We start from the raw sequence: 47419 nt of genomic DNA, 5'->3' as shown, positions 1-47419 counted from the left end.
TTTCGGCCCTCCTCACCCCTACTTTCCCGCTTGCTCTTTTTTCCCCTTCCTCCCTCTTTTCTCTTTTCTCTTCTCAGCGCGGAAACTCTTTTTCCTTTTTCCTTTCTTTTCTTCATTTACAGACTCACCGGGAATTGCTGTCCAGACCCAATACAGATTAGCCTGAAGCAACCTTAATTCGCATTATAAAAAATCATCCAGGTTAATTATGTAAAACAAAATGAATATTTTAGGATTTATTTTATCGCTCTCACTTCCAACAATTCCTTATCAAACGAAGCTCTCAAGCGAACCTGTACTCTGACAAATTGCCACAACGTGAATTGGCTCAAGCTCCCTGGAATGGGCTGATGAAGAGTGTTTGTTTTCAATTGTGAAGAAGTTATTGGAAAAACCGGACATGATATCCGTCTGGTGGCAGCGATGTTGACGCATAATCTTAACCCATTTGCTGATGTTCAACACCGCAGATTTTAAACGGTACAACGATCTTATCACGGTTATTGCCCCCAAGGATGTGTAACTCCATCCCCTGATTCCTTTCTCTACCACCCACAAATCCCCACTTGCCAGGACTGGTGGCAATGCACAACCGGGAAAGCGCATAATCGCCCTTCTATTTTGTTATTGAATCGAGGTTGTGTGCGTGGCAAGCCATCACGAAGAAGAAGCCGTTGAAAAGTCCTATGATGGTCGCCTGTTCTGGCGGCTCTTAAGGTATCTGAAACCCTATCGAGTTCAAATTTCAATCGCCATTCCGCTGATCACCTTGACGTCCATCTTTGAACTGGTGGCGCTCAACCTGACGATGGTGGCGGTTGACCTCTATCTCAAACCTCCCTCGGATCAGAATCTCTCCTTTTTTTCCCGGCTGTTTCAGAACGGTGTTGACGGATTAGGCATTCATTTCACCCCAGCAAATGGGGTGTTGGTGATCGGAATCTGGTATGTGATCCTGATTTCGATTGTTTTCTCCCTGACCTATGTCCAGTCCGTGATCCTGAACTCAATGGGTCAGTTCATCATGTATGACATGCGCAAGGAGATTTTCGCCAAATTTCAGCATCTCTCCCTGAGTTATTATGACCGCCACCCAATTGGCCGGATGATCTCGCGCCTGACCTCCGACGTGGATGCCCTGAACGAACTCTTCACCGCCGGGTTTGTGACGCTTTTTAGCGATGTCTTCACGCTGATTGGAATTCTGGTCTTTTTGCTGCTGATCAACTGGAAACTGGCGCTGGTGAGTATGATCATTATCCCGTTGCTGGTTGGGGTCACCGCCTGGTTTCGGGTCAACGCCACTGCGACCTATCGCGAAGTCCGCACCCGCATGGCCCGCATCAATGCCTTTTTGCAGGAACACATCACCGGAATGCCCGTGGTCCAGCTTTTTAATCGCGAAACCCGTGCCCTGACCGATTTCGACGAAATCAACGACCTGCATCGAATCGCCAATGTGAACTCGGTTTTTTATTATGCGGTGTTTTATCCGGCGGTGGGCTTGATTAGCTCGGTGGGCGTGGCGCTGGTTGTGTGGTATGGCGGCGGTCAGGTCATTCAAGGCGCCTTGACCCTCGGTTCACTGATTTTCTTTATTCAAGCCATGCAGCGGTTTTATGAACCCATCCAGGATATCAGCGAAAAATACAACATCCTGCAAGCAGCCATGGCGGCTTCAGAGCGTGTGTTTAAGGTGTTGGACACACCCCTTGAAATTACTTCTCCGGACGCCCCAAAACCAGTGTCCAACATTCGTGGAGAAATCGAATTTCGCAACGTCTGGTTTGCCTACAAAGGCGAAGAATGGGTCTTGAAGAATGTTTCGTTTCAAGCCCCAGCCGGGCAGTCAATCGCACTGGTTGGTGCCACCGGATCCGGTAAAACCACCATTACCAGCCTCTTGATGCGGTTTTACGACATTCAACGAGGTCAGATTCTGCTTGATGGAGTTGATATCAAGGAACTGGACCTGCATCAACTTCGCCAGTCCTTTGGAATCGTGCTCCAGGATGTATTTTTGTTTGCCGGCACGATTGCGGACAATATCCGGCTTGGCAATACCAGCATTGACGATGATCGAATTCACTTTGCGGCCCGCGAAGTCCACGCGGATGAATTTATTCAGAAACTCCCTGGGGGCTATCAGGCTGAAGTCAAAGAACGCGGCGCCACGTTGTCGGTTGGGCAAAAGCAGCTTTTGAGTTTTGCGCGGGCGCTGGCGTTTGATCCCCGAATCCTGATCCTGGACGAAGCCACTTCCAGCATTGATACCCATACCGAACAGTTGATCCAGCAAGCCATCGAACGGCTCCTCATTGACCGGACGTCCATCCTGGTGGCCCATCGCCTGTCAACCATCCAAAAAGCCAATCAAATCATTGTGTTGCACAAGGGTGAAATCCGGGAAATGGGAACCCACCAGGAACTGCTTGCCCAGCATGGTCTCTATCGCCGCCTGTATGAACTTCAGTACAAAGAGCAGGCCCAGGCAAGCACTGGTGACAGCATCCCAACTGGGCCAAGTGATATCCAACTGACAGCGGAACCAGGATAGAGCCAATCGGGGTTCGGGGTTCGGGGTTCGGGATTGGGAAAAGGCAAAAGGACTTAAAGGACTTAAAGAACTTAAAGGACCAAAAGGACATAAATTTGAAAACCCCAAACCCAGAACCCGGAACCCCGAACCCTCCTTAAAACACCACTGATTCCTGATACTCCCCAAAAATTGTCCGCAACCGATCTGAAATTTCCCCAACCGTGCAATAACACTCAACCGCATTGAGAATATGCGGCATGACGTTTTCAGTCCCTCGGGCAGCGGCTTCAACGGCATCCAAAGCAGCGGCGGCTTTCACGGCATCCCGTCGGGCCCGAACCGCCCGCACCCGCTCCACCTGGGCTTTTTCCAGTTCCGGATCAATATGGAGAATCGGAATCGAAGTCTCCTCTTCCATCTGGAATTTGTTCACTCCGACCACAACCTGACGGTGGTCTTCGACCGCCCGTTGATATTCAAAGGCGGCCTGCTGGATTTCGCGTTGTGGGAACCCTCTTTCAATCGCCGTCAACATTCCGCCCATTTCGTCAATGCGGGCAATATAGGCTTTGGCACGCTGTTCGAGTTCATCGGTGAGATGTTCGATCAGGTAGGAACCACCGAGTGGGTCAGAAACATCCACCGCGCCTGATTCATAGGCAATCACTTGCTGGGTTCGGAGGGCGACCCGAGCCGCATCCTGAGTCGGGAGCCCAAGCGCCTCGTCTTTCGAGTTGGTATGCAGCGATTGGGTGCCACCCAGGACGGCAGCCAGCGCCTGGATCGTGGTCCGAACCACATTGACTTCGGGTTGCTGGGCGGTCAAGGTGCTTCCCGCCGTCTGGGTATGGAATCGGAGCATCAACGACTTGGGATTTTTTGCCCCAAATCGTTCGCGCATAATCTGGGCCCACATCCGCCGGGCAGCCCGGAATTTGGCGACTTCTTCGAGTAAATTATTGTGAGCATTGAAGAAAAACGACAGACGCGGTGCAAATTGATCAACATCCAGACCCGCATCCAGGGCCGCCTGAACGTAACAAATCCCATCCGCCAGTGTGAATGCAATTTCCTGGGCCGCCGTACATCCGGCTTCCCGAATGTGATAGCCCGAGATTGAAATGGTATTCCAGTTGGGGACTTCAGCCGAACAATAGGCAAACAAATCGGTAATCAGCCGCAGCGATGGACGCGGGGGGTAAATATACGTGCCGCGCGCCATATACTCTTTGAGAATATCATTTTGGACTGTACCGTTGAGCTGATCTGGACGGACCCCCTGCTTTCTCCCAACCGCGATATAGAGCGATAACAGAATCGGAGCGGTGGCATTGATGGTCATTGAGGTTGAGACACGGTCCAGTGGAATTCCATCAAATAAAACTTCCATGTCTTCCAACGAATCAATCGCGACTCCGACCTTTCCGACCTCGCCTAAGGCCAGGGGGTTATCTGAATCCAGTCCAATCTGGGTCGGCAAATCAAAAGCCACGGAAAGACCAGTGGTGCCCTGTTCCAGCAAATAACGATACCGCCGATTGGATTCGGCAGCCGTCGCAAAGCCGGCATACTGGCGCATGGTCCAGAGTTTGCTCCGGTACATCTGGGCAAAAATACCCCGCGTGTACGGGTACGATCCCGGAACTTCGGCTTCAGCCCCTTCGGGGCGATCTGCCTGACGGTAGTAAGAGTTCAATTCAACTCCGGAACTGGTGGTCCGAGAGATGGTCGCTTTGTTTTTTGGTGATATATCGGATTGAGACGATTGCAATGTTGACATAACAGTCACTTCATCCTTGGAAAATGAAATCTGAATTGGGTCACTGGTGAACCAGCATTGAACCAGGAGGGGAAATTTTCGCATCTTCGGCTGATTGTCTCAGCGATGTGTCAAAGATGCAATTAGTGAACCAGGGTTAAAATTCGACCTTCTTTTCTCTTTTTCAGCTTCAAAGCTCATCTCACAGGCAATCTTCAATTTTTTTAGGCAAGAGTACTGGAAAAGGCGCCGTTTCAAGAAAAAAAACTTGCAGAATTTATACCGGGTCCAGTAGAAAAAACAGACTTGCATTTTAGCTTTCCGGTTTTTTTCACCCACTTCTAAACCCAACATTAACGGCTTCACAAATTGAAGAAGATACTGCTCTTTGCCGGGACCTGGCTCTGGTTGGCTCATGGCTGGTTGGGTCCTGTGGTGTCTTACCGGCGGGTTCACCTGTCTGGGTCAGAGCCGTTGCCAGTCGCTTCACCATTTTTCCGATCCCCTTTATTTTATGGCATCAACACTTGAACGAACCCCCTATGGCTGGCCTTATTTACTCTTTATCTGGGTTTTTGGAACTCTGAGCCTGTGGCTGGTGTACCAGTTATCCCTTGGACAAGGCTATTCGTTTCAGGCGGTCAACACCCAAAAAGTGCTGCATGCGGCTGTTTTTCTGTTGTTGCTGATGTTATGTGTCTTTTTACGGTATCGCCCGACCCGGTCAGCCGCTCTTTCATCCGAAGATGCACTCAACGTCTGTGTGATTCTGGTTTTTGATCCAGGGACAGCCATCGTCATCATGGCTCTGGCCGCTATCCTCAACACGCTGAGTCAACTGGCCAATCGAACGGTTCGCGAGGTCGAATATGGTCCATGGTATGCCAATCTGGGAGAAATTTTGTTTCAGGGCGGGTTGATGGCGTTTGTGACACTGACTGGAAGTTCGATGTATCGGGTTCTCAATTGGGGCGAATGGACTCCGTTTACCACCCTCGAACCCCGTCAGACAGCCAGCATCCCGTTTGTCTATGCCTCGATTGTGCTGATTCGATGGAATTTGATGTTTGTTCACGCCTGGACCCGCGGTATCCCGCTCCTTGAATACAATCGGAATACCCGTGAGTTGCGGTCCTTTGTGGTGTTGTTGACCGAGATCTCGAATGTGCTGCTCGGCGTGGTTATGGCAGTAGTGTATTTTCTTGATTTCAAAGTCTTTTGTGTACTGGGTGTGGTCCTGGTCTCGCTGGTCGCACTCCTGAGCAAGCAAGCCCGGGTCACAACCGAACTCCAGTCAACCGTGCTTGAATTAAAGATTTTAGCCAGTCTGGGCAAAGCCTTGAGCAATGCCACGCAAACTCGAAAAGAACTCTTAAAAGCACTGTATGAACATGGCAAGGAGCTTTTTGGGGCAGACTCGTTTGCGATTTACCTGTTTCCCGAACATCAAACCTCAACCGACCAGAACCACCTTCAACTAGAGGGGGTAAACTATCGAATGCCTCGCCTCCATCGACGGCAAACCGACCACTCGGGAACTGGCAAATTACACCGGGAGGCCATTGGAGGTGAAACCAAAACTCCACCAGGAGGCACCGAAATCTCAACTGGCAAAACCGGTGAATTACTCAATAGTGGTCGCTGGAGCCGCCAGGAACAAACTCCAGGTGAAGAAACCCCACCCGAAGAAAACGCAATTGGACTGGCTGAGTGGTGTGTCAAACGTGGCCGTCCACTTCGATTGGAAGATATCACCAAAGAGGCAAATGCTTATGGATATAGCTGGTTGATCCGTCAACTTCCCTATCGTTCCTGGTTGGGAGTTCCATTAGAATCAAAAGATCGCCCATTGGGTGTGATTAGTGTGGCCAGCGAATCCCGCGCGGCATTTACCGAACAACATCAGGCACTGCTCCAAACCCTTGGCCAGCAAGTGGTGAGCGCCCTTGAAAATGCCCGGCTATTTGAACTGGCGACGATTGATGGGCTCACCGGGCTGATTAACCCCCGGTATCTGCGCCAAAAACTGGCTGAACAATTTGAACTGGCCAAACGCACCCACAAACCACTGGGTGTGATCATGATTGACCTGGATCATTTCAAAAAAATCAATGACACCTACGGGCACGAAGTTGGAAATGACGTGTTGCGATATCTGGCAACATTGGTGAAAGGCCGCTTGCGTGACTCCGACATTCCAGCCCGGTATGGAGGCGAGGAATTTACAGTTTTATTGCCCAATACTCCGGCTGACCCTTCCCGAGATGTCGCCGAACGGCTTCGGATTGCGATTGAAAGTGCGCCGGCACCAACTTCAGTTGGGCCAATCAAAATTACAGCCAGTATTGGTGTGTCCAATTATCCAGCACTCCAGGTTGCAGATCAGGATGAACTGGTCACGGCAGCGGATAAAGCACTCTATGCTTCGAAACAAAATGGACGCAACCGGACCACCGATGCCAGGTTTCTTTCTGGGGGCTGAAGACTCGCAAGCTCGGGATTGAAGACTGAGGGCTGAAGAATTGGGTTTCTTTCATCCCTCATCCCTCATCCCTCATCCCTTCGATTGCCCTCAGCCCTGTTTTTTTCAGCCCGGTATTTAGCTGCAAATTCTGATCCCAGAATTAGTTTTTTCTCGCTCTAATGTTTTTGTCCTGTTTTTTGATAGATTTTTCTCGCTTTCTTTTCCAAAGGTCCGTATAATGCCCAGGCGTTTCAGGGGTTGTTATCCTCACCTCAGGGAAACAACCAGGAAGACCAACTGGCATCGTTTCCTCTCCTTTATGCCCGTTGCCCGTTTTCCAAAAATCAAGCAATCCCAAGCTTCATCGTCAAACTTCTTTTTGAACAAAACGACGAGCGCAGTCTCAGCCTTTCAGGGCCGAGTTAAGCGAGTCCGATCTGGTTTAGAGAATTAAGAAATCTGAGCGCAATGGGAACCGGACAGATCACGGGAAAAGAAAATCAACCTCCCGAGAAACCATCACTCAACGGAAAGTGCCAGGAAGGGATGAGATTTTGCTCGACGGGAAACAGACCGACATGGTATCGTGCACGCTATTACTAAAGTAATAATACAGATTGGGAATATATATGGCACTGTGTGGCGTCAAATTCAAGGCGCATCCAACCCATGAGCAAAAGCGAGTGTTATCGCAATGGATGGGCGCTGGGCGGTTTATCTACAACGCGAAGGTGGCGGAACACGAGTATTTCCGGACGTTTAAGGCCCACAGCCTGGCGCTGGTCGGCGTGCCGGTGCCGGTGGACCAGTGCTATTCCCAATTCAAAACGGAACAAACAGTCTGGCTTAAAGACATCCCGAGCCAGGTACTGCGGAATGCAGCGTATCGGTGGCGGGAAGCCTACCAGCGATACGTGGCGGGACTGGCGGAGAGACCGGTCAGGAAACGGAAAGGCAACCGGGATTCAGTCTGGCTGACGAGTGAACTGTTTGAGTTGAAACCGAAAACGGATAACCAAACCGGAGACGTGATTGGATACCAACTGATGATTGGAACAAAGACCAATCAGATTGGAGCGTTGAGTTTTGACGCCCGGCGGGAGTTTGAGTCACCACATTCAATCACAGTATCACGTCGGAATGGTGAGTATTTCGTGTCATTCAATTATGAAGATGGCCAGGAACTGGCGACGGAGGAAGAACTCCAGGTCGAATACAGCCAGATGGACGAAGCAAGCTTGGAACCCATCACGGTTGGACTGGATCGCGGAGTCGTGATTCCAGTCTATCCATCGGAAGGGACACCATTTGAGTTTACCCCGGAACAAAAGCACACGCTTGACCAGTGTGACCGACAAATCAACCGTCAGCAAAAAAGATTGTCACGACAGGTCAAAGGGTCTTCCCGTCGGGAACGGACCAAACAAAAACTGGCCCGGTATCACGCCCGGAAAGCTGATGTCCGGCGGGACTTTGCCCATCAGACTAGCCATCGGCTGGCGACCTCCGACCACCGGATATTTGTGATCGAGGATCTCAAAATCAAAAACATGACGGCCAGTCCATCCCCGCAACCAAAAGCTGATGGGAATGGCTACGAACCCAACGGCGCCGCCGCCAAAGCCGGACTCAATCGGAATATTTTGGCGGCGGCCTGGGGAATGGTGGTGACATTTCTCAAATACAAGGCGCTTCGGCGTCGAAAACTGGTGATCAGCGTTGCCGCTTACCGATCTTCGCAAGAATGTGCCAGTTGCGGCCACATTCATCCCGCCAACCGCGTGAGCCAAAGTCAGTTTCATTGTCAGCGGTGCGGACACGTTGCGAATGCCGACCACAACGGCGCTCAGGTGGTGAAAAAACGTGGGATTGCCGCTACGCCGGAAGGACAGCCGACCGGCGCAGCCCGCAACCCTGACTGATGGCAGTCAGGCAGAAGCGCGAACTGCTCAAGATCAACCAGTGTAAGCTGGATGATCCCACCCAGAAGCTCGGCCATTTATGGCCGAAAGGTTCACTGCGGCCTATCCAACTGTGTATCAACCAACGCCCGAGCCACTCACTATCAATGGCTGAAGGCAGCGGTCATCTTTCTCATTTTGTATTTTTTGAGCGGTGCACTGCACGAAGCGTGATTCTCTGAAATCAAAACCATCTGATTTTCAGTTCGGGGAAATCCTGATCCCCTCATTTATGCTCACTCCCTGAATTCAATAATTCTCGATTCTCCTTTGACTGTGGTGAAATCTCTGGAGCACAGGTTTCAACCCCGCCAGTCGGGCCCGCCCGATATGGAAAACACAGATGTTGCGTTGGAAATACACTGTGCTTTCAGGCGGAGACGGCTCGAATGCCAGCCTTGAGCCAAATGTGAAATGCCAGAGAATAAGGATACGATTGCAATGTATTCAGCACCCAGGGCAATCAACTCCGTTTACTTCCCCATCAGTCACAGGAACCGCGATTCACCTGACATCATTGTCCAATTTGTTTTTTGCTTTCCTTGCTCAAGAACCTGAATTTGCCGCAGGCCAATCCGAATTCTCAGGAGAACATCCAGCATGAACCGAGCAACATTGCTGCTGTATTGTTATCGTTGTCACGCTCCAATGCAGCCTGATTCCCAAAACTGTGATTATTGCGGTGCGTTTCGTCCGAGATCAAAACAGGAGAATCGAAACGAACCTCGCAAAATCCTGCTTGCTGATCAATTTCAAAACCGATCCCTTTCCCGATGGACCAAGAATCTGGGCCAGTGGGACACCAGGGACCAAAAACTGATTGGCTGGGGTGGGACTCACTACTATGGGTTAACCCATTCCTACAGTTTTGACTCCCGAAAGGAATATACTTTTCGGATCCAGGGCCAATCTCGCGGTGCAACAGGCTGTTTTGGGTTTGTCAGTCCCGGTTTGGATTACGGTATTTTCCTGTACTTTCACGGTGATGGCCACTTTGACAAACAAATGGAATGCCGGTTTTGGAGGGGCGGAGATACATATGACTTCATTACCCCACGGCACGAAGTCAACATGTCATTTTCAGGGGAACATCGCTACGCGTTTGGCATCCGACAAGGCAGCATCCGGGTCACGGTTGATAACCGGTATATTGAAACCATTGATGCCAGCCAGTTGATGACGGGTCGGTACCTGTTTAGCTTGAGTAATTACAACCCGCCTGGAACCCAGCGGGTGGCGGAACATACCTATTCGAAGTTTCAGGTGACAGTTCCTTAAAAACCAGGGCTTGGGGCTTGGGGCTGAGGGCTGAAGACTCGCAAGCTCGGAGCAACTGAAGGGATGAGGGATGAAGGATGAGGGATGAAATAAAACCAGTTTTTCAGCCCAACTTCTTCAGCCCTGGTTCTTCAGCCCTCAGCCCCGAGCCCCATAAGCGCCAGGATAAGGCGTTTTAGGCCCGCAGGGTCGTCGTGTAATAGCCGTGGTGCGAAGCCCACGGACCCGGCCCGCAACGAGACCCAACCCCGACAAGAACATCATTGAATGCCACCGGAAAGAGCACGAGCTTTCTTATCCTGGCGCTTATGTCCCCAACCCCTCAGCCCTGGTTTTTTCAGCCTCACTAGGGTTTCCACCGCAGAACTGGGTTGCGTGCGGCACCGACTTCATCCAACCGTCCAAGACGGGCGTGGTGAGGCGCCGATTTCACCAGTTCCGGGTTTTCTTCACATTCGGCTGAGATGGATTTCATCGCATCAATAAACAAATCCAGTTCTTCCCGGCTTTCGCTTTCGGTTGGTTCAATCATAATGGCGCCCGGAGCAATCAATGGGAAGGACATCGTCGGCGGATGGAAGCCATAGTCAATCAGTCGTTTCGCAATATCAGCGTTTTTAACACCCGTCGGGTGCTGCCGTTTGTCCGAAAACACGACCTCGTGGAGCATTGGCCCTTCAAATGCCAGATCATAGGTATCGCGCAGGTGGTGGGCGACATAATTGGCATTGAGCACGGCGGTTTCAGTTGCAGATTTTAACCCATCTGGTCCCAGCGCCCGGATATAAGCCAGTGCCCGCACCATCATTCCGAAATTGCCCCAAAATGCCTTCACTTTGCCAACCGATTGAGGACGATTCCAATCAAATTCGACGTCCCCAGCCTCTATTCGTCGAAGCGTTGGGAATGGCAGAAACGGTTCCAGTTCCTTGACCACCAGCACGGGTCCACATCCAGGCCCGCCACCGCCATGCGGCGTAGAGAAGGTCTTGTGCAGATTCAGGTGCATGACGTCAACCCCCATGTCCCCAGGTCGAGTCACACCGCACATGGCATTCATATTGGCCCCGTCCATATACACAAACCCGCCTCGGGAATGGACCAGTTGCGCAATCTTTTCAATATTTTCCTCAAACAACCCAAGCGTGTTTGGGTTGGTCAGCATAATGGCGGCCACCGAATCGTCCATTTTCTTTTCCAAAACATCAAGGTCGGTCAACCCGCGAGCATTGGACGCAATCGTTTCAACACTGTAACCGCACATCACGGCACTGGCCGGGTTGGTGCCGTGAGCTGAATCTGGTATCAGAACTCGTTTTCGACGGTTGCCACGGGCTTCCAATGCGGCCCGAACCATCATAATTCCAGTGAGTTCACCATGCGCCCCGGCTGCTGGTTGGAGCGAAATCGTGTCCATCCCGGTAATTTCACACAGTTCGTCTTCTAACTTTTTGATCAACCGAAGGTTCCCTTTGACCAGCGACTCTGGCGCGAGCGGATGCGTCATCGCAAAACCGGGGAGCCGTGCCGCCCATTCATTGATCTTGGGGTTGTACTTCATGGTACAGGACCCAAGCGGAAACATTCCGGTGTCGGTTCCATAATTCCAGGTTGACAGCCGGGTGTAATGGCGAACCACTTCGGGCTCAGTCAATTCGGGCATTCCCTCCAGATCGTCCTGGCGCAGAAAATCGGAAGAAATCAATTGGTCAATTGGGGTTTCAGGTACATCCGATGGAGGTAACACATAGGCCCGACTCCCGGACCGTGATATTTCAAACAACAGACCTTCATTTTGACTGATATGGGTTCGTACTTTTTTGATTCGTTGACGCGTTGCCTGATCTGCCATGCCATACCTCTTTTAAGAGTGAGTTGTGTGTAGCAAAATAAAGCGAGTAGTGAATAGCGAGATAGTTAGAGAAAGGCCGGGTTGCAAAGAATAACAAGGAGTGAATAGCGAGTGCGAGATGGTTAGTAAAAGACCTGATGGCAAAGAATAGCGAGTTGTGAGTAGCGAAGAATGACAGACAAACTCAGGATTGTGTCAAGACCTTGCGATTTTGTATTGAATTGACCACTCGCTACTCACTCCTCGCTACTCGCTCGTATTGCTATTGCCCAAACCGACGGGGCGCGCGCTGGCTGCTTTCCAGCCAAACCTTGCGGGATTTTTCAGCCAGGAGTCTGGCGTTGGGGAGTTCTTCAATCGCCCGAACCATTTGGGTGTCAGCCGCAATCACAATTTCATCGGCCACCTCACTACCATAAGCGGCAGTAACCACTTCACGACGCAATTGCTGGCGAATGTACTCTTCGTTTTCCGTCACCATGGCAACCGTGATGCCTCCGGTTTCCTTGGAGTTTTCACGAACAAACTTCAGAAACTGCTGATACAGGGCATCCGTGACGGTAAATTCAGAATTGTTAAGGGTATGACCAAAGTTCAAATCATTGACCCGGTATTCAGCAAATCCAGGAATTTGTCCGGTCACCAGTAACCGACCAAACAGGAATGTGGCATCCAGCAACCGAACCTGAGTGGCGGTTAACAGTTGAGGAGGAATTTTCACATCCGGCTCAATTCCAAACCCACCCTTGACAATCCGACGAGTATCCGTTTCAAAACGGTTGTCTTTTGAGTCATTCGGACGAGCTCCCGTGCCAAGAATTCCTTGTTTTTGGTACTCATAACGGGAGAGGTTTGCGTAATCACGCTGGATCAATCGTCCACTTGGGGTGAAGTACTTGGCGGTTGTCAGGGTCAATCCATAGCCATTGGAAAGCTGAAAAATCGTCTGTACCAGTCCTTTGCCAAAGCTATTTTCACCAACGATGATGCCCCGGTCGTGGTCCTGGATGGCACCCGCGACAATTTCCGAAGCACTGGCCGAACCGTTGTTGATCATGACCACCAGGCTTGAACTATCCGGATCAGCGTTGGACGCATTGTAATCGCGAAAAATTCCGCTGCTGGTACGGCCTTTGTAGGAAAGAATCTTTTGGCCACGATTGAGAAACTGGTTGGCTACGGATATCGCTTCGTCCAGTAATCCACCAGGATTGCCGCGCAAATCCAAAATGACGGACCTGGCGCCCTGGGCTTTCAATTTCTTCAGCGCGGCATCAACTTCATCGCCGGTGGTGGATTGAAACTCACGCCGCAACCCGATGTACCCAACCTCGGGACGAATCATAAAACAATTGGTCATGGACGGCAGATTGACTGAATTGCGAACCACTCGAAACGTGATCGGTGTTTCGACGCCAGGACGCTTCACCGTGACCTGGACCGCAGTTCCCTGCAACCCACGCAAATTATCGCGGACCCGATCTGAGGTCCAGCCGTCAGTTGTTTGCCCATCAATGGCAATAATCTGATCGCCGTATCGGAGGCCGGCCAAAAATGCCGGCGTATTTTCAAACGGGGAGACAATATACACTTTTCCGTTATGCGGAGCGATGGTTGCCCCAACACCGGAATAAACGCTTGCCTGTCGGGTTCGAAATTCAAGGAATTCTTCCCGGGTCCAGAAATGGGAGTGTGGATCAAGCACTCCGAGCATTCCATCAACTGAGCTTTCGTTGACTCGATTATAATCAAGTTCTCCGGCATAGTGATCTTCAATCGTTGTCAATGCCTCCACAACCGATGAGGTGATTCGTCGTTCCGCTGATTCATCCAAACTGGCCGCCAGTTGGGGAGTCGCGGCGAAAGAAATCGTGTTTAAACTAATGGCCCCGGCCAGTCCGAGGGTAAACAGGGCAAGTCGAAAAGACGGAACATTCCGGTGTTGCTTGTGCATAGATCCAAATCCTTTTGGCGGTATGTCTGATCAATTCTGCTTCGGCGGGCTTTGCGAGCAGGGTGTGCTCGTGCGACGGTTGTGGTGTGATTGCCCTTACCCGAAACAGGTTGCAGTGTAGTACACCTTCAACGTCTTTGCCTAGCAATGGGTCCAAAAATGCGGAGTGAAGAAGCCATTTAGTGGTTAGTGATTAGTGATTAGTGATTAGTGATTAGTGGTTAGTGGTTAGAAATCAATGCTTTCGAAGAAGAACTGAGAACCAAAAACTAATCACTAACCACTAACCACTAACCACCTTCTTCATTCTTCAAGCGCGGGTAATGCCCTGGATTGGGGGGATTTCGCCCGTTTTTAACCGACTGGGAATCCGGGCGGCAGAGGAAATATTGGCAGGTGCTGGGGCCAGTTCCGGTTCAGGATCTAATGCCGTTTCGGCAGGCTCAATTCGTTCTGTCTCGTCTGACGTGATCATACAGAGGCCGATTTCTTCGGAATCAGCACAACTGCTATTAAAACCAGGATATACAACCCGATGGTGGTAGATATTGCACAGGGTTCGGACCAACTGTTCCCGAACCAGCGTGATTTCTCGCATGGTCATTGAACATTCATCCAACTGACCATCCGCAATGATGTCATCCAAAATCCGCTTTACAATCTGTCCAATGTTTTCTGGGGTTGGTTCATCGAGTGATCGCGCGGCGGCTTCGGCACTATCAGCCATCATCACAATCGCGGCTTCCCTGGTTTGGGGTTTGGGTCCCGGGTAGCGATAGTCAGTTTCATCAACCGGCTCCCCGCGCAAGACTGCCCGCTCTGACGCTTTATTGAAAAAATAATGGAGTTTGCGGGTGCCGTGATGTTGCGGAATCAAATCAATGATTTCCTTGGGAAGATTGGCTTCGCGGGCCATAATGATCCCTTTGCGAACGTGCCCGGTGATCACACTGGCGCTGCGACGTGGTTCCATTTTGTCGTGTGGATTGGGGCCGCCGCCCTGGTTTTCGATGAACATTTCCGGCGCCAGGAGCTTCCCAATGTCGTGATAGTAACACCCGATGCGAACCAGCAACGCATTCCCACCAATGGCCTCAGCGGCTTCCTGGGCCAGACTGCTGACCATGACGGAATGCTGCTGGGTTCCAGGTGCCCGCATGGCCAGCTCCCGCAACAAAGGCAAATCAGCGTTGGAGAGTTCAAGCAATTTGACATCCGTCAGAATGCCAAACATCGTTTCACACACCGGCACCGCAAAACTGGCAAACGCCGCAGTGATCAAGCCACCAGCAATCCCACACAACAACATGGTCAACAGCGTATTGTTGATCATGGTGCTGCTCCCGCCAATACAGATCACAGCCCCCACGGCAAATAAATTGATCCCTCCAACAAACACACCCGCTCGAATGATGGTGTTTCGCTGGCGATACTGGCCGACACTATAGGCTGCCGCGCTTCCGCTCAGAATTGCAAAAACGCAGAGTTCTATACTGCCGCCTGTCATCACACCAGCCAGAAGTCCAACCACTAACGTACAGAGCAAGGCCAGGTTTTCATCCAGCAGCAAGGCGACAATCAAGGTCGCCGCCGCATAAGGGATCGCAAATTCATATAAACTCAGGTCGGTTGACATCCCGGCAGTGCCACCAAATTTCCGGCTGATGTTAATCCCTAACCAGATCAGCAGGGTTTGGGCCACTAGAGTCACACAAATCAAGGCAAAGGCACGGTCGGTCGGCAATGGCAGATCAGACCGGGCATGGGCGGTAAATTTGTAGAGCGCAAATAACAAAATGGTGATAATCCCAAATAAGCCGATAAATCGGCGAAGCGGGTGATGGAAGTGTTGTTTTTGGCTCAAATGGGAAACAACTGCCTGGATGTGCGGGGTAACCGGATCTCCGGCGCGGGCAATAATTTGATTTCGACGGTAAGCAGTGCTGACATCGGGGATAGACTGAACTGCCTTTTTCCGCATCATCTCCGTCAGCGCGTCGCTGTATCTCAGATTGGGCTGGAGCAAACTTTGCACCAGTTTTAAATAGACTTCTTTTCCAGTCGGAGACAGGCTCCGCAACGAGTCAACCGCTTCTTTAACCTGATTGAGCGCCGCTGAAACTGACAGGGCATTGCGCCCTCGGATCTCATGCTGGGTTTGGGTAATTTTATCCTGGTACATCAACCGACGCGGCTGGGCCTTCGCGACATCAGTATCAGGATAAATAAAATCTTTCATAGCCATTGAAAGAAGCTGGTTCAGTTCCTTTTCAATCTCATCACTCAACCCCTGCCTCACCAGATACTCAAGGACCTGCGGGTCAGAACTTAAAGTAAACGGAGTCGGAGTTTCAGTCGCCAGTTTTTGAGCAAAGGAGGTGAACTTCGCGGAGGAAGCCAGAGCCGGTGTAAAGTCCGCTTCACCCAGTTCAACCTTTAACCGGTCGAAGAATGTCATTCGATCCTTATCAAAGGCGCTGATAATCTGGCTTCGAATCTGATTTTTCAACAACGGGTCGTACTCAAACACCGGTGGTACCTGGGCGAGGGCTTCGGCTTGACGTTCAGCCGTCGCCAGTTGATCAACCAGAATAAAATCTTCCGGTGCAATTAAATCACTGCGCACAATCCCGCCGCTGATTTTGCTTTCAATAGAGAAAAATGAATACCCGGAAGTGAGGGTCGTAATCAGGGTGATGGTCAGCAGGAAGCCAAGAATTTTGGCAGGGCGGGTCCCCAGATACTCGCTGAGCGATATCCACCGACGCTTGAGCCGCCGTTGGAAAAATTGAAATCGCTCGCTGATTGGTCGAGGAGAATCAGAACCAGACTGTGTCATAACTACTCCTCCACAACATACTCCGAACTAAAGACTGGAACCAAGGCGGATTTGCCGGATTCTGCCAGCCGATGATCAATCTCATCCAGCAAAGGAGACAGGGTTTCAGGGGAAACAGCGGAAATTGCCAGTGCCTGGTTGGAAACACAGAGGTTTTCAACCTGTTCGGCATCAACCAGATCACATTTGTTAAAGACGAGGATTCGGGGAATTTTATGTAACTTGAGTTCCGCCAGAATCCGCTCGACCGCCTCAATCCGATGGGCAAAATCAGGCAAATGGCAATCAACCAGATGGACCAGCAAGTCTGAGTCTTCAAGTTCCTCAAGGGTCGCTTTGAAGGCAGCGATCAAGGTTTCCGGCAAGTCCCGAATAAACCCCACGGTGTCGTTGATAATAATTTCACGCTCCCTCGGGAGTCGTAACCGTCGGCTGGTGGGATCAAGGGTGGCAAACATCCGACTTTCAGCCAGCACTTCACTCGAAGTCAATGTATTTAAAAGCGTTGATTTCCCTGCGTTTGTATATCCAACGATGGAAACGACGGGCAATCCACGGCGTGACCGTTTGGCTCGGCGGGCCTCTCGAATTCGGCGCACATCTTCCAACTGACGCTCCAGGGCAGTAATCCGGTCGCGTGCCCGCCGGCGATCCACTTCCAGTTTGGTTTCCCCAGGTCCGCGTCCCCCAATGCCACCTTCCAGCCGTGACATATCCGCCCCTTTTCCAGTGAGCCGGGGCAGCAGGTACTTGAGTTGGGCCAGTTCAACCTGGATCTTCCCTTCCCGGCTTTGTGCCCGTTGCGCAAAAATGTCGAGGATGAGCTGCGTTCGGTCAATCACTTTTAAGTCGGTCGCGCCCTCGATTGATCGCACCTGGGACGGTGACAAATCCTGGTCGAAAATGATCATATCGGCGGACTGGCGAAGACTGCGAATGATCAACTCCTGGAGCTTGCCTTTTCCCAACACGGTTCGGGGATCAAGCTGCTGGCGTTTTTGGAGAATCATATCCACCACCACCAACCCACTTGACAGGGCCAGTTCATGGAGTTCTTCAATTGATTCCTGGGCCTGTGTCAGACTTTGGGTGGTGACCGTCACCAAAATGGCCCGGTCACGTCGGTCTTTCGCCCCCCGTTTCCCTGCTGTGCGGGCAAATTCAGCTTCAAGCGAGTCAATCAGTTCAAGAAAATCAACTGACAACTGGCTGGGTGGCGTTTTGGGAAGGATCGCCCAGGGAGCTGAATTGAGTTCCCCGACGGCACCCTCAGCCGATGAAGCGGTGGTCTCAGTCAGCAAATCGTCAAGTGGATCAGTTGGCGGGGGGAGTTGTGGAGAGGCCAGATTCGGAGAGGCTGGGAGTAAATGGGCGGCCTCAATCCACCCCGGTAACCCATCCGGGGTGATGCTCAAGACAGCCATCATATCCAGCCGTAACAAGGCAAGATCGGTCAAATCATCCTGGGTGAGTCCTTCACCAGAAAGCTGGGTATGGATACATCGAAGGCCGCGAAATCGCCCTTGACCAATGCGGTGACGTTTTAAATCCGGAATGACAATCCCTTTGGCATCGCCAACAATGACATATTCAACCTGACCTTGCCGATTGATCAAAGCCCCGATTTGTCGGCGGATTTCAGATGAAATTTCAGTTAACTGGCGCGCAAATTCCTGGGTGACCAGGGCTCGCGGTGACAATCGTCGTTGATAGAGTTTTTCGAGACGCTTGATCTGGCTTGCTTTGAGACCAAGGGTATTGCCTTCAAGAGTTGAAATACGCTCACTCCTCACAAACTGAACAAACCCAACCACCTATCAACCCAAAACAAATCAGCCCAGAAAGGACTGACCGGATCAGACTGAACCAATGGGTTGTTCTAAGTGTTACAGCTCCTCAGAGCCGGTCGAAGTTGGAATACACTGGATGGGGAGAACGACTTTTGGAAAACTCGCTGATTTTACTCCCGACCAAACTCGTGAGCAAGGGCAGGCTGAAGAAGGCGGGCTGAAGAATTGGGTTTCTTTCATCCCTCATCCTTCATCCCTCATCCCTTCGATTGCCCTCAGCCCCAAGCCCCATAAGCGCCAGGATAAGGAAATGTGGGCCTGTTTGAGACGAGGAGCAGGGGAGACAAGGAGACAAGGAGACAAGGAGACAAGGAGACAAGGAGATCCTCCTCCCGACGGTGGGAGCGGGAGAATATTTTTTCTCCTTGTCCCCGTGTCCCCTTGTCCAGATCGGGCTTTGTTTCCTTATCCTGGCGCTTATGGCCCCAAGCCCTCAGCCCTGATTTGTTCAGTCCGAAGTTTTCATGACAAAACCAGACGAGTTAAGTTAGCATAGCGCCCGTTGATTTCATTTCTCTCGCTCAACGTTGCCGTTTCCCCCCTCTCACCAGGACCACCAAACCATCTGGCACTGTGGTGACTCCATCACATTTCATTCAGGTTGCGCCATGAAAGACGAAGAAATCATTTATCAAATTACCCGCTCTGTGTATCGCAAGCTTGGCCAATATGCTGACCGCACCCTGGTCGAAGATATGGTAACCGATATTTTCCGCTCGATCCGGCCAGCCCTCACCGACGCTCCCTCACCAGCCATGTCGCCGATGGCATCAGGGTCTTCACCCGAAACAGGCGGCAGTAATCGAGCTGTCATTTCCATTTTTGGACAGGACGGCGCCGGGATCATTGCGGCGGTGGCCAGAGTTTTGGCGGATGCCGAATGCAGCATTGTTGATATCAACCAGACTGTTCTCCGGGGAAAATTCGCCATGATGCTGATCGCGGATATCAGCACCATCCGTGGATCATTGACTGATTTGCAGCAAAAATTAAAAACCGAAGCCTCCCAACTCGGCGTCAAAGCCTATGTCCAACGGGAAGATCTGTTTCACGCGATGCACCGGGTCTAGGTGGGGCCTGGAAGTGAGGGATTGGGGACTGATTTTTTATTTGAGAGTCATCAGGTTCCCCCTTTGATCTTCCACCTGTCAGTCCAGGTTCCCTTAGTGAGCTCCCTCAACCACCTGTGACGATGTACCACGCGGTTTTTGGCTACCTCCAATGACTCAAACGACTGCATATGCCTCAATCCGGCGTCTCCCCCCTCATCCAGCTTTCCGCAGCCAGAAGTCCAGCCTGTTTCACCCCTAAACTGCGGCGGGACCCACTCTTGGGAAGCCGGTTTGTGGTGATGTGGCTTGTGGTTGGTCTTTTTTCGGTCTCTCTTCTGAAACTGGTCGTCCAGGCAAACCCACACCTACCGCCCCTGGCCCCCTCTGTTGCGCCCTCATCAAATCCCCAACCCCAATTTTCTGAACTGCTGGCTGCCGATAACATTCGGTTTTCGACTTTTACCGACCAGGATGGGCTTCCACAAAACCTGGTTCATGCCATGGCGATGGACCATACCGGGCGACTTTGGGTTGGGACCCAAAATGGGGTGGCCTTTTACAATGGTCGCGACTGGCGTCGAGTTTCACTTCCAGACGAAGTCAATTCCAACATCATCAACCAGAATGCCCTGTGTGCCACCAGTGATCAAAGTTTGTGGTTTGGAACTCGGGACAGCGGAGCGGCTCGCTTACAGAATGGGAATTGGATCCTGTTTAACACCAAAAATGGATTAGCCGGAAACAACGTCAACTGTATTATTCCCGAGGCGGGTCAACCCAAAGGCAGCGGAGCGGTATGGGTAGGAACCTATGGCGGCGGAGTTTCTCATTTTGATCAAGGGAAATGGGTCACTTATAACACCTCCTCCGGGTTGAGTAGTAATAAAGTGCTGTGTCTGTTGGACAGCCTGTCTCCTTCAGGTCAACGGACATTGTGGGTTGGGACCGATGGCGGAGGACTCGCCTGTCTTCGAGATGGAAAATGGTCAACCGTGACCACCCGCCAGGGATTGCCGGATAACAAAGTCTGGGCCTTGTTGGAAACCACTGATCCACAAGGCAATCAGGTGTTGTGGGTTGGGACTGAAACCGGTGGGCTTGGGCGATATGTCACTGGCACCTGGACCACCTACCGAATGGGCTCTGGGCTCCCCAGCAATTCGGTTTACAGCCTCGCCAGTACGCAAACGGCCAGCGGAGAGACGGTGGTATGGGCCGGGACACTTGGTGGGGGGCTGGCGCGGTTTTTTCATGAAACCTGGACGGTTTTTGATACGGCTTCCGGTCTGCCGAGCAATCTGGTCCGAAATCTGATGGTCTCTTCCCAGGGAACTGGAAGTTCGACCCTCTGGGTTGGAACGGAAGATGGCGGACTTTCTCGACTGGAATCACCAGCCTGGAAAAACGTGACCCTCCCGTCCAACCTGGTCAAAAATCGCCTCCAATGCATGCTGCATTCCCAGTCGCCGTCTGGGGAACCAGTGCTCTGGATTGGGACATTCGGCGATGGACTGCTCCACTATTCCAATCATTCCTGGAAGGTTTTTACTGAAACCTCCGATCTTCCCAGCAATAAGATTCGATGTTTGCTCGAAACACAAGACACCACCGGTCAACCAGTCCTGTGGGTTGGAACCAATAATGGTCTGGCTCGGCGGCAAAATGGCACCTGGACGACCTTTACCACCGCCGACGGCCTGGCCGACAATGTGGTTTTTTGTCTGGTGGAAACCACCAGCGGAGACCAAAAAACCGTGTGGGCTGGCACCGGAGGCGGATTGTCACGATTTACTGGAAACTCCTGGATGCCCGTATCCCCAGGCAAACAATCCACCATTGGTTCGGTGCGGTCGCTTTTGGAGACTCAAACCAAAACGGGTGAACGCGCCTTGTGGGTGGGCACCATTGATGGACTCTGGTGTTTTCTCAATGGCTCGTGGACCAAACGTGACGCCCGGACTGGCCTCAAGAAAAACTACATTCGCAGCCTGCTTGAGGTCAAATTGAAGTCCAGTGCCCGCTACTTACTCATTGGAACTGACGGAGGCGGGATTTTGGGCCTGGACCCAGGTTCCGGGCTGTCAAATTCCACGCCGATTAAAACTGTGGTCTCCGAACAAACGACTCCGGCCATTTCCGGCAGTGTGATTTACCATTTGTTCCAGCGCGGCACCAGTGATGTGTATGGCCTGACCATTCGCGGCGTCGTTCGGCTCAAAATTCCAACCCTGGATCCAAAAGATCTCTCGATTGAAGAATTCTCCTCCGTTGATGGGTTGCCGGGCAATGAGTGTAATGGAATGGCGGGTCAGGTGGACACAACAGGCCGCATTTGGGCAGCCACCACCAGGGGACTGGCGGTTCTTGATCCAACCCGGCAATGGATTGACTCGACACGCAAACCATTATCCCTTGAACGGCTGGTGATTTCCGCTGATGAACTCAATCTGGCTCAAACCCAATATTCAACCAGTCATCCGCTGATACTCGATTACACCCACAATCAACTCAAATTTGAAATTGCCCTGTTGTGCTTTGTGCGCGAGGCTGAAACGCGGTACCAAACCCAACTCGTTGGTGTTGATCCCAAACCAACCGCCTGGTCAACCGATTATGACCGTGAATACAGCAACCTTGGCGCTGGTCAATATGTCTTCCGAGCCTGGGGGAAGGATTATGCCGGGAATGTCACCGGCCCGATTGAGGTTGTGTTTCAAATTACGCCCGCCCCCTGGCGTACCTGGTGGGCATTTTTGCTTTATCTTGTGATTGGGTCAGGTTTGGTGGTTGGCTTTGTTTTTCTTCGCGTGCGCACGCTTCACCTGCGCACGCTTCATTTGAAAAAACTGGTTTTAGAACGAACCGCCGAAGTTCTTCACCAAAAACAACAACTTGAAATCACCAATCAATCGCTTGAAGTGGCAAATCTGGAACTCAAATTGTTGAACGAAATGAAAACCGAGTTCCTGGGGATTGCGGCGCATGACCTCAAAAACCCGCTGACCATTATCATGACCTATGCGGAGCTGCTTTCGATTGACCCGAACTCCCGTCGGACGACGGTTGATATGGCCCAGTCAATCTTTACCTCAGCCAAACGGATGCTTGGGATTATCTCCAGCCTGCTCGACACAGCGGCGCTCGAAGGCAAAAAACTCAAACTGAAGAAAGAACCTGCCAGTCTCCGCGCACTGGCTCAATTTGTTATTGACGATAATCGAACCCATGCAGCAGCCAAACGGATAACGATCCACTTTGAAGCCGACCCAAACCTGGATTGGACCGCTGAAATTGATGAAGCTCGCATTCAAACCGTCTTTGATAACCTGGTGAGCAATGCCCTGAAATATTCTCCTCAAGGCAAAGAAGTCTGGATCTGGCTCGAAAAACGCGAGGAACACATTGTTTTTTCAGTCCGGGATGAAGGCCCAGGATTGAGCCCAGAGGATCAGGCCAAACTCTTTGTGAAATGGCCTGGCGATTGTGAAAGAACTGATTGACCTTCACGGTGGCAAAACCTGGGTTGAAAGCACGCTCAATCAAGGCGCGACCTTCCGCGTGGAACTTCCAATCAAACTTCAGCCTTCGGAACCACCGGTTGAAAAAGTGACCACTCAATGACAGGGTGACAAGATGACAGGGTGACAAGGTGACAAAGTGACAAAGTGACAAAGTGATAGGGTGACAAGGTGACAAGGTGACAGGATGACAAGGTGACAAGATGACAGGGTGACAAGGTGACAAAATGACAAGGTGACAAGGTGACAAGATGATATTTGCTCGAAAACCCTGAACCCTGAACCCTGAATCCCAAACCCTGAACCCTGAACCCCAAACCCTGAACCCTGAACCTGAGCTTTCATATGATTTTAGGAAATGGAATTGACATCGTTGAAATTGAACGGATGGCTGGTGCGCTGACTCAGCACGGGGCCCGGTTTCGCAATCGCATTTTTACTGATCAGGAAATTCTCTATTGCGACCCTAAAGTCCGAGCCGCTCAGCATTACGCCGGGCGCTTTGCGGCGAAAGAAGCGGCCTTCAAAGCCCTTGGCACGGGCTGGTCACGTGGGTTGAGCTGGCACGATGTCGAGGTTGTTTCCGCCATCAACGGCCCCCCGACGCTGGCCCTGCATGGGCTGGCGCTGGAGATTTTCCAGCAAAAAGGCGGAACGCGGCTTCATCTTTCCATTTCCCACACCGAACGCTATGCCGTTGCCTTTGTGATTTTTGAAGGGCCAGGATGAAATGAATGAAGAATGAAGAATGTGGTTAGTGGTTAGTGGTTAGTGGTTAGTGGTTAGTGGCTAGTTCTTGGTTTCGAAAACCCGGAACCCGGAACCCGGAACCCGGAACCCGGAACCCGGAACCCGGAACCCGGAACCCGGAACCCGGAACCCGGAACCCGGAACCCGGCTTCACGTCTTCTGAGCCTGCACCTTTTCGAGCGCCGTGAGAATGTCATCAATTTGAAAGGCTTTGATTTGTTTTTTCAACGTAGCGGCCAGGTGAGGATGGTCTGGCTGGAATTGATGGATGACCTTGAGTGCTCCTTCGGTATGGCCTTCCAGCAAAGTCTGGTTGAGCTGACTAAAATATTCATCCGAGAGTGTTTGGAGCTGGTCTTCCAGAAAAGTGGCCGAGAGTTCATCGGGTGAACCTGAAATGATCTCGTCTTCATAGAGAAATTGGACGCCGAGATGATCAGTCATTTTTTGGAAGAGTGTGGCTTCTTGAAACGGTTTGGTGATGAAATCATCGCATCCCGCAACCAGGATCTTCTCTTTGTCCTGCTCAAAGGCACTGGCGGTCAGCGCGATGATGACCGTTCGAGATCCATTATTTTCACGCGGCCCTAAGGCTTCCAATCGTCGGATTTCCTTTGTCGCCTCCACACCACCCAATACCGGCATGCGGATGTCCATCCAGATTAAATTGGGGTGCCAGTCTTTCCAAATGTGTATCGCCTGCTGGCCATTGGCGGCATCCCGCACCTGAAACCCCACCTGATTCATCAAGGTTGACAGTAACAACCGGTTTTCGACGACATCGTCCACGACCAGGATTCGATACCCTGGTTGGTCAGCCGCCAGCCCAACGACCAGGCTTGGACGGAGTTGAGCTTCAGCCGGAGTTTCGGTTTTGGGTAAACTAAGGGTGCAGCGAAACGTCGTTCCTTTTCCAAGCTCGCTTGAGACCTCGATTTCGCCATGCATTAACCTGATGAAATTGCGACTAATCGCCAGCCCAAGCCCGGTGCCTTCTTTGGCTCTCAGGCCGCTTTCGGTTTGGGAGAAGGCTTCAAATAATTTTGGAATTTCTTGAGCGGCAATTCCAAATCCGGTATCCGTAATTTCGATCACTGCCCGGTTTTGTTCCCAACCCACGATTAATCGAACGCTTCCGTCTTCGGTAAACTTCAGTGCATTGTTGAGTAAATTGATCAGAACCTGCCGCAATTTACCTTCATCTCCAAAAACATAAGCTGGCAGGAGTGTTTGATGTTCCACCAGGAGTTCGATTCCTTTTGTCTCAGCCCGCATTCGAAAAATGTCTTCGATTTCGCCCAGTAATCGCGCCAGATCAAATGATTTTTCATTCAAGGTAATTTGACCAGCTTCAATTTTGGAAATGGACAGCACATCATTGATCAATGCGAGAAGGTGTTCGCCGCTGCGTGAAATGATATCAAGGGTTTTGCGATTTTCCGGGTCAATGCGCTCCCGCCGACGCATCAACTGGACAAACCCCAGAATGGCATTGAGCGGCGTGCGCAATTCGTGGCTCATATTGGCCAGAAAAATACTTTTAGCACGATTGGCTTCGAGGGCAACTTGTTGTGCGTGCAGGGCTTGCTGTTCTGAAACCTGAACCCGATCCAGCGTTTCAGCCAGTTCGGCAGTTCGCTGGTTAACCTTGTTTTCAAGCTCCTGGTTGAGTGAATCGAGTTCCTGATGGACCCGGCTAAACCGGTTGGAGAGTGACACCGACATGGCAATGATGAGGGCGCCAAATCCCCAATGGACCAGATTTTGGAATGGCACCAGTTCTAAAACCCCCAGTAACTGATAGATCCGGGTAGCAGCCAGACACAACAACCCCAGACAAATGGTTTGGGCTTCCTGGTTCCCTCGAAGCGCCTCCCGAGGAATCAAATACAGCCAGACATACAAGAGCGGAACCAACGAGTAAACCGGCCAGTTCCCAACTTCAACGCCCATCAAGCGTGGTGAAAGGAGCGTCAATCCGGCCAGCGCACCTTGAAACCAGAGATACCCCCGCACCCAGCGATTCGGCTTCCACTCAAACATCAACCAGGAAAACATAATCCACGGGACAAAAGTCAGATGGATGGCAGCGCGACCGATGGAAAAAGCCACCAGTGGTGTCAGGAATTTCCCGGCCCAGATTGAAAGGAAGAAAATGTTGGCTGTGGCCCCAAGCGTCAGCAGGCCAAACCAGAGATATTCTCGTTGTTGAGGACGCCGTTGAAAAAGCTGGAGGTGATAGAGGCCAACCAGAAAGAAGACAATCGCCGCCACGAGCTTTGACAATTCAGCCAGTTCTTCCTGCTGAGTGAGCGAGTCAACCCGAAACTGCAAGGGCGCCGAAAATCCAATGATCAGCATGGGGGGGCGAATATCAACGAAACTTGTGGCCACCGGGCCGTACTCCGGGTTGCGCCACATTCGGATCGCAACCACAAATTTCGAACCAGCTTTGAGTACCTCATCAGGAATTGAAAATACCACCCGTTGTGGTGGCTTATACTCAATCCTGGGGGGCAATTCACCAAATTGACCGATCAATCGCCCATTGACATACACTGAATAACAGGCGTAATGAATCGCCCCGACTGAAATTCCAGGTTGACTATGGCGGTCTAATTCAGAAGGATGCCAGGGGAATTCAAATGTCTGGCGATACCAGACGAACCCTGAAAATTGCCGATAATTGCGGTGTTGCCAGGCTTTTTCGAGATCAACCGTCTTCCAGTCGGAATCATTCAACTCTGGATTTGCCCAGGTCAGGTCATCCCCTGAGCAATACTTCCGGGTTTTAGGCCCGCAGGGTCGTCGTGTAATAGCCGTGGTGCGAAGCCCACGGACCCGGCCAGAACGAGACCCAACCCCGACAAGAACATCATTGAATGCCACCGGAAAGAGCACGAGCTTTCTTATCCTGGCGCTTATGGGGCTTGGGGCTCAGGGCTGAAGAATTGGTTTTATTTCATCCCTCATCCTTCATCCCTCATCCCTAGAAAACGGGCTCAGGGCTGAAGAATTGGTTTTATTTCATCCCTCATCCTTCATCCCTCATCCCTTGGCTTCATCCCTCATCCCTTCGATTGCCCCGAGCTTGCGAGTCTTCCGCCCGATGTCTTCAGCCCTGGGTTTTCCAGCCCTAAAACGTCAGCTTCAAGGCCAGTTGAATGACCCGTTGGGCGCCAGAGGCAATCCGAGGGCTGCCCGCTGCCACATCCGGGGTACGTGAAAAGGTGCCGAACGTCGGTGATGACAAATTGACTTCCGGCAACGCAAAGTTCGGATGATTGAAGAGGTTAAAGAATTCTGAACGGAACTGAAGCTTGATATCGTCCTTCAACCGGAACTCCTTAAACACCGAAAAATCAAAGTTGACGAATTTCGGACCGCGAAACGTGTTTCGGCCCAGATTCCCATAGGTACCAGGTGACGGAATAAGACGTTCGACTGGAACCGTCAAGAGCAGGCCGCCCTTTCCATCCGGAACGAAGGCACCCGGAATGTCATTTGGACGCTGTTCGTTGAGTGGATTGCCGTCAAGCGCCACGTCTTGCCCGAGTCGAACCGAAAACGGCTGGCCCGTTTGCGCGGTGATGATGCCGTTGACCTGCCAGCCGCCAATGACCAGATCAAGCTTTCGACTGGCTTTTGAACCAAACATTTTTCCCTGCCCAAACGGCAAATCAAAAGTAAAGCTACTGGTGAACCGATGCCGGATGTCAAATGGCGAATTAGCCCGTTCGGCTCGCAGGTTGTTACTGTCTTGTGGAAAGCCCGAACTCCCGGTAAATCCAAAGATATCTGAAGCATTGTCAATCGAATGCGCCCAGGTGTAGCTGGTCAAGAAGTAGAAATCTTTGGTCAGCCGTCCGCTCAGTCGGGTTTGGAGCGAATGATACATCGAAGTTGCCGACGCTTCCTGCTGCTGAATCAAATCAATCCCGCCGACATCCACGCCGTTGAGCAAAAAGGTGTTGCCGCTCAACTGGGTTGGTCGGCGATCAAAGATGTTTGAAACGCTGGAGTCACCAGGGAAAAAGACCGCCTGATTGATGTCACGATTGAGAACCTGTTTGACGCCACGGGTGCCGTAATATCCGATTTCAAACCCCAGCCCATTGCCCAGTTCCTGTTGAACATTCAGATTCCACTGAAAGGCATAGGGCGTGCGGAGTTTCGGGTCAATCGTAATCAACGCCGGCCCGGCATCTTCAAAATCTGGAGTTTGCGGAATATCCGCAAAGACGGAACCAAGCTGACCCGGTTCTGGATCCGTTCCAAACAACGGATAAAACTGGACCGAAGCTGGTGGATTAAAGGTCAGGCTAAACGGCACATTGGCAAAAACCAGGTCATAAAACATCCCGGCGCCACCACGGATGACCGTTCTTCCAAATTCAAACGGTGTCCAGGCAAACCCAATTCGCGGCGCAAAGTTGTTGTGATCGCCGTCAAACAGCCCGGCTTGATCATTGAAGAAACCCCGGTCCGGCGTGAAATTGGTCAATCGGCCACTGGCGGTTGGGACGGTGTTGAGTTCATAGCGCAACCCAAGGTTGAAGGTCAGCCCGGTGCGAACCTTCCAGTCATCCTGGACAAAGAAATAGTAGTTTTGCTGCCTGATCGGCGGTGCCGTCAATCCACGCGTGATGAAGGTGGTCTGAGGTGACGGTGTGCCCTGCAAAAAATCATAGAGCGGGCTGATACCGCTCACCGCACCGTCAAAGCTGACGGTGCCTGAAAAGCTAAAGTCCTGAAACCCGTTGACATAGGCCAGTCGCACATCAGCCCCCAGCTTGAGGGTATGGTTTCCACGTGAGAGCGTGAGCGTATCGAGAAACTGGGCCGTCGTTAATCCATCGCCAAACGGATAGATATTGCTGTTGCCGATCCCTGACAGCCCGGAGATGACAATTTGCGGGAGGGCGATATTGCGGCTGTCCAGCGGATTGGTCGGTAACCCGAGTGGCGCCGGGTTGGTCCGGTCTTCGCCCTCATAAAAGTCAAACACACGGTTAAGACCAAACCGGGCTTCGTTGACGGTGGCTGAAGAAAATAAATGAGTGCTTCCGAGCGTGAAATTTTGGGTGCGGACGGTTGTCTTCAACCCATATCCCGGCACCTGGGAGGCACCGCTTGAGGTGCCAGACGACGACTGAACTGGCGTAAACTGACTCTGGTCGTTGATCAGGTAACGGGCATTGATCGTATCGTGCGGCCCTTTGATGTAATCCACCCGGATCAATCCGTTGTCGTTTCGGTTGCGAATCGGATCGTTTGAAATGAAATTTCCAAACGTCGAAGCCGCATTCGGAAGCGGAATGAGCTGCAGCAGTCGGGCCGCCACGGGGTCCACGTCAATTCGAACGCCGTCCAGGACACCGGTATTGACTGCTGTGCGCTGCTCAAGGGTAGGAACATTGGTGAAAATCGTATTTCCCACCCGTGACCGGATCCCCTCATAACTCAAAAAGAAAAACAACTTGTCACGTTTGATCGGCCCACCTAAAACACCACCAAACTGATTCAGGATGAACTTTGAATCCGGCGCATTGCCGGCGTTTTCAAAGAAGTTGCGGGCATCAAACACGTTGTTGCGGAAAAACTCAAAAAACGTCCCGTGAAAATCATTTGACCCTGATTTGGTCGCCACATTCACCACTGCGCCCGAGTTACGCCCAAATTCAGCGCTAAAGGTGCTCGTCATAATGGTGAATTCCTGGATGGCATCCACGTTTACAAAGGCCGCCGCGTTGTTGTTGATTCCCTGGTTGTTGTCAGCGCCATCAAGCTGGTAATTGGCGGCCCGGTCACGCTGACCACCGACGCTAAAGGCACCGACATAGGAACCGCCTTCCGAACCGCCCCCGCCCGCAGCCACGGCCACGCCGGGAATCAGTGCCCCAAGCTGGAGAAAATTGCGCCCATTGAGCGGGAGTTCAGTAATTTTTCGGTTGTCTATCACGGTACTGACGGTTGCGGTTTCGGTGGAAATCTCGCTTTGTGCCTGGACGTCAATCACATCTTCGATGGTCGGAGAGAGGGTAAAATCAACCCGTGTTTCCTGACTGATTTGCAACCGGATGGAACCGGTTCGTTTTTGAAACCCGGTGGCCTCGACGGTAACTTCATATTCTCCAATCGGCATGGCCGAAAATAGAAAGTTCCCATCTTCATTGGTTACGGTCGTGCGCGTGAGATTCGTCGCTGGTTGGCGAGCGGTGACGGTGACACCCCCCATCACCGCGCCTTGCGGATCCCGAACCGTTCCCACAATCACGCCGGTGGTGTCAGCCCAAACCGGTGAAGAAATAAATAAGATCGAAAGACCCAGCCAAACAACGGTGGTATGTGGCAATCCCGCAATGAACTTCCGAAAAAAATTGGTCATCAAGGGAACTCCTTTGAATGTGTGGATTTTGGAAGAATGTGACCAGTGAGGGACGACCAGACAGCGATTGGCCGAAACCCCAAAGCGAACCAATTGAATTTGGTGAGGAACAATGGTTGAAAAACCGATGGAGGAACCGTGTGTCAGAAAGGCTTTTACTTACACGCAACTGGCTGGATTGACAAGGTTTTTTTCTGACAGGAAAATGAGAAAACCAATTCTGTAATCCTTTTCTTCTTCCGGAGAAGAACCATCAGGAGGACTGCCTTGTGGAAACCGAATCATTTCGTGACGATTACGATAGTCCCTGGAAAGAGGCGCTCGACGAATACTTCAAAGATTTTCTGGAATTGCTCTTCCCAATGGTCCACGACGGGATTGACTGGAGCATCCCGCCTCAATCACGTGATAAGGAATTTCAGAAAGTGACGGCAACCGCCCAAATGGGTCGCCAGGTGGCGGATAAACTCAAGGAAGTTCAGACACTTGATGGCGTGAAACGCTGGGTACTGGTTCATGTTGAGGTTCAAAGCCAGTGGGAAGCAGATTTCCCCGAACGGATTTTTCGGTTTGACGCCCGATTGTTTGATGAATTCGGAAAACACGTCGTGAGCCTGGTCGTGCTGGGAGACTCAAATCCAGAATGGGTTCCAAAGGAATTTGGATGGTCATTCTGGGGATATAGAATGGTCGTCCAGTTTCCAACCGTCAAACTCATCAGACTGAACCCCGACGGGCTTGAACAAAGTCAGAATCGCTTTGCGCCAATTGTGCTGGCGCATTTGAAAACCCTTGAAACCAAACAAGAACCTCAATCACGCCGCGAATGGAAATTTCGTATCGTTCGTTCGCTCTATGAACGGGGATATTCGGCGGATGAAGTTCGAAAACTGTTTCGATTGATTGACTGGTTTATGCAATTGCCGACCGATCTGGAAAACCAGTTTCAACGAGATTTAGAAGAGTACGAGGAGCAACACCATATGCCGTATGTGACAAGTATTGAACGTTTTGCTGAAGCCCGTGGTGAAGCCCGTGGTGAAGCCCGTGGTGAAGCCCGTGGTGAAGCCCGTGGTGAAGCCCGTGGTGAAGCCCGTGGTGAAGCCCGTGGCCGGATCAAATCCAAAATTGAAATGCTTTTACTCACCCTGAAATTGAAATTTGGTGAACTGGCTCCAACTCTGGTCACCACCATCCAGGCAATCCAGGACGAAGATCAATTGGTGTTTCTGCACCAAAAAGCAGTTCTGGCAACATCGCTCGAAGAATTCGTTGTCTTCCTCAATACATCAAACCATTGACGTTTCTCTGGTTCAGACGCATCGTTCACTCAAATTTGAGCGAACGATGGGTCAAATGCGGTGAATCGGTAGTTCCAGTCACTCCCTAAAACTGAAAAGGACGGCTCATGGCTTCTCCCCCTTTGGAAGTCACGGCATTGCTCGAAGCCTGGAACCGTGGCGATCAGGCAGCATTGGATCAGCTTATGCCGCTGGTCTACAACGAGCTGCGCCAGATGGCCCGGCGCTATATGAGCGGCCAGCCAACCGGCCACACGCTGCAAACCACCGCGCTTATTCACGAAGCCTACCTGAAACTCGCCGGTCAATCGGATGTTCACTGGCAAAACCGATCCCACTTTTTTGCCGTGGCCGCCACCGCCATGCGCCATATCCTGGTGAACTATGCCCTGGCCCGAAAAACTGAGAAGCGGGGCGGTGATTTCCAGAAAGTTTCACTCGATCAAGCCGCTCTGGTTTCAAGTGAACGCTATGCCGAACTGGTCGCACTCGACGAAGCCCTGACCCGGCTGGCAGCTTTTGACGAGCGCAAAAGCCGGATTGTCGAACTTCGCTACTTCGGTGGAATGAGCCTTGAGGAAACGGCTGAGGTATTGAAAATCTCGGTTGAAACGGTCAAACGGGACTGGCGGGTGGCCAAATTGTGGTTGCTCTCCGAACTCAAAGGAGCACCCGATGAAACCTGAACGCTGGGATGAAATCGAGCGACTGTGTCAGTCGGCGCTTGATCTCAACCCCGAGAACCGAACAGTCTTTCTGGCGAAAGAATGCGGTGATGACCTCTGGCTGCGCCAGAAAGTCGAACAGCTTCTAGCGTTTGAATCTGAAGCGGAAGATTTTATTGAATCGCCACCCGGCGATGTCGCCGCCGAAGTCGTAGCCCAACCAGTTGTTTCTTCCCCATCACCAGGTCATAGAACATCAGCGAAACCGGCGAAACCTATTTTTTTCTGGGGAATCTGCGGTTTTGGAATCATTCTGGCCGGATATTTCATTTTTGCGGCGGTTCAGCTTTATCGGCTTGGACCGCTCCAACTGGAAACGGGATGGTCAGCCGTCGAGCAACCCAAAGGTTGCTGGCAGGTCAGTCAGGTTGATCCGCAAGGTCCAGCAGCCGGGAAACTCCAGACCGGCGACCAGCTAGTGGCCATCAATCGTGAGCCCCGAGTTGCAACCTACGGTCCCGGATACCTCAGATGGGTACAGCCCTTCGGTGGACCATACACCATTCGTGTGATCCAGAATGGAGAGGAAAAAGAATTTTCCCTGACCAGTAAACTCACCCGCACTCACCAGATATCGCCCCTTCTGGTGATGCAGTTCCTGATTGGTGTGGTGTTTCTTGGCGTTGGGCTGAGTATTGGAACCCTGAAGCCTGATGGATTTTCGGCCCGACTGGGGAGCATCACCCTGCTCGTGGCGGCAATTACTTTTTTGAAAAACACGCTTTCCACCAAAATGTTTTTCCTGCAAGGGGGAAGCTGGATATTTTGGGCACCGGCCCATAACCTGATTGGACTCCAAACCGCGCTGGCCTTTCATTTTTATTACCGGTTTCCGACCACAGTCCCTCGTGGAAAATTTTGGACAGCCTGCCAGTATTTTTTTTATGGTTCAGCCCTGTGTCTGTCACTCGTCTGGTGGTGGCTTAACAGCGGTAAATTCCTGGATCCACTGGCACTGGCCGATTTTAACTACCGGACTATGGATTTCTGGCCGCTGGCGTTTCAACTGCAGGGCCTCGTGCATTCAGCCTCACTTGTGATGATCTGTGTGGTAGTTTTCCGCAATTATCGGCTAGAAAAGGAACTGGATCAGCGGCGACGAATCCAATGGATTATCTATGGAACGCTGATCGCCTTTCTCCCCTTACTTTTTTCTTCTCTCCTCAATGTTTTTTTATTCCCCAGGCCACTGAGCCAGGTGTGGTGGATAACCTTGCTTGCCAATCTCGCCACCATTGCCATTCCCTTCTCAACCGCCTATGCGATTCTCAAACATAAAGTCTTTGATATCAGCGTCGTCCTTCGGCTGGGCCTTCAATACTTGCTGGCGAAAAATGTGCTTCAAGTGATCCTGGCCTTACCAGTCATCGGATTGATCTATAGCATCGCCGCCAACCCCCATCGGACGATTGCTGAATTTTTGTTTCAAAACCGAGTGTATTCGGTACTGGTTGTATTGACGGCCTTCAGTCTGCAGTTCCGAACCCCGTTACGCCACTGGATTGACCGGCGTTTTTTTCGTGAAGCCTATGACGGCGAACAAATCCTGTTGGGATTGATTGGCGAAGTCAAAGAACTGACCTCACCAACTGAAATTGCCCACCGTGTCAGCCGCAGCGTCGAGGCCGCCCTGCATCCCAAACATATTCAGGTGTTCTATCGGGCCCCCAACTCGACGATCCTGACACTTGGATATTCATCCGGCAGCGATTCGAAGAAACTGTATATCCCTGATTCAGCTCGGGTTCTGAGTCTGATGGAAGGTCATTCCTCAGTGCGTAAATTCCCTTTTCCAGCCTCAACTCGACTCCCGGCCTGGGAACAGGCGTGGCTGGAAGATTTGCAGGTTACATTGCTGGTGCCAATGAAGGGACCAGATGGAATGCTGGTCGGGCTAATGATGCTTGGAGAAAAAAAATCTGAACAACCCTACACCCACAACGACCAGCGATTACTCCAAACCCTCGCGCAACACATGGCAAGCGTGTATCAAATCGAATGGCTCAAACACAAAGTTGGCCAGGAACAAACCCTCAACCGGGAAGTGCTTTCCCGCCTGGAACAAAATCAGGTCAATTTGTTGAAGGAATGCCCAATCTGCGGTAACTGCTTTGATGTTTCAGATCAGCTTTGCCCCAAAGATAACGCGATGCTGGTCTCAACGGTGCCGGTCGAACGCACAATTGATGGCCAGTACCGGCTTGAACGTCTGCTTGGAAAAGGTGGAATGGGCGCGGTGTATCAGGCAACAGATTTACGATTGGGCCGGTCAGTTGCCGTGAAAGTAATGACGACCAGCGCGCTTGGAGGCGATGCAGCGTTACGCCGGTTTGAACGCGAAGCCCGCGCTTCAGCCCGTCTCAATCATCCCAATATCATCACGGTGTATCAGTCCGGGCTGCTTGGTAGCACCGGCGCCTATCTGGTAATGGAACTTGTTGAAGGAAAAACGCTCCGTGAGAAATTAACCCAGAGCGAGCAACTTGATCCAACCACTGTGGCCGAATGGGTTAATCAACTGCTGGAAGGATTAAAGGCAGCTCATGAAGCTGGAGTAATCCATCGCGACCTGAAACCCGAGAACATTTTCCTGGCTCGAACCCGCTCCGGCCAAACCCAGATCAAGATTCTGGATTTTGGGCTGGCGAAATTCCGGTTGATGAATACAACCGCCCCCAGCAGCCTGACAACACCGGGGATGGTGATGGGAACATTTGGGTATATGTCTCCCGAACAACTGACCGGCGGCGCCACCGACGAACGAAGCGATCTCTTTTCAGTCGGCGTGTTGATTGTGGAGGTGCTCACCGGTCGCCGTCCGTTTGAAGGCAAAAATTACCCAGAATTGCTCAATTCGGTCCTTCGTTCCACCTACCATCTGCCAGGGAATAAAGTCGAAAACAAACCACTTGACGCCGTTTTGCAAAAATGTTTTGCCAAAGACCCGACCCAGCGCTTTTCAAGTGTTGTGGAACTTCAGACGGCGGTCATTCCGGCGATCCGGAAATCATCAATCATCCGTGCGGCATCTTCTCTGGCCGAGCGAAATACCGACAGTTTCAAATCATAAAATCTCACCACAGAGGACACAGAGGAACACAGAGGCATTTGGATATTCCTCCGTGTTCTTCTGTAGTGAAAAACCTCTCTCTTCCCCACCAGACTTACTTGATCGAAAGCGTTCCAGACACGGCTTCACCCGTGTTTCCGATGGCGTCTATTGCCATCACCTTGACCTTGCCGGTTTTGGTCTTGGGTACGCTGGTGGGAACGGTCCAGGTAAACGACTGAGCAGTCCCTGGCAAGCCTGTCACAACCGTGGTTGAAAATGCAGTTCCATCCACAGCAAATGACAGGTTGTGGCCAGTGACAGCCGTGTTGTCGCTCGATTGCCACGAAATAAGAACATTCGGGTCTTTTTTCCGCTTAATCTTGGTTTTTGACAGGGTGACAGTTGAAACAACTGGCGGCACTGAATCAGCTCCGGCAGGTACAACGGTGAAAACTCCAGATATTCCCTGGCCGACATTTCCAGCCGCGTCAACGGCTTCGACCACAACGGCACCACCACTGACGGCATCTCCCGTGGTCAATTGAAGCGCAAAACTGACCGCAGTTCCTGGCAATCCCGAAGCCACCGTCTCGGTGAAGCTTGAACCGGTGCGGGTTCCGGAAAACTTCACACGCTGTGCTACCACGCCAACATTGTCGGTTGCCGTCCAGGAAACTGGCACCTGGGCGCCGACTGATGAAACAAAGGTTGCCCCAGTCGTTGGTTCGGCCACGGTCACCACGGGCTTCACCTGATCATTGCTTTGGGTTGTGATTCTGAAATTAGCTGGAGTTACGGCTTGAGCGGTCAACCTCGCCCCATTGGTGGCCGTGAGACGGATGCGACCCGTTTCGGTTTGAAGCGTGGCTGGAATTCGGTACTCAAAGCTTTGGGTTGCCCCTGGTAACCCTGTCGCTAGACTGGTCGCAAAGCTGCTGCCGCCATCAGTGGATAAAGTCAGATCGTGTGAAACAACCCCACCTTTATCAAACGAGGTCCAGGTGATTGTGAGGTTGCTCCCAGTGAAGAAGGTTTCACCTCCTTTTGGGAAGCTCAGTTCTGCGGTTGGTGGATCAACTGTCACGGCTGGAAGTGTAATGTAGCCAATAAAGCCGTTGCGGTCGGAACTTGACTGGCGACCTTCTTCTCCGCCGTCGCCATCTCCATCTCCATCTCCATCATCATCGTCATCGTCATCATCGTCATCGTCATCATCGTCATCATCGTCATCATCATTGTCCTCGTCATCATCCTCCTCGCCATCCCCATCAAAATCGGTGCTGTCGTCTTCGCCATCACCGTCGAAATCCTGGTCGTCACTCTCAAGCGTGATAAAACTGCCGAGTGGTAATCTGCCGCTAAAGTCTCCCGACATCAGCAACTGACCAGTGAGCGGGTGAATTGCCGCGTTGATTGGTTCAACCAGTAATTGGGTATTCGCATTGCGACCAATTAAATTCAAGCTCAAGTTGTTCGCACCGATGACCTGTTTGACAAATTGAAAGACACCGGCTGCATTGTAAGCCGCCACAAACATTCCTGCATTTGGGGAAACCAGCGAGGTTGGAGTCGGGCCTTCTGTACCAAAATCAGCTTCCCCCACGAGCGTTCCAATCACATAGACCGTACCAGTTGGGTCAATCATCACTCGACTGGCCCGGGTGTATCGAGTTTTACCAAACTCCCGAACAAACAGCAGTGCCCCTTCAGCACTATATTTCGCCAGAAACCCCGACGCACCAGTGGCAGAGCTTTCCAACGAAAAGCCTCCAAAATCGGCTCTGGTCAAATATCCGCCCGCCACGTAAAACTCACCCGTCGCAGTGGCAGCAATATCAAATCCGATAGTAGCTCCCTTGATCTGCCGGGCAAACAGGCATTGCCCATCCTTTGTATATTTCGCAATGTAGGTATTCTCACCCAAATTGTCGTTATTGGTGAAACTGGTTGGCCCAGGCTGAGTTGGAAAGGTCACAGGGCCTCCCACAAAGTTACCAACCGCGTACAGATTGTCAGCCCTGTCTATCGTCAACCCCAGAATACCAATGTGGTCAGTCCCGCTCACGCTTGTCGTCCACACTGGCTCGCCAGTCTGCTGGTTGATGCGAGCAATCACAATGCCCACCCCGCTGCTGTGTTGCACGGGTTGTCCAAGGAATTGCCTGGCGGCAGAGCTTCCACACACATATGGATTTCCTTGCTGGTCCAGGACAATATCAATCACTCCATTAATTCCAGAATTTAATGAATCAGGAGATTGCGGGCTGCCACTGTTCCCACCTCTGGCCCAGAGCAAGGTTCCATCCGGCGAATATTTGACCAAAAATGGCTCGGTGTTGACGCCATCTCCGGAATCCGACAAGGTCGCCACTTCCTGTCCCGCCCCATTTTTAAAGGACAGGACAGAAACAAACCCGCCTCCCACATAGCAATTGCCGGTTGCATCCACCGTAATGGTCAAACCACCTTCGAGTGACAACCCTTGTCCAATTGAATCAGAACCGTTGGCGACGCGTGCCCACAGACATTTTCGATCCGGGCTAAATTTGGCCACAAAGAAATCATAATCCTGGGTCGCTTTGAGTCGGGTTGGAAGAGGCGTCGTGTTGAAATAAACGGCGTTTTGAAAGCCTCCGGTCACATACAGATTGCCGGCGGTGTCAATCACCGTCCCTCCGATTTGGGTAACGCCGCTGCCGCCGATTTCAAATGACGCGTCAAATTCTGGGGCGGCGCTTCCCTGTCGAACAGGTGAATTTGATGGAGCGGCACCTTTCTTCACCCCAAAAATTGAGAAATCCCCGATTCGTGCCACACCAAACACCAGAGTGAAGGCCATGACTGAAAAGGCCCCTTTGGCCGCCAGTACCCCAACACTGCCTTTCAGGTTCAGGCCACCAGCCAGCAGTATCGCCCCAGCCAGCCCTCCGGAAATCAGGATCAGTGACAATATCGTTGAACCCGTTGCCCGCCTCCGGTTTTCAACCTGCGCATTTTTGGCCGCCATCTTTTCCAATGACTCGCCATATCGGGGGCTACCATACAGTTGGGCTTCATTTCGGAATTGCGCAATTCCCCGAAACCCCGGCCTTGAACCATCATCCGAACCCGGCCCTGTAGTAGTGCCAGTGGAGGCATTGATGGTGGGTTCAAATGCACCCAATAGCACGGCAAGTTCCAGAAACAGCGCGGTTAGACAGATTCCAACGATTCTCTTCGACATACACGAACTCCTTATCAATAGCTGAGATTGAGGGTACCTTCACTCTCACACGATCAATTTTTTGGGAACCTCACCCGGTTTAGCCCGGCGACAATCCCCAAAACCACCACCCCACAGAAACAAATTTTTGGAAAAGCATCTGGAAAACGAACATACAGGCTCATCCGAGAAGAAAGGGCGACGTCACCCGTAACTGAATCTTCCTGCCACCAGGGAATATCCCGGTACACTCGCCCAAATGGATCAATAAAACAGGTCAGACCGGTGTTGGTGCAGCGAACAATTGACCGACGGGTTTCAATCGCTCTCAGCGTCGTGAACGCCGCAATCTGGTATTCACCGTGCGATTTTGAAAACCAGGCATCGTTACTGAGCAGTGTGATGACCTGGGCGCCGTTTCGGACAAACTCCGCGATCAGTGACGGGTAAAAATGTTCATAACAAATCGGCGCGGCAACTTTGACGACCTGTCCTGGGCCCTGTTGAACGGAAAACAAGGTCAATCCATTACCACGTGTGAATGTCTGATTCCAATTCAGCTCAACTGCCAGACTGGAAAGACCCGGAAAGTGCTTTGAATAGGGCACTTCTTCGGCAAAAGGCATCAACTTGCGTTTATGGTACGGCTCAGATGGACGAATTAACCGGGTTCCGGATTCAGTCTGCAGCGGCGCCAAAAACACTGCAGCATTGTACAACTCAGGCTTTTTCTTCGAGTTTTCCAGCCCGGTTGAAGACACAGCCGCCGGCTCAGTATTTTTTCGGGCATCAATCGTGCCAGTCACCACCGGGATATTCCATCGCGTTACATTGCGGAAGACAAATTCCCGGGCAAGCTCGTCCTGCAGAAGCGGCACGGGAATCGCAACTTCCGGCCAGACAATCAGATCTGGCTTTTCAGGTCTGATATTCAGTGCTTCATTGGTCTGATTCACAATACTGCCCACGACTTTTTGACGAATTTCAGGCGACGATTTCTGCCAGGGATCAATATTTGGCTGAACCGCCATCACTCGGATTGACTGACCTCCAGCCGACTGGTCCACCTGGGAAAAAATAAAAGCGGCATAAAGCAGCGGCAGGCCAAACATCACGACCGCGATCAAAACCAATCGCTGAATGAATGAAGAATTGAGAATTGAGAATGAAGAATGAAGAATTGAGAGTGAAGAAATTGAATTCGACTCTGACTTATTCCGCCCCTGTCCCCTGTCCCCTGTCCCCTGTCCTCTGGTTTTCCAATCCTGTCCCCTGTCCCCTGTCCCCTGTCCCCTGGTTTCAACCGCCATCACAATCAATATATTGAGCAATACCAGCCAGAAGACAATTCCCCACATTCCAGTGATATCAATGTACTGAATCAACCAGGTCAGTTTGTGCTGGGTGACGGCAATTCCTGGCCAGGCAACCATCCCGTCAATGTTTTGATAGCACCATTCCCAGGCTGTCCAAACCACAGGCAACGTCAGGAGCGCCCATCGTCGGCCAAGTACTTTCTGGATCACAAAAAAAGCGGCAAATGGCACCGTCGTTACCACACTCACCAGAAACACAATCGCCATCGCACCAGCGGTACTTCCCCAGGCCAGCCAGGACATGGCACAAGCCCAGCCACTCATCATGGTTATTCCAGCCAGGAGAGTAAACCGCCAGAACGACTCCACCGACCTCAGCGCCAGCAACATCGGCACCATCCAGATCCAGGCCAGAATTTCGAGGCGAACCCACGGAAATGACGGGTAGGAAAGCGCAAATAGCAGCGCACTCAAAAGATATGGGCGCAATTGCAATCCTGGTGACTGAGGGTTCAGGTGTGTCATAAAAACAATCGCCTCTTTATTCAAGCAAACGCTTGAAGGCTCAACAAAAATCATTCTCTCAACTGCTTTTAAGAATTGGGTCAAAACTGTGGAATGGCTCTTATTGAGGTAAACAGGAAAAAGCTGGAAAAAGGGTCAATGCGGTGAGAAAAATGAGAGGAGTGCTGTTTTTCATCTTTTTGAAGGTTCTGAACGAACCAAACCCCGGATTACTTCGTTAAGGGGGGCATTCACAGGCTCAAACCAATCCAAAATCCAAATCGAACGCACCGCCAGACAGCACACGCTGTTCCGGGCCATTTTTCTTTTTTCGGCGTCTGCGTTCACCCTGCAAATCATTCCGATCACAACCGGATTCAAAAACCGGAATTGAATTCATCTTGAGGTATCATCACCCATGCGTCTGTTCGTCCAAAAGTTGTTCGTTGGAGCACTCGCCCTGAGTTTCCTGGCCGGTCCATATACGACCCTGGCCAATCACCCCAAAGCCCCGACCAATCCGGGCTTTGATCCAGCCAATCTGGATACCAAATGCAAACCCTGCGAAGATTTCAACCAGTTTGCCAATGGCGGCTGGATGGCAAAAACCCCGATTCCAGGTGCCTACCCGGCCTGGGACACCTTTAACGAAGTCCATAAACAAAACCAGGATCGAATGCGCACGATCCTGGAACAGGCTGCCGCCAATCCCAAAGCGGCCAAAGGCAGCACGGAGCAGCAAATCGGTGACTTTTATGCGTCAGGCATGGACCTCGACAAAATCGAGGCCGCCGGCATCAAGCCGCTCCAGCCAGAATTAAAGCGAATTGATGGAATTCGCAATGCTGATGAGTTGCTCACAACCTTTGCCCACTTTCAGACGATTGGAGTGACCACACCCTTTAAATTCGGCTCAGACGTAGACCTCAAGGACAGCAGCAAGGTCATTGCTGGCGTGAATCAAAGCGGATTGGGACTGCCAAATCGGGAGTACTACATCAAAACCGACGAAAAATCGGTCAAAACCCGCGAAGAGTATGTCAAACACGTCGCCAAAATGCTGGAATTGATCGGTGAAGACCCGGCATCCACCACCGAAAAAGCCAAAACCATCCTGGCAATTGAAACCAAACTGGCCGAAAAATCCATGACGCCAGTGCAATTGCGTGACCCGAACGCGGTCTATCACCTGATGACCCAGGAAGAATTCCAAAAACTCACGCCATCAATCAAATGGACGCACTTTTTCCAGGTCGTCAACCCGCCCAAGTTCACCCAGGTCAATGTCGCGCAGCCGGAATTTATGAAAGCGGTCAACGGCTTTATGACCGACATTTCCATCAATGACTGGAAGACCTATCTTCGGTGGCAACTGGTTGACAGCACAGCAGCGTACCTGTCGGCCAAATTTGTGGACCAGAATTTTGAGTTCAACAGCAAATACCTGAGCGGTGCCAAAGAACAGCAACCCCGCTGGATCAAAATCGTCAGTGCGACCCACAAGTATCTTGGTGAAGCGGTCGGTCAGGAATTTGTTCGGAAACACTTCAGTGCGGAATCCAAAAAGCGAGTCAGGGAAATCCTGAAAAATATCTCAGGTGCCTTGAGCGACCGGATTGATACGTTGAGCTGGATGAGCCCGGAGACTAAGAAGCAAGCCCAGGAAAAACTTGCCACAATTACTCCGAAAATTGGATACCCTGACAAATGGCGTGATTTCTCTTCCCTCACCATTACCCGCAACTCCTATGCGGCCAACGTGATGGCGGCCAATCAATTTGAATACAAACGGGATCTGGCCAAAATCGGCAAACCGATTGATAAAACCGAATGGTTTTCACCACCACAGGAAGTCAACGCCTATTACAACCCACTCTTCAACGAAATTGTGTTCATGGCCGGGATTCTGCAGCCACCGTTCTTTGACGCAAATGCCGATGATGCAATCAATTACGGAGGAATCGGCGCCGTGATTGGACACGAAATCATTCACGGGTTTGATGACTCTGGACGTCAGTTTGACAAAGAAGGCAATCTGAAAGACTGGTGGACCAAAGCTGACGAAACCAGCTTTGTGGCCCGTGCCGGGTGCATTGAAAAGCAATTCTCAACTTATGAAGTCGAAAAAGGCGTGAATGTAAATGGCCAACTGGTACTCGGCGAAAGTATTGCCGACCTGGGTGGGCTGAATCTGGCTTATAACGCTTTCCAGAAGTCACTGGCTGGCAAACCACGCCCCAAAGACATTGATGGATTTACCCCCGAACAACGGTTTTTCCTCGGATGGGCTCAGGTTTGGCGAGCCAATTCCCGTCCGGAATTCCTCCGGTTGCAAGTCAGCACTGACGAACACCCACCCGCCAAATTCCGCATCAATGGCCCACTTTCCAACATGCCAGCCTTTGCCAAAGCATTTGGATGCCAGGCCAATCAACCGATGGTTCGCGGTGAAGGATGTGAAATTTGGTGAAGGATGGCTTTTCAGGTAAAGAATTCCTGGGAGCGCTATACTTTTCCCTCATTCAAATTCAGTGGAAAGAAGGCTATATTGAGCTATGCATCTCTCCTACGCTCAAATTTCCCGTCGCCCAATACACCTTATGGACCTTAAAGATGTATTTCGCTTTGTATCGCCCCAGGTTCGTGAAGCAGCCCTCAAGACATCGGCCCAGTTGAATTATCTTGGCATTCGTCACGCACTGGCAGGCGGGCTTGCCGTTGGGGCTCACGGATATATTCGAGCCACAACTGATGTTGATTTTCTGGTTGGAGAAGAAGCTTTTGACCATCAGGGGATACTGGTTGCCTTCAAAGCTGGTGTTCCGATTGAAGTAGGGGGCATTCGGATTGACTATCTTTCACCGACTTCGCTTGGACACCAACTGGAAGCCGTATTGGATCACCCTCCCATGAGCGAAGGATTGGCGGTTGTTCCGATTGAAGTGCTGATTTATATGAAACTTACTGCCAGACGGCGCAAAGATCTGGTTGACGTGATTGAACTTCTGAAAGCTGGAGCTGATGAAGGACGGGTGCGGGACTATCTCAAACAATACGCCAGCGATCTTGTGCCAGCCTTTGAAGCACTTATCAATGAGGCACTTGGTGAATAATGGTAGTCAGTAGTCAGTAGTCAGTAGTCAGTAGTCAGTAGTCAGTAGTCAGTAGTCAGTAGTCAGTAGTCAGTAGCTGAGTATTGGGGAATTGAGTTCTCTGTCAAGCGGATTTGGTTCTATTTGAATCAGTTACGAACAATTCTTTTCAAGAATTCCACGGATTCAACAACCCAGGTTTTATCTACTGACTACTGACTTATCAATGACTGACGACCAGCAAATTTGTCTTACCTGTCACGGTGTCATGGTGTCAGGTTTTCGGGCGTCACCAGTGTGGTGACGCCTTTTTTTCTTCCCTGAAGCAAGAAGGTCTTTTTTCGTGTAGTTCGTGTATTTCGTGGTTTCTTCTTCTGAAATTGTGCGGTCAGTACAGGTTTATGGAACCGTGGCAAAAAACACATCTGGCTGACGGCGAAAGTTGTCAACGGCTGATGGCAGGTCAGTCCCAACCCACAGCAAGTGAAAGCCGGCACTTGATCCAGCCAGACCTATGTAATCTCCAAGAAAGAACCCTCGTGCCTGGGCGGCAAATCGCAAATCAAACGAAGCTGGGGTTACTTGTTGTGGCGCCCCAAACGTCTTTCCGCCATCGGTTGAAACCTGAAGAAACAGGTCAGTCAAAAAGCGTCGTTCCGGATCATTGGCAAAGCTGTAATAGCTTACGGCAACTTCACCAGTGGGGCTGGTTGCGACTGAAACCGTAAAACAGGGAGCGTCATCGGTGACAGCACTGACTCGTCGGGGCAGGGTCCAGGTCTCGCCTTTATCGCGAGAGGTAATGATCGTGGCCTGATCAACGCCGGTCCAGCGGGCATCCTGCCACCCAATAAACAATTCTCCTGAGGTCGGGTCTACATCGAAAGATGGTAAGAACTCGCCTGTGCGGGCACCAGCAATACCTCGATTGGTAATTTCCTGCAATTTTTTAGGTTTCGACCAGGTTCGCCCGCCGTCCATACTCTTTGAGAAAAAAAGCCAGATCCGGTTCCCCTGAATCGAGCCGCCCGCCCACACGGTATACAGGCTTCCATCTGGTCCAACTCTGGGAATCACACCAACATTGGCCCCTTTACGCCGAATCTTGATTGGGTCGCTCCAGGTTCGGCCCTCATCGGTCGAACGAGATAGAACCAGTTCCTGGCGAATCGTGGTTCCGTCAGAACCAAACACATTGGCATCCCAGGTGACATAAACAGTTCCTCGAAATGGACTGGCTGGGCTGGTGTCAACAGTAATGGTTTCCTTGTCATTAAAGTCATCAATGGACTGCACCACGGTGACGGGATTTCCCCAGGTTAACCCGCCATCAGTCGAAGCGCTCACAGCAAGGGCATTCTCTGGAGACCGCTCTTGAAATACCAAACTGACCAGATATACACGATTATCAGATCCAAATGCCACCCACGGGTCACTGGCTCGATCCCACGGTCCGCCATTGACCCGACTTAATGCGGGCACCACACTTTCCACCCATGTCTGACCACCATCAAAACTGGTCGCATAGGTCAACGCCACGGCGCCACCATTGGCAAACCGGCTGTCCTGATAGCTGGCAACCAGATTGGTTGGATTGATTGGGTTGACCGCCAGGTGTGGTTCCGCCTGGGTTTCAGCTTGTGAACCACGGTCTGACGGCACCAGATTTTGGCTCACTCGAACAGGCGACGTGAGTTCAGCCCTGATTTGGGGTTGCGGCGAAATCCGCCAGCGTTCAAAAACAGAAGGAAAGACTCCAGGCGGTTGGAGTGGCCCAAGTTTGCGAAATGGTCGCAGTTGATGATCCACCCAGGCTTGTGGCACCTGATTTTCACGCTCTGGTAAAGCCTGTGATTCCTGAGCAGTCACGTAATTCCCAGCCACCATGACACACAACCACCACCCGGTGGCGAACCAGATCACCAGTTTGTTTTTCAGCATAGATTTTTGGGGTTTCCGAAAGAGAAATGGCCTGGGATTCTTTGATGAACCGTGGCTTAAACTCTGGCTGGTTGTGCTTGAATTTGCAATGGATTTGCCCTGTGGACTCCAAAAAAATATCGCGTGGCCACCTTTGCAAAGTGGCCACGCGACCAGTTTATCTTCTATCCTTTTTCGCTCAGGCAATCTGATCCACAATCGCTCTTAATCGCCGACAGGTTCGTTCCTGACCAACGGTCACCAGCAGTTCAAACAGGCTTGGACCAACCGATTGACCGGAAACTGCGGTTCGTGAACCGTTGATGAGCAGTCCGGCTTTGACACCTTTTTCTTCGGCAAAGGCCCGAAGCGCGGCTTCAACCGTGCCGTGCGAAAATTCAGTCAAGGTCTCGAATGTGTCAGCCAGCCCAGGCAGCAATTCTTTGAGTGCAGCATCTTTGAGGTTTTTCTTGACGGCATCTGGGTCAAATTCAAATTCATCAGCAAAATACGGTTTGCCAAGCGTCACAAAATCGGTCAGCACCCGGAAGCGGGCCCGCAGCAGGTCAACCGTTTTGGCAAACCATTCTGCCTGGTCTCCGGCATAGCTGTCCTGCCACAACCCGGCTTTTTCAAGTTGTTCACGCACCAGCGGAAGCAATTTTTCAAGCGGCCAGGTTTTGATGTATTCGGCATTCATCCACAAGGCTTTCGGATCGGTGCCAATCCGTGGGTCGGTGGTATTGAGATTAAAAACAGCATTCGTATGGCTGACGCGTTCGAAGGTAAACATCTCGCGCATGTCATCGAGCGACAGAATTTCGCGGTCATCACCCGTTGACCAGCCCAGAAGCGCCAGAAAATTCAAAAAGGCATCCGGAATGAACCCGCGTTCCTGGTAATAGCGCACCGTCACCACGTTGCCGTGTTTGCGCTTCCCGATTTTGGCCCGTTTGGGATCCAAAATGAGCGGGAGATGGGCAAATTTCGGCACTGGTTTGCCAAGCGCCTGATAGAGCAGCACCTGTTTCGGTGTATTTGACAGCCCATCCTGGCCACGAATGACATGCGTCACGCCCTGGTCAGCATCATCAACCATATTGCTGAGCAGATAGAGCGGTGTTCCGTCAGACCGCATAATCACAAAGTCTTCGATGTCAGCATGGTGTTTTTCCTGTCTGCCGTAGACAAGATCTTCAAACGCCACGGCCCCGCCATCCTGCGGGACTTTGAACCGAATCACAAAGGGCCGGCCTTCGGCTTCGAACGCGGCCTGTTGCTCGGGGGTCAATTCGCGGTGGGCGCCATTGTATTTAAAAGCGACTTTGGCTTCTTCGGCGGCCTTGCGCATGGCATCGAGTTCGTCCTTGGTTTCATACGACTTGTAGGCATGCCCGGACGCTACCAGGGTTTGCGCTGCTACGCGATGATTCTCAAGGCTTTGCGTCTGGTAGAACGGACCTTCATCCCACTGCAGCCCCAGCCAGTTTAATCCATCAAAAATGGCTTCGATGGCGTCCGGGGTTGATCGTTCGAGGTCGGTGTCTTCAATTCGCAAAATAAACGTCCCGCCAAATTTGCGGGCAAAGAGCCAGTTAAAGAGTGCGGTTCGCGCTCCACCAATGTGGAGATATCCAGTCGGCGAAGGGGCAAAGCGGACTCGAACAGGTGATGTGGTCATAGGAAATACCATTTGGGGTTCAGGGTTCAGGGTTCAGGGTTCAGGGTTCAGGGTTCAGGGTTCAGGGTTCAGGGTTCAGGGTTCAGGATTTCGAAGAATAATTGGTTACAGAGTTTTCGCCGCCGTAGCGGCGGTTGAATTGAGACAGATCGTTTACGGCCTGAACCTGTGTTGAAAAGGTGATCTGGCCGATCAGCCCGAGCCCGATCACGAGGACGGTTTCTCCCAGAGCGGCTTTTGAAAGCCGAACTCCTTGCAACGCGATGGCGCCCAAAACGCCGAAAGCCGCGTGCTCGGGAGATGCAGGATTTTCAGTCTTTCACGCCAACCCATTTTTCAACTATTTCCCCATCACATTTGTTATGGTTGCAGCCTTACAACCCGCAATTTTTCCAATGACATTGTGTGATCTGTATGCCTGC

Annotated in this window: 26 protein-coding genes (1 of these 26 running past the window's edge); 14 read left to right on the top strand and 12 right to left on the bottom strand. The window is 51.5% G+C overall.

Annotated elements, in window-relative coordinates; all coding sequences use genetic code 11:
* The first annotated feature begins 646 nt into the window (after positions 1-646).
* Complete coding sequence (locus tag HY774_00625) at positions 647-2557, top strand: ABC transporter ATP-binding protein (protein MBI4746964.1); 1911 nt, start codon at positions 647-649, stop codon at positions 2555-2557.
* A 136-nt stretch (positions 2558-2693) separates the two neighbouring features.
* On the opposite strand, the gene HY774_00620 is transcribed toward HY774_00625, so the two are convergent.
* Positions 2694-4319 carry a methylmalonyl-CoA mutase gene (locus HY774_00620; protein MBI4746963.1) on the bottom strand — a complete coding sequence of 542 codons (1626 nt, stop codon included), beginning with the start codon at positions 4317-4319 and terminating at the stop codon, positions 2694-2696.
* 493 nt (positions 4320-4812) lie between these two features.
* Between HY774_00620 and HY774_00615 the strand changes: the two genes are divergently transcribed.
* From HY774_00615 to HY774_00605, 3 genes are all read left to right on the top strand, one after another.
* The gene (locus HY774_00615; protein ID MBI4746962.1) at positions 4813-6780 is read left to right on the top strand and encodes a GGDEF domain-containing protein; all 1968 of its coding nucleotides are present in this window, start codon (positions 4813-4815) and stop codon (positions 6778-6780) included.
* Positions 6781-7391: 611 nt separating this feature from the next.
* Entirely contained in the window at positions 7392-8684 is a 1293-nt protein-coding gene (locus tag HY774_00610; GenBank protein ID MBI4746961.1) for a transposase, read from the top strand.
* Between the two features lie 639 nt (positions 8685-9323).
* Positions 9324-10001 (top strand): zinc ribbon domain-containing protein, encoded by a 678-nt coding sequence (locus HY774_00605; protein MBI4746960.1) that lies wholly within the window; start codon positions 9324-9326, stop codon positions 9999-10001.
* A 346-nt stretch (positions 10002-10347) separates the two neighbouring features.
* Here HY774_00605 and gcvPB read toward each other — a convergent pair whose 3' ends face one another.
* The 4 genes from gcvPB to hflX all read right to left on the bottom strand — a co-directional run bounded on the left by gcvPB (position 10348) and on the right by hflX (position 18424).
* A complete protein-coding gene (gene gcvPB / locus HY774_00600; protein ID MBI4746959.1) occupies positions 10348-11853 on the bottom strand; it encodes an aminomethyl-transferring glycine dehydrogenase subunit GcvPB in 1506 nt (501 codons plus the stop codon).
* A gap of 262 nt (positions 11854-12115) precedes the next feature.
* Positions 12116-13807 carry a S41 family peptidase gene (locus HY774_00595; GenBank protein ID MBI4746958.1) on the bottom strand — a complete coding sequence of 564 codons (1692 nt, stop codon included), beginning with the start codon at positions 13805-13807 and terminating at the stop codon, positions 12116-12118.
* A 310-nt stretch (positions 13808-14117) separates the two neighbouring features.
* Positions 14118-16646, bottom strand: coding sequence for an HDIG domain-containing protein (locus HY774_00590; GenBank protein ID MBI4746957.1), 2529 nt, complete (start codon positions 16644-16646; stop codon positions 14118-14120).
* A gap of 2 nt (positions 16647-16648) precedes the next feature.
* Positions 16649-18424, bottom strand: coding sequence for a GTPase HflX (gene hflX / locus HY774_00585; GenBank protein ID MBI4746956.1), 1776 nt, complete (start codon positions 18422-18424; stop codon positions 16649-16651).
* 680 nt (positions 18425-19104) lie between these two features.
* On the opposite strand from hflX, the gene HY774_00580 reads away from it, so the two are divergent.
* From HY774_00580 to HY774_00565, 4 genes are all read left to right on the top strand, one after another.
* Complete coding sequence (locus HY774_00580; GenBank protein MBI4746955.1) at positions 19105-19566, top strand: ACT domain-containing protein; 462 nt, start codon at positions 19105-19107, stop codon at positions 19564-19566.
* A 170-nt stretch (positions 19567-19736) separates the two neighbouring features.
* Positions 19737-23048 carry a hypothetical protein gene (locus HY774_00575; protein ID MBI4746954.1) on the top strand — a complete coding sequence of 1104 codons (3312 nt, stop codon included), beginning with the start codon at positions 19737-19739 and terminating at the stop codon, positions 23046-23048.
* Complete coding sequence (locus tag HY774_00570) at positions 23032-23169, top strand: ATP-binding protein (GenBank protein MBI4746953.1); 138 nt, start codon at positions 23032-23034, stop codon at positions 23167-23169. The genes HY774_00575 and HY774_00570 overlap by 17 nt, the downstream gene beginning before the upstream one ends.
* A gap of 242 nt (positions 23170-23411) precedes the next feature.
* Positions 23412-23795, top strand: coding sequence for a holo-ACP synthase (locus HY774_00565; protein ID MBI4746952.1), 384 nt, complete (start codon positions 23412-23414; stop codon positions 23793-23795).
* A gap of 171 nt (positions 23796-23966) precedes the next feature.
* On the opposite strand, the gene HY774_00560 is transcribed toward HY774_00565, so the two are convergent.
* Positions 23967-26717 carry a response regulator gene (locus HY774_00560; GenBank protein ID MBI4746951.1) on the bottom strand — a complete coding sequence of 917 codons (2751 nt, stop codon included), beginning with the start codon at positions 26715-26717 and terminating at the stop codon, positions 23967-23969.
* Between the two features lie 235 nt (positions 26718-26952).
* A complete protein-coding gene (locus HY774_00555) occupies positions 26953-30204 on the bottom strand; it encodes a TonB-dependent receptor (protein ID MBI4746950.1) in 3252 nt (1083 codons plus the stop codon).
* A gap of 269 nt (positions 30205-30473) precedes the next feature.
* Between HY774_00555 and HY774_00550 the strand changes: the two genes are divergently transcribed.
* The 3 genes from HY774_00550 (at position 30474) to HY774_00540 (ending at position 35300) form a co-directional block, all read left to right on the top strand.
* Positions 30474-31505 carry a transposase gene (locus HY774_00550; protein ID MBI4746949.1) on the top strand — a complete coding sequence of 344 codons (1032 nt, stop codon included), beginning with the start codon at positions 30474-30476 and terminating at the stop codon, positions 31503-31505.
* A 107-nt stretch (positions 31506-31612) separates the two neighbouring features.
* Positions 31613-32191 (top strand): sigma-70 family RNA polymerase sigma factor, encoded by a 579-nt coding sequence (locus HY774_00545; protein MBI4746948.1) that lies wholly within the window; start codon positions 31613-31615, stop codon positions 32189-32191.
* Complete coding sequence (locus HY774_00540) at positions 32181-35300, top strand: protein kinase (GenBank protein MBI4746947.1); 3120 nt, start codon at positions 32181-32183, stop codon at positions 35298-35300. Before HY774_00545 ends, HY774_00540 begins: the two co-directional genes overlap by 11 nt.
* 94 nt (positions 35301-35394) lie before the next feature.
* Here the strand turns inward: HY774_00540 and HY774_00535 are convergent, their stop codons facing one another.
* Together HY774_00535 and lnt are read right to left on the bottom strand one after the other, a co-directional pair.
* On the bottom strand, positions 35395-38505 hold the full coding sequence (locus tag HY774_00535; protein ID MBI4746946.1) for a hypothetical protein: 3111 nt from the start codon (positions 38503-38505) through the stop codon (positions 35395-35397).
* A gap of 53 nt (positions 38506-38558) precedes the next feature.
* Positions 38559-40325 carry an apolipoprotein N-acyltransferase gene (lnt, locus tag HY774_00530; GenBank protein ID MBI4746945.1) on the bottom strand — a complete coding sequence of 589 codons (1767 nt, stop codon included), beginning with the start codon at positions 40323-40325 and terminating at the stop codon, positions 38559-38561.
* 397 nt (positions 40326-40722) lie between these two features.
* Between lnt and HY774_00525 the strand changes: the two genes are divergently transcribed.
* Positions 40723-42774, top strand: a complete 2052-nt coding sequence (locus HY774_00525) for a M13 family metallopeptidase (GenBank protein ID MBI4746944.1) — start codon at positions 40723-40725, stop codon at positions 42772-42774.
* 130 nt (positions 42775-42904) lie between these two features.
* Positions 42905-43417, top strand: coding sequence for a hypothetical protein (locus tag HY774_00520; GenBank protein ID MBI4746943.1), 513 nt, complete (start codon positions 42905-42907; stop codon positions 43415-43417).
* Positions 43418-43795: 378 nt separating this feature from the next.
* Here HY774_00520 and HY774_00515 read toward each other — a convergent pair whose 3' ends face one another.
* The 3 genes from HY774_00515 to HY774_00505 form a co-directional block, all read right to left on the bottom strand.
* A complete protein-coding gene (locus HY774_00515; GenBank protein ID MBI4746942.1) occupies positions 43796-45337 on the bottom strand; it encodes an exo-alpha-sialidase in 1542 nt (513 codons plus the stop codon).
* A 178-nt stretch (positions 45338-45515) separates the two neighbouring features.
* Positions 45516-46997, bottom strand: a complete 1482-nt coding sequence (locus HY774_00510) for a glutamate--tRNA ligase (protein MBI4746941.1) — start codon at positions 46995-46997, stop codon at positions 45516-45518.
* An 82-nt stretch (positions 46998-47079) separates the two neighbouring features.
* Positions 47080-47271 carry a hypothetical protein gene (locus HY774_00505; protein ID MBI4746940.1) on the bottom strand — a complete coding sequence of 64 codons (192 nt, stop codon included), beginning with the start codon at positions 47269-47271 and terminating at the stop codon, positions 47080-47082.
* A gap of 121 nt (positions 47272-47392) precedes the next feature.
* On the opposite strand from HY774_00505, the gene HY774_00500 reads away from it, so the two are divergent.
* Positions 47393-47419: the start of a GNAT family N-acetyltransferase gene (locus tag HY774_00500; GenBank protein MBI4746939.1), read on the top strand. 447 nt of this gene lie beyond the right edge of the window; only the first 27 of its 474 coding nucleotides appear in the window; it begins with the start codon at positions 47393-47395; its stop codon lies off the right edge, out of view.

Source organism: Acidobacteriota bacterium (assembly GCA_016208495.1).
Lineage (GTDB): Bacteria > Acidobacteriota > Blastocatellia > Chloracidobacteriales > Chloracidobacteriaceae > JACQXX01.
The sequence above is the reverse complement of the archived record's forward strand: the minus strand, read 5'-3'. Positions and strand labels throughout refer to the sequence as shown.

Coding starts and splice junctions, on each gene's coding strand:
- HY774_00510 (MBI4746941.1), bottom strand. CDS start 46,997: ATGACCACATCACCTGTTCGAGTCCGCTTTGCCCCTTCGCCGACTGGA.
- HY774_00575 (MBI4746954.1), top strand. CDS start 19,737: ATGCCTCAATCCGGCGTCTCCCCCCTCATCCAGCTTTCCGCAGCCAGA.
- HY774_00515 (MBI4746942.1), bottom strand. CDS start 45,337: ATGCTGAAAAACAAACTGGTGATCTGGTTCGCCACCGGGTGGTGGTTG.
- HY774_00605 (MBI4746960.1), top strand. CDS start 9,324: ATGAACCGAGCAACATTGCTGCTGTATTGTTATCGTTGTCACGCTCCA.
- HY774_00615 (MBI4746962.1), top strand. CDS start 4,813: ATGGCATCAACACTTGAACGAACCCCCTATGGCTGGCCTTATTTACTC.
- HY774_00580 (MBI4746955.1), top strand. CDS start 19,105: ATGAAAGACGAAGAAATCATTTATCAAATTACCCGCTCTGTGTATCGC.
- HY774_00555 (MBI4746950.1), bottom strand. CDS start 30,204: ATGACCAATTTTTTTCGGAAGTTCATTGCGGGATTGCCACATACCACC.
- HY774_00525 (MBI4746944.1), top strand. CDS start 40,723: ATGCGTCTGTTCGTCCAAAAGTTGTTCGTTGGAGCACTCGCCCTGAGT.
- HY774_00620 (MBI4746963.1), bottom strand. CDS start 4,319: ATGTCAACATTGCAATCGTCTCAATCCGATATATCACCAAAAAACAAA.
- HY774_00590 (MBI4746957.1), bottom strand. CDS start 16,646: ATGACACAGTCTGGTTCTGATTCTCCTCGACCAATCAGCGAGCGATTT.
- HY774_00520 (MBI4746943.1), top strand. CDS start 42,905: ATGGACCTTAAAGATGTATTTCGCTTTGTATCGCCCCAGGTTCGTGAA.
- HY774_00540 (MBI4746947.1), top strand. CDS start 32,181: ATGAAACCTGAACGCTGGGATGAAATCGAGCGACTGTGTCAGTCGGCG.
- HY774_00595 (MBI4746958.1), bottom strand. CDS start 13,807: ATGCACAAGCAACACCGGAATGTTCCGTCTTTTCGACTTGCCCTGTTT.
- HY774_00610 (MBI4746961.1), top strand. CDS start 7,392: ATGGCACTGTGTGGCGTCAAATTCAAGGCGCATCCAACCCATGAGCAA.
- gcvPB (MBI4746959.1), bottom strand. CDS start 11,853: ATGGCAGATCAGGCAACGCGTCAACGAATCAAAAAAGTACGAACCCAT.
- HY774_00535 (MBI4746946.1), bottom strand. CDS start 38,505: ATGTCGAAGAGAATCGTTGGAATCTGTCTAACCGCGCTGTTTCTGGAA.
- HY774_00565 (MBI4746952.1), top strand. CDS start 23,412: ATGATTTTAGGAAATGGAATTGACATCGTTGAAATTGAACGGATGGCT.
- lnt (MBI4746945.1), bottom strand. CDS start 40,325: ATGACACACCTGAACCCTCAGTCACCAGGATTGCAATTGCGCCCATAT.
- HY774_00545 (MBI4746948.1), top strand. CDS start 31,613: ATGGCTTCTCCCCCTTTGGAAGTCACGGCATTGCTCGAAGCCTGGAAC.